The sequence below is a fragment of the Flavobacterium sp. FlaQc-30 genome (assembly GCF_044005885.1).
Classification (GTDB): Bacteria; Bacteroidota; Bacteroidia; order Flavobacteriales; family Flavobacteriaceae; genus Flavobacterium.
Genome location: NZ_JBIPCO010000001.1, coordinates 807,401 through 865,071, shown reverse-complemented (window position 1 = coordinate 865,071; position 57,671 = coordinate 807,401). Strand labels below are relative to the sequence as shown.

The 57,671-nt window shown below is 33.4% G+C and carries 59 protein-coding genes and 1 pseudogene (1 of these 60 cut by a window edge); 33 read left to right on the top strand and 27 right to left on the bottom strand.

Annotation, left to right across the window (positions count from 1 at the left end):
• Positions 1 to 1,860, top strand: partial view of a transglycosylase domain-containing protein gene (locus ACHRV0_RS03800; protein WP_395439954.1) — the 3' portion only. Its footprint begins 105 nt before the window's first position; the window shows 1,860 of its 1,965 coding nt (coding positions 106–1,965); its start codon lies off the left edge, out of view; the stop codon is at positions 1,858 to 1,860.
• Positions 1,861 to 1,862: 2 nt separating this feature from the next.
• Positions 1,863 to 2,276 (top strand): RDD family protein, encoded by a 414-nt coding sequence (locus ACHRV0_RS03795; protein ID WP_395439953.1) that lies wholly within the window; start codon positions 1,863 to 1,865, stop codon positions 2,274 to 2,276.
• Positions 2,277 to 2,369: 93 nt separating this feature from the next.
• Here ACHRV0_RS03795 and ACHRV0_RS03790 read toward each other — a convergent pair whose 3' ends face one another.
• The 3 genes from ACHRV0_RS03790 to ACHRV0_RS03780 all read right to left on the bottom strand — a co-directional run bounded on the left by ACHRV0_RS03790 (position 2,370) and on the right by ACHRV0_RS03780 (position 5,443).
• Entirely contained in the window at positions 2,370 to 3,407 is a 1,038-nt protein-coding gene (locus ACHRV0_RS03790; protein WP_395439952.1) for an aldo/keto reductase, read from the bottom strand.
• A gap of 170 nt (positions 3,408 to 3,577) precedes the next feature.
• Positions 3,578 to 4,522 carry an OmpA family protein gene (locus tag ACHRV0_RS03785; protein WP_089053376.1) on the bottom strand — a complete coding sequence of 315 codons (945 nt, stop codon included), beginning with the start codon at positions 4,520 to 4,522 and terminating at the stop codon, positions 3,578 to 3,580.
• 159 nt (positions 4,523 to 4,681) lie between these two features.
• Positions 4,682 to 5,443: an exodeoxyribonuclease III gene (locus ACHRV0_RS03780; protein WP_395410525.1), complete on the bottom strand. Its 762-nt coding sequence runs from the start codon at positions 5,441 to 5,443 to the stop codon at positions 4,682 to 4,684.
• Positions 5,444 to 5,563: 120 nt separating this feature from the next.
• Between ACHRV0_RS03780 and ACHRV0_RS03775 the strand changes: the two genes are divergently transcribed.
• On the top strand, positions 5,564 to 7,366 hold the full coding sequence (locus tag ACHRV0_RS03775) for a lysophospholipid acyltransferase family protein (protein WP_129023717.1): 1,803 nt from the start codon (positions 5,564 to 5,566) through the stop codon (positions 7,364 to 7,366).
• Between the two features lie 89 nt (positions 7,367 to 7,455).
• Here ACHRV0_RS03775 and ACHRV0_RS03770 read toward each other — a convergent pair whose 3' ends face one another.
• The 5 genes from ACHRV0_RS03770 to ACHRV0_RS03750 all read right to left on the bottom strand — a co-directional run bounded on the left by ACHRV0_RS03770 (position 7,456) and on the right by ACHRV0_RS03750 (position 10,214).
• A complete protein-coding gene (locus ACHRV0_RS03770; protein ID WP_129023718.1) occupies positions 7,456 to 7,821 on the bottom strand; it encodes a DUF805 domain-containing protein in 366 nt (121 codons plus the stop codon).
• A 200-nt stretch (positions 7,822 to 8,021) separates the two neighbouring features.
• Entirely contained in the window at positions 8,022 to 8,285 is a 264-nt protein-coding gene (locus ACHRV0_RS03765) for a TM2 domain-containing protein (RefSeq protein ID WP_129023719.1), read from the bottom strand.
• Between the two features lie 92 nt (positions 8,286 to 8,377).
• A complete protein-coding gene (locus ACHRV0_RS03760) occupies positions 8,378 to 8,653 on the bottom strand; it encodes a TM2 domain-containing protein (RefSeq protein WP_395439951.1) in 276 nt (91 codons plus the stop codon).
• Between the two features lie 25 nt (positions 8,654 to 8,678).
• Positions 8,679 to 9,086 carry a DUF805 domain-containing protein gene (locus ACHRV0_RS03755; protein ID WP_395439950.1) on the bottom strand — a complete coding sequence of 136 codons (408 nt, stop codon included), beginning with the start codon at positions 9,084 to 9,086 and terminating at the stop codon, positions 8,679 to 8,681.
• A gap of 180 nt (positions 9,087 to 9,266) precedes the next feature.
• The gene (locus ACHRV0_RS03750) at positions 9,267 to 10,214 is read right to left on the bottom strand and encodes a 2-hydroxyacid dehydrogenase (RefSeq protein ID WP_089053383.1); all 948 of its coding nucleotides are present in this window, start codon (positions 10,212 to 10,214) and stop codon (positions 9,267 to 9,269) included.
• A 368-nt stretch (positions 10,215 to 10,582) separates the two neighbouring features.
• Between ACHRV0_RS03750 and ACHRV0_RS03745 the strand changes: the two genes are divergently transcribed.
• Positions 10,583 to 11,167: an alpha/beta hydrolase gene (locus ACHRV0_RS03745; protein ID WP_395439949.1), complete on the top strand. Its 585-nt coding sequence runs from the start codon at positions 10,583 to 10,585 to the stop codon at positions 11,165 to 11,167.
• Between the two features lie 265 nt (positions 11,168 to 11,432).
• Positions 11,433 to 12,575 (top strand): Na+/H+ antiporter NhaA, encoded by a 1,143-nt coding sequence (gene nhaA, locus ACHRV0_RS03740; RefSeq protein WP_395439948.1) that lies wholly within the window; start codon positions 11,433 to 11,435, stop codon positions 12,573 to 12,575.
• Between the two features lie 72 nt (positions 12,576 to 12,647).
• Here the strand turns inward: nhaA and proC are convergent, their stop codons facing one another.
• From proC to ACHRV0_RS03675, 13 genes are all read right to left on the bottom strand, one after another.
• A complete protein-coding gene (gene proC / locus ACHRV0_RS03735) occupies positions 12,648 to 13,424 on the bottom strand; it encodes a pyrroline-5-carboxylate reductase (RefSeq protein ID WP_395439947.1) in 777 nt (258 codons plus the stop codon).
• A gap of 181 nt (positions 13,425 to 13,605) precedes the next feature.
• Complete coding sequence (mgtE, locus tag ACHRV0_RS03730; protein ID WP_129023725.1) at positions 13,606 to 15,012, bottom strand: magnesium transporter; 1,407 nt, start codon at positions 15,010 to 15,012, stop codon at positions 13,606 to 13,608.
• Positions 15,002 to 15,781 (bottom strand): 16S rRNA (adenine(1518)-N(6)/adenine(1519)-N(6))-dimethyltransferase RsmA, encoded by a 780-nt coding sequence (gene rsmA / locus ACHRV0_RS03725; protein ID WP_395439946.1) that lies wholly within the window; start codon positions 15,779 to 15,781, stop codon positions 15,002 to 15,004. Before rsmA ends, mgtE begins: the two co-directional genes overlap by 11 nt.
• A gap of 154 nt (positions 15,782 to 15,935) precedes the next feature.
• Complete coding sequence (locus ACHRV0_RS03720; protein ID WP_089053389.1) at positions 15,936 to 16,247, bottom strand: DUF4286 family protein; 312 nt, start codon at positions 16,245 to 16,247, stop codon at positions 15,936 to 15,938.
• A gap of 104 nt (positions 16,248 to 16,351) precedes the next feature.
• On the bottom strand, positions 16,352 to 18,133 hold the full coding sequence (locus tag ACHRV0_RS03715; RefSeq protein ID WP_395439945.1) for a tetratricopeptide repeat protein: 1,782 nt from the start codon (positions 18,131 to 18,133) through the stop codon (positions 16,352 to 16,354).
• Positions 18,134 to 18,193: 60 nt separating this feature from the next.
• Entirely contained in the window at positions 18,194 to 19,027 is an 834-nt protein-coding gene (gene lgt / locus ACHRV0_RS03710) for a prolipoprotein diacylglyceryl transferase (RefSeq protein ID WP_395439944.1), read from the bottom strand.
• Between the two features lie 94 nt (positions 19,028 to 19,121).
• Positions 19,122 to 20,393 (bottom strand): serine--tRNA ligase, encoded by a 1,272-nt coding sequence (serS, locus tag ACHRV0_RS03705; protein WP_395439943.1) that lies wholly within the window; start codon positions 20,391 to 20,393, stop codon positions 19,122 to 19,124.
• A 150-nt stretch (positions 20,394 to 20,543) separates the two neighbouring features.
• Complete coding sequence (locus tag ACHRV0_RS03700) at positions 20,544 to 21,953, bottom strand: tetratricopeptide repeat protein (RefSeq protein WP_395439942.1); 1,410 nt, start codon at positions 21,951 to 21,953, stop codon at positions 20,544 to 20,546.
• A gap of 29 nt (positions 21,954 to 21,982) precedes the next feature.
• Positions 21,983 to 22,879 (bottom strand): hypothetical protein, encoded by an 897-nt coding sequence (locus tag ACHRV0_RS03695; protein ID WP_395439941.1) that lies wholly within the window; start codon positions 22,877 to 22,879, stop codon positions 21,983 to 21,985.
• A 293-nt stretch (positions 22,880 to 23,172) separates the two neighbouring features.
• Positions 23,173 to 24,036 carry a hypothetical protein gene (locus ACHRV0_RS03690; RefSeq protein WP_395439940.1) on the bottom strand — a complete coding sequence of 288 codons (864 nt, stop codon included), beginning with the start codon at positions 24,034 to 24,036 and terminating at the stop codon, positions 23,173 to 23,175.
• Entirely contained in the window at positions 24,012 to 24,719 is a 708-nt protein-coding gene (locus ACHRV0_RS03685) for a hypothetical protein (RefSeq protein ID WP_395439939.1), read from the bottom strand. The genes ACHRV0_RS03690 and ACHRV0_RS03685 overlap by 25 nt, the downstream gene beginning before the upstream one ends.
• A gap of 218 nt (positions 24,720 to 24,937) precedes the next feature.
• Complete coding sequence (locus ACHRV0_RS03680) at positions 24,938 to 25,480, bottom strand: hypothetical protein (RefSeq protein ID WP_089053396.1); 543 nt, start codon at positions 25,478 to 25,480, stop codon at positions 24,938 to 24,940.
• 53 nt (positions 25,481 to 25,533) lie between these two features.
• Positions 25,534 to 25,704: a hypothetical protein gene (locus ACHRV0_RS03675; RefSeq protein WP_164975015.1), complete on the bottom strand. Its 171-nt coding sequence runs from the start codon at positions 25,702 to 25,704 to the stop codon at positions 25,534 to 25,536.
• A 194-nt stretch (positions 25,705 to 25,898) separates the two neighbouring features.
• Here ACHRV0_RS03675 and ACHRV0_RS03670 point away from each other — a divergent pair, with 194 nt between their 5' ends.
• The 4 genes from ACHRV0_RS03670 (at position 25,899) to ACHRV0_RS03655 (ending at position 28,273) form a co-directional block, all read left to right on the top strand.
• On the top strand, positions 25,899 to 26,177 hold the full coding sequence (locus tag ACHRV0_RS03670) for a hypothetical protein (RefSeq protein ID WP_395439938.1): 279 nt from the start codon (positions 25,899 to 25,901) through the stop codon (positions 26,175 to 26,177).
• Between the two features lie 11 nt (positions 26,178 to 26,188).
• The gene (locus ACHRV0_RS03665) at positions 26,189 to 26,734 is read left to right on the top strand and encodes a hypothetical protein (protein ID WP_395439937.1); all 546 of its coding nucleotides are present in this window, start codon (positions 26,189 to 26,191) and stop codon (positions 26,732 to 26,734) included.
• A 3-nt stretch (positions 26,735 to 26,737) separates the two neighbouring features.
• Positions 26,738 to 27,295 carry a YdeI family protein gene (locus ACHRV0_RS03660; protein WP_395439936.1) on the top strand — a complete coding sequence of 186 codons (558 nt, stop codon included), beginning with the start codon at positions 26,738 to 26,740 and terminating at the stop codon, positions 27,293 to 27,295.
• A gap of 75 nt (positions 27,296 to 27,370) precedes the next feature.
• Entirely contained in the window at positions 27,371 to 28,273 is a 903-nt protein-coding gene (locus ACHRV0_RS03655; RefSeq protein ID WP_395439935.1) for a PhzF family phenazine biosynthesis protein, read from the top strand.
• Positions 28,274 to 28,327: 54 nt separating this feature from the next.
• On the opposite strand, the gene ACHRV0_RS03650 is transcribed toward ACHRV0_RS03655, so the two are convergent.
• Positions 28,328 to 28,555, bottom strand: a complete 228-nt coding sequence (locus ACHRV0_RS03650; protein WP_089053402.1) for a CDGSH iron-sulfur domain-containing protein — start codon at positions 28,553 to 28,555, stop codon at positions 28,328 to 28,330.
• 336 nt (positions 28,556 to 28,891) lie between these two features.
• On the opposite strand from ACHRV0_RS03650, the gene metG reads away from it, so the two are divergent.
• From metG to ACHRV0_RS03600, 10 genes are all read left to right on the top strand, one after another.
• Positions 28,892 to 31,027, top strand: coding sequence for a methionine--tRNA ligase (gene metG / locus ACHRV0_RS03645; protein ID WP_395439934.1), 2,136 nt, complete (start codon positions 28,892 to 28,894; stop codon positions 31,025 to 31,027).
• Between the two features lie 365 nt (positions 31,028 to 31,392).
• The gene (locus tag ACHRV0_RS03640; RefSeq protein WP_395439933.1) at positions 31,393 to 31,668 is read left to right on the top strand and encodes a hypothetical protein; all 276 of its coding nucleotides are present in this window, start codon (positions 31,393 to 31,395) and stop codon (positions 31,666 to 31,668) included.
• A 104-nt stretch (positions 31,669 to 31,772) separates the two neighbouring features.
• Positions 31,773 to 32,657 carry a DMT family transporter gene (locus ACHRV0_RS03635; RefSeq protein WP_395439932.1) on the top strand — a complete coding sequence of 295 codons (885 nt, stop codon included), beginning with the start codon at positions 31,773 to 31,775 and terminating at the stop codon, positions 32,655 to 32,657.
• Positions 32,658 to 32,946: 289 nt separating this feature from the next.
• On the top strand, positions 32,947 to 33,654 hold the full coding sequence (locus ACHRV0_RS03630) for an HAD family hydrolase (RefSeq protein WP_129022645.1): 708 nt from the start codon (positions 32,947 to 32,949) through the stop codon (positions 33,652 to 33,654).
• Positions 33,654 to 34,286 carry a CatA-like O-acetyltransferase gene (locus tag ACHRV0_RS03625; protein ID WP_395439931.1) on the top strand — a complete coding sequence of 211 codons (633 nt, stop codon included), beginning with the start codon at positions 33,654 to 33,656 and terminating at the stop codon, positions 34,284 to 34,286. The genes ACHRV0_RS03630 and ACHRV0_RS03625 overlap by 1 nt, the downstream gene beginning before the upstream one ends.
• Before the next feature lie 109 nt (positions 34,287 to 34,395).
• Entirely contained in the window at positions 34,396 to 35,523 is a 1,128-nt protein-coding gene (locus ACHRV0_RS03620) for an OmpA family protein (RefSeq protein WP_129022647.1), read from the top strand.
• Positions 35,524 to 35,681: 158 nt separating this feature from the next.
• Complete coding sequence (locus tag ACHRV0_RS03615) at positions 35,682 to 37,154, top strand: hypothetical protein (protein WP_395439930.1); 1,473 nt, start codon at positions 35,682 to 35,684, stop codon at positions 37,152 to 37,154.
• A 94-nt stretch (positions 37,155 to 37,248) separates the two neighbouring features.
• Positions 37,249 to 37,767, top strand: coding sequence for a ferritin (locus ACHRV0_RS03610; RefSeq protein ID WP_089053408.1), 519 nt, complete (start codon positions 37,249 to 37,251; stop codon positions 37,765 to 37,767).
• An 82-nt stretch (positions 37,768 to 37,849) separates the two neighbouring features.
• Positions 37,850 to 38,035 carry a hypothetical protein gene (locus tag ACHRV0_RS03605; RefSeq protein ID WP_083692280.1) on the top strand — a complete coding sequence of 62 codons (186 nt, stop codon included), beginning with the start codon at positions 37,850 to 37,852 and terminating at the stop codon, positions 38,033 to 38,035.
• 93 nt (positions 38,036 to 38,128) lie between these two features.
• The gene (locus tag ACHRV0_RS03600) at positions 38,129 to 38,821 is read left to right on the top strand and encodes a DUF2461 domain-containing protein (RefSeq protein ID WP_395439929.1); all 693 of its coding nucleotides are present in this window, start codon (positions 38,129 to 38,131) and stop codon (positions 38,819 to 38,821) included.
• A gap of 67 nt (positions 38,822 to 38,888) precedes the next feature.
• On the opposite strand, the gene ACHRV0_RS03595 is transcribed toward ACHRV0_RS03600, so the two are convergent.
• Positions 38,889 to 39,221, bottom strand: a complete 333-nt coding sequence (locus ACHRV0_RS03595; RefSeq protein ID WP_395439928.1) for a single-stranded DNA-binding protein — start codon at positions 39,219 to 39,221, stop codon at positions 38,889 to 38,891.
• A gap of 174 nt (positions 39,222 to 39,395) precedes the next feature.
• Between ACHRV0_RS03595 and ACHRV0_RS03590 the strand changes: the two genes are divergently transcribed.
• The 12 genes from ACHRV0_RS03590 (at position 39,396) to ACHRV0_RS03535 (ending at position 52,612) form a co-directional block, all read left to right on the top strand.
• Positions 39,396 to 40,922, top strand: coding sequence for a bifunctional GNAT family N-acetyltransferase/carbon-nitrogen hydrolase family protein (locus tag ACHRV0_RS03590; protein ID WP_129022651.1), 1,527 nt, complete (start codon positions 39,396 to 39,398; stop codon positions 40,920 to 40,922).
• A complete protein-coding gene (locus ACHRV0_RS03585; protein WP_089058040.1) occupies positions 40,922 to 41,269 on the top strand; it encodes a hypothetical protein in 348 nt (115 codons plus the stop codon). The genes ACHRV0_RS03590 and ACHRV0_RS03585 overlap by 1 nt, the downstream gene beginning before the upstream one ends.
• Positions 41,270 to 41,282: 13 nt before the next feature.
• Positions 41,283 to 43,676, top strand: coding sequence for a M28 family peptidase (locus ACHRV0_RS03580; RefSeq protein WP_395439927.1), 2,394 nt, complete (start codon positions 41,283 to 41,285; stop codon positions 43,674 to 43,676).
• 4 nt (positions 43,677 to 43,680) lie between these two features.
• Positions 43,681 to 44,100: an SRPBCC family protein gene (locus tag ACHRV0_RS03575; RefSeq protein WP_395439926.1), complete on the top strand. Its 420-nt coding sequence runs from the start codon at positions 43,681 to 43,683 to the stop codon at positions 44,098 to 44,100.
• A 172-nt stretch (positions 44,101 to 44,272) separates the two neighbouring features.
• Complete coding sequence (locus ACHRV0_RS03570; RefSeq protein ID WP_395439925.1) at positions 44,273 to 45,088, top strand: NAD(P)H-binding protein; 816 nt, start codon at positions 44,273 to 44,275, stop codon at positions 45,086 to 45,088.
• A 202-nt stretch (positions 45,089 to 45,290) separates the two neighbouring features.
• Positions 45,291 to 45,767 carry a methylated-DNA--[protein]-cysteine S-methyltransferase gene (locus tag ACHRV0_RS03565; protein ID WP_395439924.1) on the top strand — a complete coding sequence of 159 codons (477 nt, stop codon included), beginning with the start codon at positions 45,291 to 45,293 and terminating at the stop codon, positions 45,765 to 45,767.
• A gap of 90 nt (positions 45,768 to 45,857) precedes the next feature.
• Positions 45,858 to 46,571, top strand: coding sequence for a 3'-5' exonuclease (locus ACHRV0_RS03560; protein ID WP_129053391.1), 714 nt, complete (start codon positions 45,858 to 45,860; stop codon positions 46,569 to 46,571).
• A gap of 60 nt (positions 46,572 to 46,631) precedes the next feature.
• Positions 46,632 to 47,705: a winged helix DNA-binding domain-containing protein gene (locus tag ACHRV0_RS03555; RefSeq protein ID WP_395439923.1), complete on the top strand. Its 1,074-nt coding sequence runs from the start codon at positions 46,632 to 46,634 to the stop codon at positions 47,703 to 47,705.
• Positions 47,706 to 47,817: 112 nt separating this feature from the next.
• A complete protein-coding gene (locus tag ACHRV0_RS03550; protein ID WP_395439922.1) occupies positions 47,818 to 49,257 on the top strand; it encodes a nucleoside recognition domain-containing protein in 1,440 nt (479 codons plus the stop codon).
• Positions 49,258 to 49,619: 362 nt separating this feature from the next.
• A complete protein-coding gene (gene tnpA / locus ACHRV0_RS03545) occupies positions 49,620 to 50,081 on the top strand; it encodes an IS200/IS605 family transposase (RefSeq protein ID WP_395439921.1) in 462 nt (153 codons plus the stop codon).
• Positions 50,082 to 50,207: 126 nt separating this feature from the next.
• Positions 50,208 to 50,936, top strand: a complete 729-nt coding sequence (locus ACHRV0_RS03540; protein ID WP_395439920.1) for a hypothetical protein — start codon at positions 50,208 to 50,210, stop codon at positions 50,934 to 50,936.
• Between the two features lie 71 nt (positions 50,937 to 51,007).
• Complete coding sequence (locus ACHRV0_RS03535; RefSeq protein WP_395439919.1) at positions 51,008 to 52,612, top strand: fumarate hydratase; 1,605 nt, start codon at positions 51,008 to 51,010, stop codon at positions 52,610 to 52,612.
• Positions 52,613 to 52,775: 163 nt separating this feature from the next.
• Here the strand turns inward: ACHRV0_RS03535 and ACHRV0_RS03530 are convergent, their stop codons facing one another.
• The gene (locus tag ACHRV0_RS03530; protein ID WP_395439918.1) at positions 52,776 to 53,276 is read right to left on the bottom strand and encodes a PAS domain-containing protein; all 501 of its coding nucleotides are present in this window, start codon (positions 53,274 to 53,276) and stop codon (positions 52,776 to 52,778) included.
• A 101-nt stretch (positions 53,277 to 53,377) separates the two neighbouring features.
• The gene (gene dinB, locus ACHRV0_RS03525; RefSeq protein ID WP_129022661.1) at positions 53,378 to 54,460 is read right to left on the bottom strand and encodes a DNA polymerase IV; all 1,083 of its coding nucleotides are present in this window, start codon (positions 54,458 to 54,460) and stop codon (positions 53,378 to 53,380) included.
• A gap of 140 nt (positions 54,461 to 54,600) precedes the next feature.
• Between dinB and ACHRV0_RS03520 the strand changes: the two genes are divergently transcribed.
• Both ACHRV0_RS03520 and ACHRV0_RS03515 read left to right on the top strand, forming a co-directional pair.
• Positions 54,601 to 55,335 (top strand): metallophosphoesterase family protein, encoded by a 735-nt coding sequence (locus ACHRV0_RS03520; protein WP_129022662.1) that lies wholly within the window; start codon positions 54,601 to 54,603, stop codon positions 55,333 to 55,335.
• A gap of 46 nt (positions 55,336 to 55,381) precedes the next feature.
• Positions 55,382 to 55,913: pseudogene (locus ACHRV0_RS03515) on the top strand (DUF6646 family protein).
• Between the two features lie 157 nt (positions 55,914 to 56,070).
• Here the strand turns inward: ACHRV0_RS03515 and ACHRV0_RS03510 are convergent.
• On the bottom strand, positions 56,071 to 56,724 hold the full coding sequence (locus ACHRV0_RS03510) for a CoA transferase subunit B (RefSeq protein WP_078006684.1): 654 nt from the start codon (positions 56,722 to 56,724) through the stop codon (positions 56,071 to 56,073).
• An 80-nt stretch (positions 56,725 to 56,804) separates the two neighbouring features.
• The gene (locus ACHRV0_RS03505; RefSeq protein ID WP_129022664.1) at positions 56,805 to 57,506 is read right to left on the bottom strand and encodes a CoA transferase subunit A; all 702 of its coding nucleotides are present in this window, start codon (positions 57,504 to 57,506) and stop codon (positions 56,805 to 56,807) included.
• Positions 57,507 to 57,671 lie beyond the last annotated feature (165 nt).

Genomic DNA, 57,671 nt, shown 5'->3' with positions numbered 1-57,671 from the left:
CAAGCTGTCGCAAAAGTCACTCACAAAATGGCTGTTGATTACAACAGTGATTTTTCTATAAAAGAAGCTTCTTTCAGCGGATTGTCCAGCATAAAACTTACAGATGTTGTTTTGGTTCCAAAAAATGCTGACACACTTTTAAAAATCAAAAACATTGAAACCAGTGTCAGCTTAAGCAACTTATTAATCGGCGATGTTCAAGTTGGTACTTTAAAGGTTAATAATGGCTACATTCAATTAGTTAAAAAAGGAAAAATTCGAAATTTTGATGCTTTCCTAAAAAGAAACCGTGATGATTCTGAGAAAAACGAAAAACGTAAATATGGCGCTTTTGCTTATCGCATTATTTCAAAGCTATTAAATCTGGTTCCGACGGATATGAATTTGGAAAACTTCCAATTCAAAATCGATGACAATGGCAAAAAAACAGCCGTTGCAATCAACAAACTGGTTTTAAACAACAAACAACTTGAAACCAATATTCATGTTCAAAGCAAAGATTTTGATCAGCGCTGGAACTTAAAAGGATTTGCTGACCCAAGAAATCAAAAAGCTGATATTCGATTTTTTAATTTAGATACTGGAGCCATTCGCGTTCCTTATCTTGATGAGCGCTACAATTTAAAAGCAAGCTTTGATTCTATTCGTCTGAATGTTCAAAACATTGATAAAAGCGGAAGCGAATTGCATATTGACGGCTTCACCTCGATTGTTAATCTGAAAATTAATCATCCAAAAATTGCCAGTAAAGATGTTGTCATAAAAAATGCTCGTTTTGATTACCGATTTTTACTAGGCGATGATTTTATATCAATTGACAGTACTTCAACAATGCAGCTGAATAAGATTAAGGTAAAACCATACGTCTCTTACAGCACAGAAAAAGATACTGTTTATACTTTGAAGGTGAATATTCCAAAAATGAAAGCGCAAGATTTTATTGTATCTCTTCCTGATGGTTTATTCACACATTTTCAAGGTATGCAGGCAACGGGAAATTTTGATTATAAACTCGATTTCAAATTCAATAAAAACAAACCGAATACACTTGTTTTTGACAGTAAACTAAACAAAGAAGATTTACATATTACTAAGTATGGTGAAGCCGATTTGAATAAACTAAACGGTGAATTTGTGTATCGTGCCATTATTCAAAATGTACTGCAGCGTCCCGTTTTAGTTGGAAATGCAAATCCAAATTATACGCCATTAGATCAAATTTCGCCATATTTACGAAAATGTGTTTTAACAACTGAAGATCCTTCTTTCTTCTCGCATCGCGGTTTTATAAATGAAGCTTTCAAACAGTCTATTCTTAAAAACATTAGAACTAAGAAATTCTCACGCGGCGCGAGCACGATAAGCATGCAGCTGATTAAAAATGTATTCTTAACGAGAGAAAAAACGCTTTCGCGAAAGCTTGAAGAAATCCTTTTGGTTTATATTTTAGAAAATAACCGAATTGTAAGTAAGGAAAGAATGCTGGAGGTTTATTTCAATATTATTGAATGGGGGCCAAATGTATACGGAATTGGCGAAGCAAGTCATTTTTATTTCCAAAAAAGCCCTTCAGCGTTAAGCGTAGACGAATGTTTATATTTAGCAACGATTATTCCGAAACCAAGAAAATTCATGTATCAATTTAATGATGAAGGTAATTTGAAAGATTTCGCCATTAAAAACCAGAAATTTTTAAAGAATTTAATGTTTCGCCGAGGTTTATTGATTCCAGAAGATACAATTGGACAATTACCCGTTTACATTTCTGGAAATGCTCGCTCATTAATACGAATCAAAGCTCCAGATTCTACTGCAGTTCCTGCGGACTCTTTATCTATCAGCGACGAATTTGATTTGTAATTATGAAACCCACTTATTTATTTAAAAGAGTTTTCGCCTTTGGAATTGACTTTATCATTTTAGCTCTTACAGTTAAAATACTATTTCCATATATCTCCTATAAAAATAGCAGTGGTGAGAGCTTCATTAAAACGGAAATTGGTCTTTTAATTTATTATCTCTTTTTTATTCTGCAGGATGTTTTTATGAATAAAACTATTGGAAAGCACATCTTCAAGCTGCAAATGACATTTGATCATCCTATGAAAATAAAAGGATACAAAAAATATTTTAGAATAATTATTAGACGAATTTTTGATCTGCTTGAATTAGTTTGTCCTTTCCTTTATTTAATTACAATTGCTTTGACAAAGAAGAATCAAAAATTGGGTGATTTAATCGCAAAAATAGTGGTAATACAAAAACCGAATAATTAAGACAGCTGCTTTTGACAGCACAAAAAAAGCCACAAATTATCACGGATTAGTCTGTGTTACTTTGCGGCTTTTGTGTTTATTACAAAATTGAAATTAAGGCGCTGGATCAGGAATTATGGCCTGAACTTGATTAATTTCGGCAATAATTTCTTTTGAAAGCACGACATCAATTGTGGCAATATTTTCTTTTAATTGTTCTAAAGTTGTTGCACCAATAATTGCACTTGTTAAAAACGGCTGCTGCAATACAAATCCCATTGCCAATTCTGTCAAAGTTAAACCATGTTTTTCAGCAATTTCTAAATACAACTTTGTTGCTTTTGTGCATTGTTCACTATTGTAACGCGTGTATTGAGGAAAAAGTTTTATTCTTGAATTGGGATGTGCTTCTCCTGTCAAAAATTTACCCGTTAAAACTCCAAATGCTAAAGGCGAATAAGCCAGCAACCCAACATTTTCATGCATTGAAACTTCGGCTGAATTCACTTCAAAAAGACGGTTTAATAATGAATACGGATTTTGAACGGTTTTAATTCTTGGCAGATTATGATATTTACTTTCTTCTAAAAGACGCATCATTCCCCAAGAATTCTCATTTGAAACACCAATATGTTTAATTTTTCCTTCTTTAATTAATCCGTCAAACGTTTCTAAAATTTCTCTAAAGTTGTCTTCCCATGCATCTTCAAAACCTGTAAATGCGCGGTGCCCAAAATTATTAGTTTTTCTTTCCGGCCAATGCATTTGATACAAATCAATATAATCTGTCTGCAAACGCTTTAAACTGTTTTCTAAAGCATATTTAATACTTGCAGGCGAAAAATCTAATTTCTCACGCATATAACCAAAATTCGGATTTGGCCCTGCTATTTTAGAAGCTAAAACGACTTTATCACGATTTCCTGATTTTTTAAACCAAGTTCCAATAATTTTTTCAGTACTTCCGTAAGTTGCTTCACTTGCCGGCACCGAATACATCTCTGCAGTATCAAAAAAGTTCACGCCTTGTTCCAGTGCATAATCCATTTGAGCATGACCCTCTGCCTCTGTATTCTGTTGACCAAAAGTCATGGTTCCAAGATTGATTTTACTAACTTTTATATCGGTATTGGGTAATGTAGTGTATTTCATTTTTTTCTTTTTAAGATTCAAAGTTGCAGAGGTTCAAAGGTACAAAGGGATTTTTCAAATCGAAATTTGTCAAAGGTTAAAAAAAATACAAGATTTTTAAAACTTTGAAAGAACAAAAAAAAGGCTCAAAGTAAAAACTCTGAGCCTCTGTAACTTTGTTCCTTTGAACCTTAATTAATACTATTAAGCATCTCCGCAATCTCGTCTAATCTTGGAGTTAAAATAATTTCGATTCTGCGGTTTTTAGCTTTTCCTTCTGGAGTCGCATTACTTGCTAAAGGAGAGAATTCACTTCTTCCAGCCGCAGTTAATTTTTGTTTGTTGATTTTAGCATTTTCACTTAAAATAGCCACAATTGCAGTCGCTCTTTTAGTAGATAAATCCCAGTTGTTTGCAATTGGCCCAGAACCAGCATATGGATCATCATCTGTGTGTCCTTCAATAAGAACCGAAAGATCAGGATTGTCGCCTAGAACTTTTCCTAATTCTACAACAGCCTTTCTTCCCTCTGTTCCAACAGCCCAGCTTCCAGAATTGAAAAGCAGTTTATTTTCCATAGAAACATACACTTTTCCGTTCTTTTGTTCCACCGTCAAACCTTTACCTTCAAAACCATTTAAAGCTTTCGATAAAGTTTCTTTCAGCTTGCGCATTGATTCCTCTTTTGCAGCAATCATATCTTCAAGCTCTTTTAATCGACTTGCCGTTTTATCAAGACTTGCTTGTTCTTCAGCCAATTTCTTTGATTTTGCTTCCAACTGCGCTAACAATTCGCGGTTTTTATTCATGTTTTTCTCCAATGCGTCATTGCTGTTTTTTTCAAGAGCATTGTACGAATCTTGTAAAACCTTATATTTATTTTGCGCAGCGGCTAAATCAGCTTTTTGTTTCGCCAATTCATCTTTCGTGCTATTTAAATCTTTGGTTAAATTATCGCGTTCTAATTCCAGCTGATTCTTTGATTTTTGCAAATCGGCATTTTGATCCGCAATAGAACGATTTTCTTTTTTAAGATCTGAATACTTTGTTTCCAAATCATTATAAATCTTTTTAGACACACAAGAAGTCATAGACAAAGCCAAAACCACTAATCCTATCGAAGCTTTTTTAATCATTTTATTTTCTGTTTTTTTTATTTGAAACGTATTATTAATTCCTGATTTAAACGATAATTCGAATAAAATCTAAATGAACATTTTCTTTAAAATCAAAGTAAAATTCAATTTATCAGAATTTCCGAATCCCATTTCTCTCAACAAGAACAATACCAAATTTTACTCAATCTCAACTAAAACCGGACAATGATCTGAATGCATCGCATCCGGAAGAATCACAGCACGTTTTAAACGATGTTCCATTGGAGCGCTTACTAAATTATAGTCGATACGCCAGCCTTTGTTATTTCCTCTCGCTCCTGCACGATAGCTCCACCACGAATAATGATGCGGATCTTTATTAAAATGACGGAAACTGTCAATAAAACCAGACTTCATAAAAGCATCAAGCCACGCACGTTCAGCAGGTAAAAATCCTGAAACTGTTTTATTACGCACTGGATCATGAATATCTATTGCTTCATGGCAAATATTATAATCACCGCAAATAATTAGATTGGGAATAGCTAACTTCAATTCATTAATATACGTTTGAAAATCATCCATAAACATAAATTTATGATCTAATCTTTCAATATTAGTTCCAGACGGAAGGTATAAACTCATTACCGAAACATCATCAAAATCAGCGCGAAGATTACGTCCTTCAAAATCCATATGATGAATTCCTGTACCGTAAACCACATTATTGGGTTTTGTTTTGGATAAAATTGCAACACCGCTGTAACCTTTTTTTGTTGCTGGATAATAATATTGATAAGGATAGCCCGCGGCCGTAATATCGTCAACCGGAATTTGATCCTGCGTAGCTTTGATTTCCTGAAGGCAGATTACATCAGGATTTGCCTGTTGCAGCCATTCGATAAAACCTTTGTTAATTGCAGCACGAATTCCGTTTACATTATAAGAAATAATTTTCATCAGATTGTATTTTTAAGGATTCCAAATGTAATAAAAAAGTGGAAAGTTTGCGTTTGAATAAACGAAAAGTAGAGTTTTTTGTTATCTTTGTTGGCTGCTCTAATAATTTAAAAATAGTACATGGGTTTAGTTACCGCGAAAGAAGTTGCAAAAGCAATAAATGTTGATAAGTACGGAGTGTTTGGTACTTTTTCAGGCTGGATTCTTATGAAGGTCCTTAAGATCTCTACCCTAAATAAAATTTACGATCACAATAAACACTTAGAGGATGTTGCGTTTTTAAACGGGATTTTGGATGAAATGGAAATCAAATTTGAAATTCCTGAAGAAGATCTAAAACGTTTACCTAAAGATGGCGCTTATATTACCATTTCAAATCATCCGCTTGGAGGAATTGATGGTATTTTGCTTTTGAAATTAATGCTCGAAAGAGAACCAAATTTCAAGATTATCGCTAATTTTTTATTGCACCGAATTGTTCCTCTTAAAAAATACATCATGCCCGTAAATCCTTTTGAAAATCATAAGGATGTTAAATCGAGCGTGGTCGGAATTAAAGAAACTTTGCGCCATTTAAGTGACGGAAAACCTTTAGGGATATTTCCTGCAGGTGAAGTTTCAACTTATAAAGATGGCAAATTAGTCGTTGACAAACCTTGGGAAGAAGGCGCTTTAAAATTAATTAGAAAAGCCAAAGTTCCAGTTGTACCCATTTATTTTCATGCTAAAAACAGTAAATTATTCTACTGGCTTTCTAAAATTGACGATACTTTGCGTACTGCAAAATTACCTTCGGAATTACTGACACAGAAAGATCGCGTAATTAAAGTTCGTATTGGAAAACCAATTTCTGTAAACGAGCAAAACGAAATCGAATCGTTTGAAGAATATTCTGAGTTCTTGAGAAAGAAAACTTATATGTTGGCTAATCCGTTTGAAAAAGACACCAAATTGATTGACACTGCTAGTTTAAAAATAGCAAAAGCACCTAAAAAAATTGTTACGCCGGCGAACGAATCAAAAATGATTGACGAGGTTAATGCGTTAAGAAACAGTGATTGCCGCTTGCTGCAAAGCAAAAATTACGAAGTGTTTTTTGCACGTGCAAAATCGATTCCTAATATTCTGCATGAAATAGGTCGTCTGCGTGAAATCACCTTTAGAGAAGTAGGTGAAGGAACCAACGAATCTATTGACTTAGACGAATACGATAAATATTATCACCATATGTTTTTATGGGATGATGAAACCAAAAAAATAGCAGGTGCTTACCGCATGGGATTAGGTTCTGAGATTTATCCAAAATATGGTATCGAAGGCTTCTATTTGACAGATCTTTTTAGATTTGAACCAGAACTTCACGATATGATGCACAAATCTATTGAAATGGGACGTGCTTTTATCATTCGTGAATATCAGCAAAAACCAATGCCTTTGTTCTTGTTATGGAAAGGAATTATACACACTACCCTTCGCCATCCTGAACACAAATATTTATTAGGCGGCGTAAGTATCAGTAATCAATTTTCTGATTTCTCTAAATCGTTGATGATCGAGTTCATGAAATCAAATTATTACGATCCTTATATTGCGCAATACATTCATCCGAAGAAAGCTTATAAAGTAAAATTAAAAGATGCTGATAAAGACTTTATCTTCGACGAAGCGGAATCTGATTTAAATAAATTTGACAAAATCATTGATGAATTAGAACCAGGAAATTTACGTTTACCTGTTTTAATTAAAAAGTACATCAAGCAAAATGCGCGTGTTGTTGCTTTCAACGTAGATCCTTTGTTTAATAACGCTGTTGACGGCTTAATGTACATTAGAATCGCTGATATTCCAGAAAGCACTATGAAGCCCGTTATTGAAGAATTTCAAATAGAATTAGAGCGTAAATTATCTGAAAAAGAAGATTAACTGTAATCTCTCAAAATAAAAAAAATCCCATTTGGTAATTACAAATGGGATTTTTTAGTTTCAACGCTTATTTAAAAACAAATTAGACTTTATTCTTTTCCAATTTCATCTAATTCTTCTAATCCATTTTTAGGATCTGCCCCATATTGATTTGGTCCTTTTTCACCTTCAGTCGCAAGTAATACGATATTATAAAGTGGAATAAGAATATACCATCCACTTTTACCGATATCGTGCATTCTTCTAATTGCGACAGCGATTCCAGGAATTAAGACCGCTAAACTATAAATAGTGCTTACGATTGTTAATTTAGGAGAAATAAAGCCTAAACCAAACAACAAACCATAACCTATAATAACATTCAACAAAGTGAACAACCAATATTCTCTTCTTCTAGCTCTTCCGTTAAAGTTTGCGTAGTTTTCCAAAACTACTTTTTTGTACATTTCTAACATAATAAAATCTTTAAAATTGCCCTACTCTTTATGGATTTTCAGTTACTCCATTACTTTTTAACAAAGTTCAAGATTACTTACTTTTACAATTATTTAAAGAAACTAACCGACATTATAGTATCAAAAAAAGACATTTTTTTAAGAACGAACTGCTTACAAACAAAAATCCCATTCATTACTGAATGGGATTTTTTTTATTTTTAGAACCAAGTTTTCTGACCAACCTGATAAGTCTGATAAAACTCTTCATCGCTCTTCGTCAAATAAATAATGCCTTCTATAAGACCAATTATGGCACCTATACCGCATAATAATCCTAAAATAAGCTGAATAATACCCTCTTTAGTATAACCTAAATAAAACTTATGCACTCCTAATCCTCCAAGCAAAATCGCAAAAATTCCTGCTACAACTTTTTTATTCTCTGGTTTAGCATTTCCAAACTCCGATTGTGTGTTTTCCATAATTTATATTTTTAAGTTCAATAGTTAATTAAATAATATGGGGTAATCAAAAAAAAATCCCATTTGCTAATTGCAAATGGGAATACATATTTTTAGAACCAGCCTTTTTTTCCAACTTGATACGTTTGATAAAAGTCTTCTTCACTTTTAGTAAGGTAAATTATTCCTTCTATAAGACCTATTAAACTACCTAGTCCACATAAAAGATTAAGAAGTATTTGAATGATTCCTTCTTTTGTGTAACCTAAATAGAATTTATGAATTCCTAAAGCTCCAACTAAGATTCCTAAAATTCCGGCAGCAACTTTTTTATTTTCTTGTCTTGGAGCTGACGGAGTATTCCAAGCTTCTGGTTTTGTATTTTCCATTTTTTATTATTGTATTTTAGATTATTTATATTTCAGCACTTCCTATTTCGTTTATTTCTTCAAAATCGTCCTTAGGATCTGGTCCGTAAGCATTTGTACCTCTATCCCCTTCTGTGCATAACACAATAAGCAGCCAAATAACACCTGCTATTGGAAGCAACACGATCAGAAAAAACCAACCGCTTTTACCCACGTCGTGTAAACGTCTTACCATTACTCCTAAACCAGGTAAAAAAACCAATAAGCTATAAATCGACGATAATATTCCTGAATCTGCAAGACCAAAAGTCAAACCAGCAATATTATCCAAAGTTGAAAGTATTATAGAAACAATTATAGAAGCTAGTGTATAATACCAATACTCACTTCTTCTTGCACGACCTGAAAAATTCGCATAGTTCTCAAAAACTACTTTCTTGTACCACTCAATCATAAATAATAAATTAGTTTGTTAATATTTATCGCATTTGAAGACTTTGATTATTTCTTCCTTTAATTTTTGTTAAAATCGCAACAATATTATCAAAAATTAATTTTATAAACTAATTATGACGTGAGTTTTTTCACAAGAAAAAACTCGTTATAAAATGTTAACTATTACAGTTGTCTTTGTTTACTTTTTATAAATGGCTTTTATCTTATCTACAATAACCTGCGCAAGGCGCTCATGGCTTTCAAAAGTCCATCCGGCAATATGCGGTGTTAAGATTACTTTTCTTCCATCTAAAAGATATTGGAAGGCTTCTGGTGTATTTTTGTCTTGAAAAAGCGTTTCAAAAGACAGTTTTTCATACTCTAAAACATCCAAACCTGCACCCAATACTTTTCCTAACTTCATTGTTGCGACCAAATCTGCCGTTACAATATTTTTACCTCGTGAAGTATTAATGATCCATATTGGCTTTTTAAACTCATTAATAAATGCCGCATCAACCATTTTATCCGTTTCAGGAGTCCACGGAATATGCAAACTCAATACATCGGTTTTTTCATGAAGTTCTTTTAACGATACTTGTCTGGCATTTTCATCACCTACATTATCTTGAATGTCATAGCATAAAACTTCAACATCAAATCCTCTCAGTTTTTTGGCGAAAGCTTTACCCATATTTCCATATCCAATAATCCCAACGGTTTTACCATCAAGTTCATGACCACGATTACTTTCTCTATTCCATTGACCTGAACGAATTTCATAATCAGCAATATTCAATTTATTAAAAAGAGAAAGAATCATTCCTAAAGTATGTTCTGCCACGGCATTGCAATTTCCTTCAGGAGCAGCAATTAATTCAATATCTTTATCCAAGGCGTAATCACAATCAATACTTTCTAAACCTGCGCCAACTCTTGCGATAAACTGCAAATTGACCGCTTTATCCAGAAACGTTTTGTCGATTTTGAATCGGCTGCGAATTACGATTCCATTATAATCTTGAATTTTCGCCTCAATTTCTTCTTTAGAAGAAGTAAAATCGGCATAATTTTCAAAACCAGCCTCTTCCAACTGTTTCCATAAAATTGGATGGTTACTGTCGATATGTAGAATTTTTACACTCATTTTTATTTAATTTATTAAAACAAAAATACGGTTAATTCTCTTAGTTTTTTATTGATTTATTAATCTCATAAACACTGCCCGTTTTCACTAAACCTGCACATCCTATTCAATAATTTAAAGAAATACCTTTCAAGCCAACTAACGGCTTCCGCATTCCTTAACTTTAACATCACAAAAATTAAATCACTAATAAGAGTTAATCAATTAATTTTCATAATTTTATAGATACCTGTTACTTTAAAAACAAATCATAAACCTGCCTCATTTTTTCTTAACCTAAAAAAATAATTGACCAATCGTTTAAACAAACTGATATTAAATTCTAATTAAGCAATTTACATTTTAACCACTTAAACAATAAAACAATTATGGCAACACAAGATTTAACCATTATTTTGGTTCACGGAGCATGGGGAGATGGATCACATTGGCAATATGTAATTCCTGAACTGGCAAAAAAAGGATACAAAGTGCGCAGTGTTCAAAATCCTTTAACTTCTTTACAAGACGATATAAATAAAACAAAAGATTTAATTGATGCTCAAGAAGGCAAAGTACTTCTGGTTGGTCATTCATACGGGGGAGCTGTAATTTCTGGAGCGGGAAACCACGACAAAGTTGCGGGTTTAGTTTATATTGCTGCATTTGCACCAGATGCAGGAGACAGTTTAGGAGCGCTTTTAGGACGCAGAGCCGGCTCAGGAGGCGCCAGTATCTATCCTGATCCTAAAGGATTTTTGTGGATCAAGTATGATGAATTTCACAAATCGTTTGGACAGGATTTAGACGAAGAAAGAGCTTTAGTTATGGCACTCGCTCAAAAACCAATACATGGTCAATGTTTTGGAGATCAAGCAGGCGAACCTGCTTGGAAAACGAAACCTAGCTGGTATCAAATTTCTAATCACGATAATATGATTCCGCCAGAAACTCAAAAAGAAATGGCAGAATAATTAAATCCTAAAAAAATTATTCATTTAGACGCTGGTCACGCATCTCTGGCATCAAAACCTAAAGAGGTAAGTGCTTTAATTCTAGAAGCCGCAGCAGCTCTCTAAAAAAACTTAAAACCGCCAATTTAGGCGGTTTTTTTTATGGCTTTGGAAAAGAAATACCTCATTACAAAACATCAGAATTTTTTATTGGTTATATTTTTTTTAACTTTGAAAAACAAGAGTTAAAGAAAATTCTTTCTTTCTAAATTATTATACCTTTCAAATGAAACTAACCAAAACTTTTAAAGCCTTTTTTGAAAACGAAAAATCAGGCGGGCTGCTTCTATTATTTGTTACGATTGTTTCGTTGTATCTTGCCAATTCTTCTTATGCCGCTGAATATATATCGTTTTGGGAAAAAGATTTCAATGGTCATTCTATCACGCATTGGATTAATGACGGTTTGATGACTATTTTCTTTCTATTAATTGGTTTAGAATTAGAAAGAGAAATTTATCATGGTGAATTGTCCAGCATAAAAAATGCTTCACTCCCTATAATGGCCGCTTTTGGAGGAATGCTGGTTCCTGCCGCTATATTTCTAGCGTTAAACTTTGGAACAGCGACTCAAAACGGTGCAGGAATTCCAATGGCAACAGATATTGCTTTTGCGATTGGTATTCTTTCGCTTTTAGGAAGTAAAGTTCCGTCGTCGTTAAAAGTTTTTTTAACAGCTCTTGCTGTTATTGATGACTTGGGCGCTATAATTGTAATTGCAGTATTTTACACCACTTCGATTGCTTTTGTAAATCTTGCTATTGCTTTAGGAATATGGGTTTTCTTGTTTGTTTTGAATCGAATGAAAATTCACAATCTAATTCCATATCTAATTGGCGGAGTTGTTATGTGGTATTTCATGCTTAATTCAGGTGTTCATGCTACTATTACAGGTGTTATTCTCGCTTTTGTAATTCCGTTTGGCAATGGAGATGAGCAATCTTCTTCTTATAAGCTGCAGCATTTTTTACATAAACCTGTTGCCTTTGTAATTTTACCTCTTTTTGCTGTTGCAAACACTTGTATCGCGATTGAATCTGACTGGCATGAAGGATTAAATCACCCAAATACTTTTGGAATTATTCTCGGATTGGTCGTTGGAAAACCTTTAGGAATCTTACTATTTTCGTCAATTGGTGTCAGTGCCGGATTATGCGCTTTACCTAAAAACTTAAAATGGGCGCATATTTTAGGAGCAGGAATGCTTGGAGGTATTGGTTTTACAATGTCTATTTTTATCACAATTCTTGCTTTTACAGATCCTGAAACTATTGTATTTTCTAAAATAGCGATTTTAATTGCTTCTGTTCTATCTGGTCTATTTGGTTTTGTTTACCTCAAATATGTTTTAGGAAAGAAAAAAGTCTAAAAAATAAAAAATCCTAATTCCCCACTTATCAAGTTTGGAATTAGGATTTTTAAATATTGATTTTATTTATTCTCAGCCCTTAATTTGTTTCAAAGAGGTCTTAATTCCTTTTATCAATGATGAACTGAAACCATTGTGTTCCATTTCATTTAAACCAACAATTGTACAGCCTTGAGGCGTTGTTACACGGTCGATCAATTGCTCTGGATGTACTTTTTCTTCTAATAACATTTTTGCTGCTCCTTTTACGGTTTGTGCCGCAATTGCTAAAGCTGTGTTTGAATCGAATCCAATCTCAATTCCTGCCTGCATAGAGGCACGAATGTAACGCAAAGCATACGCAGTACCACACGCACCTAAAACAGTCGCTGCATCCATTAATTTTTCATCAATTACCGGAGCTGTTCCTAAATCTTGAAATAGATCAACAATTGGCAGCGCTTTTTCGCGGTCTTTTTCTGGAAAAGAAATACAAGTTGCCGATTCTCCAAACTGCGCCGCAATATTTGGCATAATGCGCACAACTGGATATTCGTTATTTGTTTTTGATTGAAGAATATCCAAAGACAATCCGCTTACTGCCGAAGCAATTGTTTTATTTTGAATAACTGGAAGAATTTCACCTAAAACAGTATCAACTTGATACGGTTTTATCGTTAAAATCACTACATCAGCTTCGTGAATCTTATGTTTATTGTTATTAGAAACTGTAATTCCATATTCAGATAAATATTGAATACTTGCAGTGTTTCTTCTCGTTACGGTAACTTGATTGTTTTTTGAAAATTTTGCAATTCCTAAGGCAATAGAAACGCCTAGGTTTCCTCCCCCTATAATGTGTACTTTCATCCTGCTTGGTTTTAATTTATTGTTGGCTGATTAACAGCCTGTTTTTCGGCATGTAAATTACGTAGATTTTACCCATTTTAAATCACTGTAACGTATCAATTTGTGGCAAAAATCTAAAGTCGAGAATCCTTTAGCGGCTGTAAAAACCCTAATTCAATGCAGTAAACAAACTTATTTTATTTTATAACAACTTCCCTTTTAAGAGTAAGGACGCAATTGTAAAGTAAATCACTAATCCGGTTACATCAACCAAAGTAGCTACAAAAGGTGCTGATGAAGTTGCGGGATCCAGTTTAAGTTTTTTCAATAAAAAGGGTATCATTGATCCTGAAAGTGTTCCCCACAAAACAATAAATACTAATGAAAGTGAAACTGTCATTCCTATCGCCAACCAATGCTCGCCATATTCATACAATCCGCTTTGCTGCCAAACTAAAATTCTAATAAAACCAACAATACCTAAAATCGCACCAAGCAAAAATCCAGATGCAATTTCTTTTTTCATTACATACCACCAGTCTTTTAAAGTAAGTTCTTTTAAGGCCATGGCACGAATAATCAATGTTGCAGCTTGCGAACCAGAATTTCCTCCACTCGAAATAATAAGCGGTACAAATAAGGCTAGAACAACGGCTTTTTCGATTTCTCCTTCAAAAAATCCCATTGCCGAAGCGGTAAACATTTCACCAATAAACAAAACAACTAACCAAGTTGCTCTCTTTTTTACCATTTCACCAAGTCTGGTTTGAACGTAAGGAAGTTCTAACGCTTCAAGACCTCCAAACTTTTGAATATCTTCGGTATCTCTTTTTTCGATTTCATCTTTGATTACGTCGATAATATCATCAATTGTAATGCGACCTACTAAACGTCCTAATTCATCTACAACAGGAATTGCTTCGAGATCGTATTTATCCATCATACGAGCAACCTCAACATCTGGTGTTTCAACATTTACATAGTATAATTTTCTAATGTATATGTCTGAAATTTGTGTTTTTGTAGAAGTCGTCAGCAAATCTTTAAGTGATAATCTGCCTTTAAGACGATTTTCATCATCGACTACATAAATAGAATGTACTCTTGAAACATTTTCGGCTTGAATACGCATTTCTTTCACGCAAGTAAGAACGTTCCAGTTTTCATTTACTTTCACTAACTCTTTATGCATGATACCTCCGGCAGTATCTTCATCGTAACGAAGTAAATCTACAATGCTTTTTGCGTGCTCAACATCCTGAAGTTCCGAGATTACTTCAGCTTTTCTGTCTTTCGAAAGTTCACCAATAATATCTGCCGCATCATTTGTTTCAAGCTCATCAAGCTCTTCTGCAATTTCTTTTGGCGAAAGTCTGTTTAAGATTTTCTCACGTAAATCATCCTCTAATTCTAAAAGAATTTCGGCTGTTTTTTCACTGTCTAAAACCTTAAAAATATAAGTAGCATCTGCAATGTCAATTTCGTCAAGTATTTCGGCGAAATCAGCATGGTGCATGTCATTCAATAAAATTTCTAGCTCTTTATTGTTCTTAGCTTGAATAAGCTGTGCTATTTCCTTAATGAGCTCTTTACTGATTTTAAACTCCATCGGCTTCTATTTTTTGAGTCAAAACAATAAATTCCTCGACACTAAGCTGTTCGGGACGTTTATCAAAGATAGTGTCTTCTCGCAGATTATCAGATAAATTTAATGTTTTCAAACTGTTACGTAATGTTTTTCGTCTTTGCTGAAAAGCCGTTTTTACTACTGTAAAAAATAACTTTTCACCACAAGGAAGGCTATAATCTTCCTTTCGGGTCATTTTCATCACACCCGACTTGACCTTGGGCGGAGGAATAAAAACATTTTCATCTACCGTAAACAGATACTCAGTATCATAGAAAGCCTGTGCTAAAACAGATAAGATTCCATAGGCTTTGGAGCCTTTTTTCTCGCAGATTCGTTCTGCAACTTCTTTTTGAAACATTCCTGAAAACTCAGGAATCTGGTCTCTAAACTCTAATGTTCTAAAAACAATTTGAGTAGAGATATTATAGGGGAAATTTCCAATTATTGCAAATTGTTTATCTCCGTATACTTCATGTATATTGTATTTCAGAAAATCTTTAGAGATAATCTGATCTTTTAGTTTTGGATAGTTCTCGCCTAAATACGCCACAGATTCGGTATCAATTTCGATCACGTGAGTATTAATTGGTTTCTCGAGCAAATACTTAGTAAGCACACCCATCCCAGGTCCTATTTCTAAAACCTCATCATATCCTTTTAAGCTCAAAGTATCGGCAATTGCTTTTGCGATGCTTTCGTCTTTAAGGAAATGCTGTCCTAAGTGTTTTTTGGCTTTTACTTTTTCCATTTTCTATCTTGTTTTGCCGCGAGGGCGCAAAAGTATTCTTTTTGCTGCAAAGGCTCAAACTTTTTTACTACTAAGACTCAAAGACACAAAGTTTTATTTAGTTTTTGTCTCAATTCTCTAACTAAAAATGCAAAACCGAGGTTAAAACTCAAACTTAGTGCTCTGAAATAAGCTCCAATTCTGTTCTAAAAGAGAGCATTTTATCAGCAAATAACTCTAATGCTTCTTGTCGTAATTTAGGCGCATCTTCAAGATAATACTTTTCTAAAGTAGCCTTGCTGTCTGTTATATATTGAACGGAATATGTGATACCTCCCATTTCTTCTTCAACTAAAACTCTCACAATTCTTGCCGATGAGAATTTTTGAGTTGCCAAAACTTCTGGTATGTGTTTTTCCTGCATCCATTTTAACCATTGGTCGTGAACGCTTTCGTGTATATTGGTTGTAACGTTGTAAATAATCATTTTTTCTAAAGATTCTGAGATTCTAAGGTATCAAGTTTCTTTTTAGGCACTTAATCACTTATTGAATCATCGTATTATTAATTCTTTTCTTTGAAATTTGGAATTTATAAATTCTTATCCCCTCTTAACTCTCGGTATTTTTTTCTAGCATCAACAAAGTAAATACTATCCTGATGATTAAAAATTATCTTTTCATATAAAGGCTTTGCCTTTTCTGTATCATGCAATTCATCGTTGTAAATTTCTGCCGAAAAAAACAGCGCTTCATCAACATAAATTCCGTCACTGTGGTGATCGATAATTTGCTGGTATTGGCTTAAAGCCGAATTGTAATCCTTCAAACTTTCGTAAATCTTACCTAAACGCAACATTGTAACAGCTTCAATTTCCTGTCCTTTATAAGCCTTTAATATGCTTTGAAACTGCGCTATTGCTTCTGGTTTTTTATTTTGATAAATTAAAAAATCCCCTTTTGCAAACTGTTTCAAAGCCGTTTGTGTCGAATCTGCAGCTTTATTATCGTTTATTAACAAAAAATACTCTAGAGCATCATTGGCAATCAATTGTGTGTTTGCCGATTTTAATGCTTTAAACTGCGTCAAAGCCCACTCAAAATCAGTTTTAAAATAACTTGTTTTAGCGGCTTTTAAACTTGCCTCATACACCATAACATCATTCTTTAGATCTAATTGAATCTGCGAATAATAAATTAATGCCTGATTAAACTTTTCTTCTAATAACAAAATATCTGCAAGTTCCATTTTAGCGTCTGCCTGCTGATACGCGTTCAAATTTAATTCCAGCGCTTTTTTCACAATTGCCTTAGCTTCTTCTGTCTTTTTTAGATTAAAAGCTAAAAAATGCGCTTGAATTAATTGCAAAGATAAGGTAAAAGGAGTTATTTCGTAAGTTGTGAGCAATTGCTGTAACTCATTTGTAATTGCAGGATAATCTTTTTCCTGCGCTTTATCGATTTTAATCTGCATTAAACGGGCATTGCTTTCTACCAATAAATCTAAATCTTTGGTGTTTAAAAGAATGAAATTCAATATTTCTTCTGCCGTGTCAGTATCATCTTCGTTTATAGCAAACTGGCTCAGATTTACAATGCTTATTAATGATTCTGGTTCGCGTTTGTAAATTGCTTTCTCTTGAATAAATGCTTTTCCAAATTCTTTTTGCTGTACATAAAACCAGCTTAGATAATGATTCCAAAAAATATCTTGATCTTTTTGTGTTTTTAAAATCAAGGCTTTTCGCATAGCATCTTTAAATGCAGTATTATCTGTTTCCCCATTCATAAAACGGGAAAGTTGTGTTTGTATCAAATTGGCGTTTTGCGGATTCTGATACGATTCTGTCAGCAGCATATCGATCATTAGATCTGTTTTCCCAAGCTGACCGTATAACATCCCGATTTGGAAGTTAAAATTATAATTGGGCTGCACCTGCATTCCCGTTTGATATGCTTTCACCGCATATTCAAGCAAAACTTTTTTCTCAAAAGAATTACCAATTCCATAAACATCATTAGGACTTGTTTTGATTTTATCGATTGCCTGCTCGTAATACGATTTAGCCTTAGAATCATTTTTTTGCAACTGAAAATTATATCCTAATTCAACTAAAAAAATACCTTGCTTGTATTTATTATAGCGATCTTGAATCGTTTTTTCGGCAACATCATACATTTGCAGCTGCTGATAACAGTCTACCGTTCTTAAAAAATACTGTGTATTAGAGGGAGAACCTTTTAAAAGCTCTTCATAAATCAGTTTAGCTTTCTCAAAATCGCCTTTCTCGTAGTAATTATTTGCCAGTTGCTCGTTTTGCGCGAATACAAAACCAGACCACAACAAAACGATATAGATAAAGATGTTTTTCATATTCAGCTTATTAAGTTGCCGCTTTTTGTTGCCTATTGTAGAATCTGAACACAGCAATTATCAAACTCCTGCGTAATCATTTTTTTGTCTTGATTTTAAAACAATCAAAACTATGCCAATAATTATAAAAGGAATACTCAATAATTGTCCCATATTAAAAAGCATATTATTCTCGAAACTTTCTTGATTTTCCTTAAAGAATTCAATTATAAATCTAGCTAGAAACAATAGTGTCAAAAAGGTTCCAAAAATTAATCCGTTGGCATTTCTAATTCTTTCTGATTTATACATTTTAAACAAAATACCAAAAATCACTAAATAAGCAAATGCTTCATACAATTGCGTTGGATGTCTTGGAATCATATCGTCTCTTTGAAAAACAACGCCCCAATTTCCGTTAGTAGCTTTTCCGTAGATTTCTGAATTCATAAAATTCCCAAACCTGATAAATGCCCCTGTTACCGGAACTCCAACTGCCATTTTATCTAAAAGCCACAAAAACTTTACATGATATTTTCGACAATATAAAACCAATGCGATAAGAACTCCTATTGATCCGCCATGACTAGCTAAACCTTGATATCCAACAAATTTATAAACTCCTGCTGTTTCTTTTATCGGTAAAAGAATTTCTATCGGATGCTGCATAAAATATTCAGGCTCATAGAAAAAAACATGCCCTAATCTTGCACCCAAAATTGTTCCAACAATTACATAAACCAGCAGACTGTCAAGATTCTCGACAGAAAGATTTTCCTTTTTGTAAATATTCCTTACGATATAATATCCTAATAAAAGTCCGCAAGCAAAAAGCGCTCCGTAATATTTTAAAGGAAAACTATCTGTTATCCAATAAATAACAGGGTCTACATTCCAATTTAACACTCCATTCATCCTCTTCAATTTTAATTATGCTGACCGTTACAATTAAGAAAACCTAACAAGTTTAAAAAAACCTGTTAGGTTTAACCCTAAATGTACGAAATTTTTATTTTATGATGTCAAAACCGCAGTAAGGGCGTAAAACTTCTGGAATTACGATTCCTTCTGGTGTTTGATAATTTTCTATAATTCCTGCCAAAACTCTAGGCAAAGCCAATGAACTTCCGTTTAATGTGTGTGCCAATTGGTTTTTACCATCTTTGTCTTTAAAACGCAGTTTTAAGCGGTTTGCTTGAAAAGTTTCGAAGTTAGAAACTGAACTAATTTCTAACCAACGATCCTGCGCTGTAGAAAACACTTCAAAATCATAGGTTAAAGCTGATGTGAAACCCATATCACCTCCGCAAAGACGTAAAATTCTGTATGGCAATTTCAGTTCCTGCAAAATATTCTTTACATGCTCAACCATTCCGTCAAGCGCTTGGTATGAATTATCTGGGTGTTCAACACGAACAATTTCAACTTTATCAAATTGGTGCAAACGGTTTAATCCGCGTACGTGCGCTCCATATGAACCTGCTTCACGACGGAAACATGGTGTATAAGCAGTGTGTAAAATAGGCAATTCGCTTTCGTTTAAAATAACGTCGCGGAATAAATTGGTAACTGGCACCTCAGCTGTTGGAATCAAATATAAATCATCAACTCCAGCGTGATACATTTGCCCTTCTTTATCTGGCAATTGCCCAGTTCCATATCCTGAAGCTTCATTTACCAAATGCGGCACTTGAACTTCGTTATATCCTGCAGCTGTATTTTTATCTAAAAAGTAATTGATTAAAGCACGTTGTAAACGAGCTCCTTTTCCTTTGTAAACAGGAAAACCAGCTCCTGTAATTTTTACACCCAATTCAAAATCGATGATGTCGTATTTTTTAACCAATTCCCAATGCGGTTGTGCACCTTCGTGCAAAACTGGAATATCACCTTCTTGAAAAACATTCAAATTATCATCTGGAGTTTTTCCTTCTGGAACGATATCAGCGGGAAGATTGGGTAGTGTGTATAATTTATTAGTCAGCTCAACAGCCAAAGCTTCTGCTTTTTCGCCAAGTTCTTTGCTTTTTTCTTTTAATGAAACGGTTTTTTCTTTTAAAATTGCGGCTTTAGATTTCTCTCCCGCTTTCATTAATTCGCCTATGTCTTTGGACAATTTATTAGATTCAGATAAAATATTGTCTAGCTCAACTTGCGCAGCACGACGGTTTTCATCTAATTTCACCACCTCTTCAACAACGCTTTTAGCATCGATATTTCGTTTTGCTAAAGCCTTGATTACTTTCTCTTGATTTTCTCTAATAAATGCGATTTGTAACATAGCTTGTTTTTTATAACTATTGTATATTTTTTATAACGGAAGCAAATTTAAGCAAATGTTTCCTAAGATTATGACAAAGTTTTTGAGGAAAGAAATATTTCGCACATCTACATGCAGTTTCTTTAAAGGTTTGCAAAGCGTTTTTAAAGTTTACTCTTTTATCATTTTAAAAGTTTGTACTGAAGTGCCAACTGTAACTTTTAAAATGTAAAATCCAGAAAGCAGTCCAGAAACATTTATCGTTCCGTCGCTTGTTTTTCCTTTTAAAACCGACACGGACTCAAAGTTAAAAAACTCAAAATCAAAGTTTTTAGAATTCAAATTCTCAATTGTAATGGTTGTTACGGCAGGATTTGGAAAAACAAAGGGTTTGCTTTTTGCATTTTCTTTTGGCGGCATATTATTACAGGCACTTTCTAAAAGCATCTCCAGATCAAATTCATCATACGTCAAAGTATAATTTAGTTCTTTTGCTTTTGTAAATAAGCCACAGGCATCTTCGTACTTTTTTTGATCCAGATAAATGATTCCGAGGTTTTTCATAGCATACGAATTGTTTTTATCCATCTCCAAAGCGATTTTCAAATCGGCAATTCCTTTGTCCGATTCTCCAAGTTTATGATAGATTAAACCTCTAGTCGTTCTTAAATCACGTCCGCCATATCCTGTTGTTCTTTCGATAATGGCTTTTTCAGATACAAAAGCAAACATGATATTATCCATTGCTTTTTCATACTCGCCCATATCACTGTACAATCTGGCAAGTCCCCATCTCGCGTGGGCATGATCTGGTTTTGCAGCTATAATTTTCTCTAAATAATAACGTGCCAAATCATACGATTTTCGCTGCTGCAACAATGTTGCAAAATTATATAGAATGCGATAATCATTGGGCGCATTCTGGATTGCTTTAAAATAATAGTGAAACGCGAAACTTTCCATTTCAAGTGATCCATATATACTTGCAATACGATCATAAAGTTTACTTCGAAAGGAAGCCGCTTTCTTTTGCGCTGAGTCTGATAAAACTAAATTCTTGTTTTTTGGATCTTTGTCAATCGCATATTCAACCCTTTTTAAATCCTCAATTGCCAATGTTGCATTACCAAGACTGATTCTTAAAACCCCGCGATTGTAGAGATCATTAATTTTTGTTGGATTAAAATTAGTCTTTGCATTAATTTCAGTCAGCATTTTTAGTGCTTTCTTGGTAGTTTCTTCTCGATCTTTATTAAAAGGCAGTTTATGATCTACTCGACTCGTTAATTTTCCGTGCACAAAATTCCACGTTACGAGTTTTTCACCTTGTTTGTTGAGTTGATAGCAATCTCCATCTTTTTTACCTTCGTTATCAAAATAAAAAACTTCATTTAGTTTTCCACTCGAATAATAGGTTTTAGAACTGTCCGGTTTTTTATCAGCACCATACCAAATCTCGATCGAAACTACTTTATCGTCATAAAAATAACGCGTCACATTATCCGACATTTCTTTTTGCTTTTCTTGCGCCAACAAGAAAACAGGCAAAATCAATAAAACAAAAAGTAATTTTTTTAGCATTTTTTTTTCGTTTCTATAAAGACATAAAATTATAAAAATCGGTTTTGATCGTCTTTTTTAAACGAGTACATTTTACCATTAAATCGCAGCCTTTGAAATTCTTTTTTAACTTTTAGATCATTCATTTTCTGAATATCATTTTCTAAATCTTCTTCGGCAGCGGCCTCGTATGAAAATATTTTTGAAACCAATAAATCATAAAACCCATTTGACTGAGCATCAGAAATGCTAATACCGGTTTCGAGCGTTTCGATTTGATAAGTACCGCTTCCGTCTGAATCTCCATTTACTGACCGAATTGGATATTCGTACAACAATTTCTTCATTTTACTTCCGTCGAATGTCATAATCGTTAGCTTTTCCTCAGAATACACTACAACTCTGCTGTTTGAATATACTGCTGTAGTAAAAGCAATTGCTTGATTTTTTTCATCCAGTTTCAATAGATTTTTCAAAATATACGTTTTGCCGACTCTTAAACCTTCATTTTCATAATAACCAAGACCAGCATCAGATTCTTCTGCCAGAATTTTCCCGTCGCTGTTGTTTACGAAAACATATTTTCTTTCGTAAAAATTACCTCGATTTTCATCTTTTGATTTTGATTTGTTCTCTTTTCTAATAATACAAATCGCGAAAAAAGTTATTTCATCACTGTATTTAATCGAGCTGACATCTTCAATTTTAACAGCTTTGTATTCGATTTTCAAATTTTCGGATGCTTTTTTGAGCAGACTTAAATCTAATTCGTCAGAAGAAATTATGTATTCGCTATTCTTGAAAATAAGTTTTTCAACTGGTTTAGGTGTCTCTGTTTTTAGAGCCAGCGATGAAGCATTTTCCTCAATGATTTCTTTCTCTTTTTTTCCGCAAGAGGATAAAAATAGAAAAATGCCACTGAGAATTAAGTAGGTTTTAATTCTCATTGTTCTTGATTTTAATAATTAGGGGCTTCCAAATATAAAATAATCTGCTTACCCTTTTTAATTAAAATCACTTTTTTAAGAGAGCTCTTAATTTAACCCACCGGCTGTAATTATTTTCAACACATAGAAACATAGCTTTTGCAGTCTAAATTAGGCGCTTCACTTTTTTTAAATACTCATAGTCGCGCTATACGAAAGAAACGCGTTTCTTTTTGTCTTCTTTTTTACATACAAAATCTATGTTTCTATGTGTTTAATTATTGTTGTTTTGCAGTTACAATCAATGAGTTAATTTACTTATATTCTACAAGCAATTCTCTTAATTCATTCGTTTTCAAAAATACCGCAAAGCGTCCAGATAAAAGTAAAACATCTCTTTCCTGAGCGGTAATTCGCAATTTTGTTTCAACGTGAGAAGCGTATTCATACAACAGTAAAACTTCGCTTGCAGTCAATTCTGGAAATTTATCTTTATCAAGTGTTGCTACTATTATTTCGCCAACTTTATCTTTTTTAAACGCACTTTCGCCAAATTTGGTTACTAAATCTTCTTTAAAGTTCGCAAACAGCTTAATCCAACTGCTGGAATCGTCGTTTGTTGCTTTCAATTCTACAACTAAATCATTGTAATCTTGATCTTTCTCCATTTTCAGCAAATGATCTCGAATCGTAGTAAAACCAATTATCTGATAATTCTTAACAGGAATCTTATATCTTTCAAAAGTACTTTCTACATCTTTATCAAAAGTCATATATCGGGTTTGAACGGTATAAAGCGAAGCCGTTTCAAACAATGAAAGAAGACCAATTTTTGTATCGTTTATATAAGGTTCCTTTTTTCCTTGACCAAGACAGTCAATAAAAACGGCTTTTTTATTCTTATCATTTACTTTAGTATCACTATGAAGTACTTCGGCCAATGTTTTGTATCCCATATTATCCGAAGCACCGCCGTCTATAATACACAATATTTTACTTTGATCTTTGACACCAAATTTAACCTTTGGCAAAACACCCGGAAAGGCAGAACTTGCCGTAATGCCATACGTTACAGGGAAATTATATCCGTCATTAATTTCACTTTCGTTTAATGGCAAAGCAGCTCTATTTGGCGCAAGCGATGCATTAAGTTTTAATCCTTTAATAATATGCGGCATAAACGGAATTCGTTCTCCATTATTAAAAGAGCAGTTCCGTTTGCAATAAACATTGGCATCAAAGGCACAACAGTACTCTCTTTTGGAATAAAAAAATCAGACAGCAGCATTTGTTTTCCAAATTTATCTTTGTTGTCAGGATTTATAGCATCGTATTGCAAAATATCAGCATCTATACGCTGTGTCATTGATACGCGATCTCCTTTTTCGTTACGGCTGTTGTTTAAAAGCGACAATATATTGGCCGATTTATCGACATAGTCTTTGTAAGCATCTGCTTTTGAAAAATAAAACTCGTTGAAAGAACAGTTGTCTTGAAATAATTTATTCTTGAGAATGGTTAAATAATATCCTGCCGAAAAACAGCCGCCCGAAACTGTTGAATAATAGTCTATTTCGTTCAAAAAATTGCGCTGCAGATTGTTCTCGCTAATTTCTTCAAGTCCGAGAAGAACGCCCATACTAAAAAACTGCGCTCTTGAACCGCCGCCAGAAATACTTATTCCGAGTGCAATATTAGGATTCTGAAAACTGGGATCTCTTTCCTGAACCGATTTATAATCATTTAAAGAAACTGCAGGAATAGAGCTGTAATTGATTTCAGAAAAAAGATTGATTTTATTTTGAGAAATTGCTGCTTGAACAAAAAGAATCAGCAAAATTTGGCAGTATTTATTTCTCATTTTGGGCCTTTTTAAAATCTGTAAAACACTCAAAGCGAAATTAATAAAGTTATTTCACAAAATAATAGCAGGACTGCGTAAAGATTTGTTAAGTTTTACTCTTAATGAGATTCGACTATTTTAAAAGGCTTGTTTTAAAATAGTCGAATCTCATCAAAATCATTAAAACTTTTATTCTTTGAACCTTTGCTGCTCTGAACCTTTGAACCTTAAAAAGACTAAGCTCTTTTTATTTCGTGCCCAACAAACTCTTCCAAAACTGCAAATATTTCATCTACAGGAAGCACTTCAAAATCAGGATGATTTTTTAGGAAATTGGCATTTAGTTCGACCAAATTTTCGTCTAATTCAAAATAAGTGTTATTGTTCAGCAAGTCTCTTGTTGGGTTTACACCTTCGAACTTTCCTTTAAGAAATTTAGCAATTTTTACGCTGCTCAATAATTTGACTCTTTTAGCTTGTGCCTGAAATAACTCCAAATGTTTTTCGGCACCAATCAAAGTCAAACCTTCTTCAATCAATTCGTTTAATTCTTTGTTCCAACCAGAATTATAGACAAACTGCGAAAAATTACCAGCTGCATATTGCGACGCATAATAATCTAAATAATAACTCAACAAAGCATCTTCATGAATCAGATCGTCATCTACTTTTTCTTCACGCATTAGGTTGATTACCGAAATATTAGAGTTGATAATATCCTGCGGATTTTCACTTTCCATTGCTGTTTCAGAAACTATAATTCTACCGAATTCCTCCATTTTGTTTTGTTTTGAGATTATTTTAAAATTAAAGACTTAAGAAATCTACTAAGCTAAACAGCGTCAGATTCGTCGTTCTTCTTCATTTCGTTCATTTTCGCAACTAAAGCTTTCAATCGTAAAGCACGTTCTCTCTTTTCTTCTTGAAGTTTAGCTTTTTTACGATTTAGTAATTTGGTATGTAAAGCCTTGTTTTTAGTATTCTTTTCGGGTCCTTTTGCCATGATTCACATCCTAACTGTTTTGCTTTGCAAATTTCGTCGAAATAATGATATAATCAGCAATAATTTTTTGGGAGTTTTCTGTAGACTATTTATTAGTATCTCTAATAAAAACAGCATTTATTTGAACCATTTTTTTTGTAAGTTTATTACGAAATTAAAATATTTTCTATCTAAATCTTAAAACTGCCAATTCTATGAGTTTACCAAAAAATCTAACCTTATTCTATGTCGCAGGAATTCTCTCTATTATTATTGGAATAGTTTACGCTGTAATGCTGATAAACGGAAATTCTGCACCAGATGGATTAATGGGAATCTATATTTTGTTTTGGTTAATTCCTATTTTTGCGGCTGTACTAATAGATCGTTTTTTAGTCAAGAAATTTGGAAACCAAAAAGTAAATAAAGTTCAATTCTCTTTTTTGTTATTCATTGTACTTTTATGGATTATTAGAGCTATTGCTAATTTGTAATTTTAGTAATTATGAAGAAAACATCTTTACTGGTCATAATCTTATTTATTTTCTTTGGATGCAAAAAAGAAGACGATAATACACAATTTAAATATTTTGATTTTTCCTTTAATAATACTTTTGGAACATGTTTTTCAATCAAGTTTACTCCAAACGATAGTATTTATCTAAGAGAACATTGGAATAGCAATACTGCTTTTGACAGTATTAAAAGCCCAAAAAGCAAAACAAATTATATAGCATACTTAAGTAAAAAAGACAGAAGAGAACTGTCTGATTTAATATCTAAAACACAGCTAAAAAATTACAATTCCATGTACAATGAAGATTATACTGATGGAAGATTTTACATAATGTATATAGATAAAGATTCAATCAAAAAATCCATAGCGGTACATAGTCGAAAAAAAGACGTTCCAAAAGAATTAGATTCTTTAGCAATATGGATTTACAATTGGAAGAAAACCGCAAAATTAATTGAAACAAAGAAAAAATTATTCTTTTTCAGCTCCAAGTATATTCTTCCACCACCACCTCCTCCATTAAAAAGCAACTAAATCATGACACCAATCTTCTTTGCAACTCCAGAAAAATTTAGAGCATGGTTAGAAAAAAATCATGATAAAGAAACCGAACTTATAGTAGGTTTCTATAAAATGAGCACCAAAAAACCATCAATGACATGGTCTGAATCTGTAGATCAAGCGCTTTGTTTTGGCTGGATTGACAGTGTTCGAAAATCAATTGATGAAGAAAGTTATTCGAACAGATTTACACCCAGAAAAAAAACAAGCAATTGGAGCGCCATCAACATCAAAAAAGTCGAAGAACTTACAAAGGCAGGACTTATGAGAGAAGCCGGATTAAAAGCTTTTGAACTAAGATCTGACGCAAAATCTGGAATTTATTCTTATGAAAAAGAACCAGAAGTTCTAGATCCAGAATTTGAAAAACATTTTAAAGTCAATAAACCCGCTTGGGACTTTTTCGAAAATCAAGCGCCATCATACAAAAAAGTTATGATTCACTGGATTATGAGCGCCAAACAAGAAAAAACCAGACTTTCGAGACTAGAAAAAGCAATAGCAATAAGTGCTGAACAAAAACGAATGTTGTAAAAGCTGTTGTTTTCATATTTTTTAAGCATTAACTTTATTCCGTCTAAAAAGTTTAAGCTAAAAAAGAATTAAGGAATGGAAGGAAGAAAAGCATTAGAATATTATGTTTTAGATGTATTCTCAAATGAAAGTTATAGAGGAAACCCGCTTTCGGTGGTTTTTACAAACGGTAATTTAGAATTAGAAACGTATCAAAACATCTCCAAAGAATTTGGCTATTCCGAAACTTCATTTGTTTATTATTCCCCAGCACAAAAAGCATTAAACGTACGCTCGTTTACTCCAACCGGAATCGAAATTGACGGCGCAGGACACAATTTATTAGGAGCGGTTTGCGGAGCTTTATTAAAAGGAATCCCCATATTTAAAGACCAAGAAGAAAACGCTCGTTTCGTAATCATGAAACACGCTGCAATTCCGTTGACTGTAAGTTTTGATCCCGTAAGCTTTTATCCTGTTGTGCAAATGCATCAAAAGTCGGCAGTTTTAAGACAGGAAATTCCAACATACAAATTAGCGGTTGCACTTGGTTTAAAAATCGAAGATTTAGACAGCAACGACTTTGTTCCCACAATCGTTAAAACCGAAGTTTCGCATACTATGGTTCCCATTAAAAACAGTCAAATCCTGAACGATTGTATTCCAGATCCAAAACTGTTAATCGAAATTTCGAAAGAATATCAATCTGAAGGTTTTTATTGCTTTACCATAAAAGGTCAAAATGAAGAACATATTGCCGAGACCCGATTTTTTAATCCAATAATCGGAATTTATGAAGATCCCGCAACAGGAACTGCCGCAGGTCCATTAATTGGATTTTTAACTCAAAAAAAACAAGCAAAACTCAATCAAGAATATAAAATCCTGCAAGGTATAAAATTAAATCAGCCTTCAATTATTGAAGTTATGAATCGCGAAAATGATATTTTGGTTGGCGGTTCTTCGATAATTACGATGAAAGGCGAACTTTATCTATAAAAAAAGCTGCATCAATAAAATGCAGCTTTTTTTATATTCAAATTAGAAAAAATCTTAATTCGTTTTCATTGGCGGTAAATCGAATGCAACAGATTCGTGTTCGAAATTATTTCTGTGTCCGCCATCGCAAAATGGTTTGTTTGCAGATAATCCACAACGGCAAAGACCAAGTGCAGATCTTCCTTGTAATCCGTATACAGCTCCTTCTGAATCCATGATTTCAAAATCACCTTCGATTTTGATTGATCCATTTTTATTGATGATTAATTTTGTCTTGCTCATAAACTTGTTTTTTAGTTTTTTTTCGGAAGGCAAAGATTGCGAAATAAATCTTGAAGATTTTAGCGGCAATGCTAGTTTAAACTGGTTCTATTTTACACCCAATACATCCAATATTGTCATTTCGACGAAGGAGAAATCTTCGCGAGAAGCTCCATTCCTAAAGTCGCCAATCTTTGTCGAGCTACTTGCTAAGATTTCTCCTTCGTCGAAATGACATAAAATGAGAAAAAACTTTGCGCCTCTGCGACTTTGCGAGATTAAAAAACTCAGCGAATGGCTGCGTAATAACAAAATCTCAATTCTATTGCTTATTTTTGCACTCAATAAAATTGAGTTATGATACAAAATCCAAAGAGATATACTATTACAGCAGCATTACCTTATACTAATGGACCAATCCATATTGGGCATTTGGCGGGGGTTTACGTGCCTGCAGATATATATTCTAGATACTTGCGTTTGCAAAATAAAGATGTTGCGTTTATTTGCGGAAGCGATGAACACGGTGTTGCAATTTCGATGAAAGCAAAAAAAGAAGGAGTTACACCACAAGAAGTTATTGATAAATACGACGGAATCATCCGTAAATCGTTTGCAGATTTCGGAATTTCATTTGATAATTATTCTAGAACTTCTGCAAAAGTGCATCACGATACGGCTTCAGAATTCTTTAGAACGCTGTATGATAAAGGCGATTTTATTGAAGAAGTTACAGAGCAATTGTACGATGCAAAAGCAAATCAGTTTTTAGCAGACCGTTTTGTGGTTGGAACTTGTCCTAAATGCGACAATCCAGAAGCTTACGGCGATCAATGCGAAAAATGCGGATCGACTTTGAACGCTACTGATTTAATCAATCCAAAATCGACAATTACTGGTGAAACTCCAATTTTAAAAGAAACAAAACACTGGTTTTTACCTTTAGACAGATATTCTGATTTCTTAACAAAATGGATTTTAGAAGGTCATAAAAACGACTGGAAACCTAACGTTTACGGTCAAGTAAAATCTTGGATCGACGGCGGACTTGAACCTCGTGCGGTAACGCGTGACCTTGATTGGGGAATTGATGTTCCTGTTGAAGGTGCCGAAGGAAAAAAATTATACGTTTGGTTTGATGCGCCAATTGGTTACATTTCTTCTACAAAAGAATGGGCTGCCCGCGAAGGAAAAGATTGGGAACCATATTGGAAAGATGAAGAAACGAAATTGGTTCACTTTATCGGGAAAGACAATATCGTTTTCCACTGTATCATTTTCCCTGCGATGTTAAAAGCTGAAGGAAGTTATATTTTACCAGACAATGTTCCTGCAAATGAGTTTTTGAACCTAGAAGGAAACAAACTTTCGACTTCTAAAAACTGGGCAGTTTGGCTACACGAATATTTAGAAGAATTTCCAGACAAACAGGATGTTTTGCGTTATGCCTTAACCTCAAATGCACCGGAAACAAAAGATAATGATTTTACTTGGAAAGACTTTCAAGCAAGAAATAACAACGAATTAGTTGCTATTTTCGGAAACTTCATTAATCGTGTGGTGGTTTTAACCAACAAATATTATGAAGGTGTTATTCCAACGCCAAATGAATTTAGTGAAGTTGACGAAGCTGTTTTAGCAGAATTAAAAGCGTATCCAGCTGTAATTTCAAGTTCTGTTGAGCGTTACAGATTCCGTGAAGCTTTAGGCGAATTAATGAATGTTGCTCGTTTAGGAAACAAATATCTTGCTGACGAAGAGCCTTGGAAGGTAATGAAAGACAATCCAGAGCGTGTAAAAACGCAAATGTATGTAGCACTTCAAATTGCTGCGGCATTGAGCGTTTTGGCTGAACCATTTTTACCTTTTACAGCGGCTAAACTTTCTAAAATCTTGAATTTAGGTGATCTTAAAGAACATTTTGAAGGATTCAGCAAATTCTTGAAAGAGAAAAATCGTGATGCAAAAGACATCATTTTGGATAAAACATTGGGTTGGAATGATATTACTGAAAATTCAGATTTAATTCCGGCTGGACATAAAATTGGCGAAGCTGAATTGCTTTTTGCTAAAATTGAAGACGAAGAAATACAAAAACAAATAGATAAATTGGAAGCAACAAAAACGGCTAATCTTGCTGAAAGCAAACAACCTGAACCACAAAAAGATTTAATTCAGTTTGAGGATTTTGCAAAAATGGATATCCGTATAGGAACTATTCTAGAAGCGGAAAAGATGCCAAAAGCAAACAAACTTTTAGTTCTTAAAGTGGATACTGGAATTGATGTTCGTACAATTGTTTCAGGAATTGCCGAGAGTTTTTCTCCAGAAGAAATCGTTGGAAAACGTGTTTCTGTTTTAGCTAATTTAGCACCAAGAGCTTTACGCGGAGTTGAAAGCCAGGGAATGATCTTGATGACAACAAATGCCGAAGGAAAATTGGTATTTGTAAACCCAGATGCTGAAGCACCAAATGGGGCTACGGTAAATTAAACTGATTTTACACATCTAGTATATCGTTTGTCATTTCGAGGAACGAGAAATCTTCGCAAGTAACTCCGCAATGAGAATCCAATCTTTGTCGAGCTTCTCGCGAAGATTTCTCGTTCCTCGAAATGACAAAATTGGCAAAATTAAAAAGAAAACAAAATTCTTACATTTTTCCGTTTCTTTCAAATTTATATTTGTACGTTTGTACTGACAAAATATTTGAGAGACTTTCGATAATAAACTTATTTAAAGTAACAATAAGCGAAACCCTCGTCATGGTGCTGGAGCAGGAAACTGCCCTTGATCTATTCTTTTGAATATTTTGTCACACCTAAAATGAGGGTTTCGTGCGTTTAAAATTTTCGATCATGACAGAAGAAAATGAAAAAACAACAGAAGCAGCTGTAATGACAGCAATGGCAAAATTTCTCTCAGACCTTTGGTTTGTAGATGATTTTAGAGATCAACCCGAATATTTGTCTGAAATATTCGAGACTATTCTTTTAACTGAAATGGGCGACGATCAAGATCTGAGAGTCAGAATGATCAACTCTATTAGAACCAGTAAAATGCTGGCGGAAACACTCGGATCTTTTTCTGACGGAGAAATTAACAAAGCCTGCGAGAAAATGATTAAAGCATAAAAACACAAAAAGCGTAAACTCTAAACTGATTTTACGCTTTTTAGTTTCAAAAGTATTTGCTTGTAAACTATCTTTGAAAAATAATACACGATTAAAATCACAAAATGAAACTCACCAAACCAAGATTAGCTCTAATCTGCGGTATACTCTGCATCTCGATTTTCCCGATATTGGTTAAATTACGTTTAACATCAGGATTGATTTCGGCTTTTTACCGAATGTTTTTTGCAGTTATTCTCCTTTTGCCTTACGTGCTTTTAAGCAAAAACTTTAAACTTCCGAGTTTAAAACTTACGCTTTTGGCAATGCTTTGCGGAATTTTATTTTCATCAGATGTTGCCGTTTGGAATATCGCTATTCAGGATTCGAGTGCGACGCAGGCTTCATTGCTTACAAACTTATCGCCAGTTTGGGTAGGAATTGGTTCCTTTTTATTTCTAAAATCAAAACCTGCGACAAATTTCTGGATTGGAACAATTGTTTCTTTATTCGGAATGGTAACTTTGGTTGGTTTTGAGTTTTTTATTGATCTTAATTTCAATCAAGCCTTTCTGTTTGCCGTTTTATCAGGAATTTTATATTCGATTTATCTTTTGGTGAGCAAAAATGTATTGTCAGAAGTTGATGTACTTTCCTTTATGACAATCAGTTTATTTACATCAAGTATTTATTTAGGAATTCTATGTTATTCATTAAACGAACCTTTTACAGGGTTTACAAATACAGGTTGGTTTGTATTAGTACTTCAAGCGGTAATTTGTCAATTGTGTGCGTGGCTTTCGATTAGTTATGCCACACAACATATGCGCGCAACAAGAGTATCGCTGAGTTTATTAAGTCAGGCTGTAATAACATCAATTTTAGCTTGGTTGTTTTTAGAAGAAAAAATAACTTTACAAATGGTTTTTGGCGGTATTATTTTACTTTTCGGAATCCGAATTACGTTTTACGATAAAACGATTTCTTTGAAAAAGCTTTTTTCTAAGTAAAGAACAGCTCATAGATTTCTACAGATTTAAAGAATTAACACAGATTAATTAATTTTAAAAAAAGTTCTCACGCAGATTTGGCAGATTAAGCAAATAAAAATCCTTTTAATCTTAATAATCTTTGGCAAAAAATTAGTGCAATTCGTGTAATTTGTGGCTAAATATTTTCACGCAGATTCAGCAGATTTAAGCAGATTTTAAAAAACACTTTAATCTCAATATCACGATAGCTATCGGGAGTGGCAAAAAACCTGAAACCTGAAACAAAAAACTTGAAACAAAAAACATTATGTTACATAAAACTAAAATACCTAACCTAAAAGTAATCGCATTTGATGCCGATGATACTTTATTTGTAAACGAACCTTATTTTCAAGAAACGGAACATAAATTTTGTGCTTTGATGGAAGATTATCTTTCACATCAAGGTATTTCGCAGGAGTTATTTAAAATTGAAATAGAGAATCTGCCGTTGTACGGATACGGAATCAAAGGTTACATTCTTTCGATGATTGAAGCTGCGATGAACATTTCAAACAACACAATTCCAATTGAAGTTATTGAAAAGATCATTCAATACGGAAAAGAATTACTTGAAAAGCCTATCGAACTTTTAGACGGAGTTGAAGAAACTTTGCAGGCACTGCACGGAAAATATAAACTAGTTGTTGCTACAAAAGGCGATCTTAAAGATCAGCACAGCAAATTGCATCGTTCTGGTTTGGGTCATTATTTTCACCATATCGAAGTAATGTCAGACAAGCAAAATATTGATTATCAAAAACTGCTTGGCCGTTTAGACATTAAATCTCATGAGTTTCTAATGATAGGAAACTCATTAAAATCAGATGTTCTGCCTGTTTTAGAAATTGGAGGATATGCCGTTCATATACCATTTCATACTACTTGGGAACACGAAAAAATTAATCATAAAATAGAACACGAACATTTTAGTTCATTTGAAAATATAACTGAAGTCCTTCAGAACTTACTATAATGAAAACACTTTTAGATCTAGAAAACTGGAACAGAAAAGAGCATTTTGCACACTTTAAACAAATGGAAGAACCGTTTTTTGGCGTAACCGTAGAAATTGATTGTACAAAAGCGTATCAAACGGCAAAAGAATTAAATGTTTCTTTTTTTATCTACTACTTACACAAAACATTAGTTGCTGTAAATTCAGTAGAAAATTTTAAATACAGAATTGCCGATGATAAAATTTACATCAACGATCATATTGATGCATCGGCAACAATTGGAAGAGAAGACGGTACTTTCGGATTTTCATTAATTGAATACCATCCAGATTTTAATTTGTTCAAACAAAATGCTTTAGCCGAAATTGAACGTATTCAAAACACAACCGGTCTTTTTACAAGATCATTTGATGATGATAATTTGATTCATTTCTCGGCTATTCCGTGGATAAATTTTACTTCGATTTCTCACGCCAGAAGTTACACGTTTCCAGACAGCTGCCCTAAAATTTCTTTTGGAAAAATGACAACTTCCGAAACTGGAAAACGAACAATTTCAATGTCAGTACATGTACATCATGCTTTAATGGATGGTTTACATGTAGGACAATTTATAGATCGCTTTGAAGAGGAAATGAATCAAAAATAGTTTTTATCTTATATTTTTTACCTTATTCTGCTATTATAATAACTTTTAATGGACAGCATAAACGCTGATAAATTTGTTGGTTTGAGGAAAATTTAAAACTCAAATTACAATGAAAAAAATTGTTATTACTCTAGCATTTGCACTAGGGTTAATTCATGTAAATGCACAAACAGAACATACTGCAAACAACTACAATAAGTGGTCTGTAGAATTGGCAGGAGGACTAACTAAACCTCAACGACCATTCTCTTCTGGTTATTCAACAGACACTCCAAGTCCATGGGTTGGAGATTTAGGAGTTCGCTATATGTTTAACAACAAATTTGGTTTGAAAGCTGATTTTGGTTACAACAGTTTTACTTCAAAAAGTAATTCTATCGATTTTGATTCAAAATACTACAGAGTAGATTTACAGGCGGTTGCTAACTTAGGCCGCATCATGAACTTTGAAACTTGGACAAATACTTTTGGTTTATTAGGACATGCTGGTTTTGGTTATGCTCAATTAAGAAGCGATAGTTTTAGAGGTGCTGATGAAATGGGTAATTTTATTGCGGGTGTAACTGGGCAAATTAGATTATCTAACAGAGTTGCTTTAACTGGAGATTTCTCTACTATTTTAAACGCATCACAAGATCGTGCTTTTGACGGTGCATATCTTGAAGGTAACAGAGGTTTTTCTGGATTACTTTTCAATGGTACTGTTGGTTTAAATATTTACTTAGGTAAAAACACTAAACATGCAGACTGGACGGTAATTTCTGAAAATGTAGATCTTAGAGCTTACGATGAGAAAATCGCTAATCTTGAAAATCAAATCAAGAACATGCCTTCTAAACAAGTTATCGTAGAAAAACCAGTTACAACAACTGTTGTAAACGATAAAGACGTTGTAAAAGAAATGATAAACGATAAATACTATAGTGTATATTTCGATTTCAACAAATCAACTCCAATCGAAAATTCAACGGCTGCAATTGATGTTGTTTTATCTTATTTAAGAAAAAATCCATCAGCTTCACTTGACATTTTAGGATATGCTGATCAGGTTGGAAAATCTGAATACAACGAAAAACTATCAAACACAAGAGCTACAAATGTTAAAACTATTCTTGAAAAAGCAGGTATTGCATCTTCAAGATTAAATGTAGTTGCTCAAGGTGCCGATACTTCAATTCAAAAAGACTCTGAAGAAGCTAGAAGATTAGCAAGAAGAGTTACTTTTAGAGTAAAATAACCGTTCTTAACTAAACTTAAAAAGTCCTAAGGAAATTTCTTTAGGGCTTTTTTTTTATCTCCCTCAAAAGAAAAAGTATAAGTATTAAAGATCATTTTGGTTTCGGAACAGAAAATTTATTTCACTAAATTTGGAATGATTTTTGTCGCAAAATACTCATGAAAAAAATACTACTTTTCCTTGTTTTACTCCATAATTCAATACTGCTAAGTCAAACAGTATTAAATAGTTTTCCGTTAAATTTAAATAATCCGCTAGAAAATGGTCAGAGCTTAAATATAGAGGATGTAAAAACTAATGAAATATATGTATTTGCCACAGACAATAACAATGTCAATATTTTAAAATACAATAAATCCCTATTTCTAAGAGGTCAGTTTACTGATTCTATAAAAAGTGCCAAAAATGGAATTTTGCTGGGCAGCAGCTTAAGCGAAGACGGAAATCCATCGCTGTATTGGAGCTCTCCTGACTATAAAAACTTAAGAATTATTAAGTATTACTTTGATACAAAAGCTTCCAAAACTTTAAGTTTTGATTTTGGTTCTTACAATTCTTATGTTATAAGCCATTTTCAAAAAGACAACTCGTTTTATGTTTTAGCAAAGGAAATAAAAGAGCCACATTTACTTCTTTTTATATTTAATAACGGAAAATGCGAAATAAAAATGTTTGATTTTTCAGGAATTTTATTTCAAAATAAAAATGACCAGCGCTTTTCTTTCAGCACAATTCTCCAGTATTTTCCCATAGAAAAAATAGAATATAACAACTTTAATCCGCTGGACAAAAGCGTAAGCAAAAACAAAATGTATGTTTTAGACAATCACATTCTTTTAACTTTAGATTACAATACAAAAAAAACACAGGTTTTAGATCTTAATTTGGAAACTCAGGAAGTAACAGAGAAAAACTACGATCAGCCTGTATCTAAAAAGCCTTCTAAAACTTCAAATTCTTTTTATAACGACAACAAACTATTTCAAATCAGCACCAATAACGACGAGTTTTTATTTGATGTAAAGGACTTGTCTACCGGCAAATCTGTTAAAACAGTTTCTATTTCAAAAAAGGATACCATACGTTTTAAGAACTCTCCTCTGTTTATTCAAAATAACGGATACAAACCGCAGGAAATTACTACTACAGCTAAATTTCTAAAGCAATTATCTGCTTTAAATTCTGGAGTTACTGTTTTTAAAAACAAAGAAAATAGTTTTATCACCTTTGGCGGATTTCTGGAATATCAAATCTCACGAGCACCAAGTTTTAATTACAATCAAAACGATGCTTTCTTTGGATTTGAAGACTACAATACTTATCCTGCTTACACACAAAGCCGAATGGTTTACTTTGATTCGATGCTGAATCCTGATTATGAGTTTGTAAACAACCAACAAACTGAACCTTTGGCTGTTGACAATATATTTTATTTTTTAGGAAAAAGTAAAAACATTATCCTGGAAAACATCATAAAACTAAAAGACTATTCGCTTTTAGGTTATTATGATCTGGGAACAAAACAATATGTAATTCGTAAATTTACTGATGGCTTTATGCGTGAAGATGCAGGAAATCCTATTAGCAATAAAGCTGTTTTTTCGAAAAATTTCCCTGTAAATAAGCCTTAATTTTATTGTGAATTAATTCAAATGTGCCATGTTTTCTTGGTTTCGAAAAAATGGAATGAATTATTTTTTCTAACTTTACAAAAAAGACATCATTATGCTATCAAAAAATATTGAAACGGCTTTAAACAAGCAAATTCGCATAGAAGCAGAATCTTCGCAAACTTATCTTTCTATGGCTTGTTGGGCTGAAGTACACGGATTAGAGGGAATCGCTCAATTTATGTACACACAATCAGATGAAGAGCGTGCACATATGCTAAAATTAGTAAAATATGTAAACGAACGCGGAGGACACGCTCATATAACAGATCTAAAAGCGCCAAAAACAAGCTATTCTACTTTTAAAGAAATGTTTGAGGAGCTTTATAATCATGAACTTTTTGTTTCAAAATCGATCAACGAATTAGTGCACATAACTTTTGAAGAAAAAGATTATGCAACACATAATTTCTTACAATGGTATGTTTCTGAACAAATCGAGGAAGAAGCAACTGCTAAATCAATTTTAGATAAAATAAACTTAATTGGAGATGATAAAGGCGGACTTTACTTGTTTGATCGTGATATTCAGCAATTAACAGTTACGAGCTCAATTGCAATCAATCCAAAATAAAAAAAGTTAAAGTTTATTTAGAATACTTAAAAATAACTTTTTTGATTTATATTTGCTACTGTTTTTATAATACAGAGGAAAATTGGGCAAGAAAGAAAAAGACAAGGACAAGAAAAAGGATAAAAAGAAAAAAAAGAATAAAGCTATCCTTGAAAACATTAAGAAGTTAGAAAACTGTAAATCTTCTTGTTGTGAGAAATACAAAAAAAGTGAAAAGAAACGTTGTTCACGTTGTCCTATGTTTGATTTATTCAAAAAAACAGCTTAACGATATATAGAAAACCCACCAATAGATTTGGTGGGTTTTTAATTTTAAAGTAAATTCAGCATCTGATTTTAAAAAACACTTTCATAACTAAATATGGAAAATCACATAACTATACCAAAATCCAGCCTTGATTTTTTGTCTCAACTTAAAGAAAACAATAACAAACCTTGGTTTGATGCACATAAACCGGAATACTTAAAAGAATTAAATCATATTGAAACTTTTGCAGGCACGTTATTACAAGAGCTTTCTAAAACTGATCTTATAGAAACAGCTTCCGGCAAAAAAAGTGTGTACCGAATTTATCGAGATATTCGTTTTTCTAAAGACAAAACTCCTTTTAAAACCTTTTGGGGCGGCAGTTTTACGCGAGCAACAAGTGAAAGAAGAGGCGGTTATTATTTTCATATAGAAAAAGGAAATACTTTTGTTGGCGGGGGATTTTGGGGACCGAATGCAGCAGATTTAAAACGCATAAGAAGCGAATTTGGACATGATTCAGAATCGTTTAGAACAATCTTAAACTCAAAATCTTTTGTTTCTACCTTTGGAACTTTACAAGGTGAACAACTTAAAACAGCACCAAAAGGTTTTGACACAACTCAAGAAGCAATTGACTTACTACGTTACAAACAGTTTTTAGTACTTAAGCGCTTTACAGATGATGAAGTTTTGAGCCCTCAGTTTTTAGAACAAGCTTTAGAAACTTTCAAGAACATGCGGCCTTTTTTAGATTATATGAGCGAAGTCTTAACAACGGATACAAATGGCGCTTCGATTCTATAATTTCATAAAAAAACCTAACACGTTTTAAAAACATGTTAGGTTTAGTTTTATTCTTTTGATTAGAAGATTATTTACTAAGCAGCAAAATTTCATTTACAACAACTTCAGTAATAAATCTTTTCTCTCCATTTTTATCATCATAACTTCTGTGCGTTAATTTGCCATCTATAGCAACCTCTTTTCCTTTTACAACAAACTTTTCAATGATTTCAGCCGTTTTTCCCCACGCTGTTACTCGATGCCATTCTGTTTTTTCTACTTTATCGCCTTTCTCATTTTTATAAATCTCATTTGTAGCGATAGTTAAATGGGCTATTTTTTTACCTGTTTCTAACGTTTTAATTTCTGGATCACTTCCTACGTTACCAATTAATTGTACTCTGTTTTTCATTGCATTCATGGCTTTTACTTTTTTAAATGTTCATATAAAGAATTCGTTGATCAAATTCAACAAGGCAAAGATGCGATCGACCGCAAAAAATATTCGGTTGTAAACTAATTACTTTCGGTTGTAAATACTTGTAAGCGTTTGTAAATGGAAATCTTTTTGTATATTTGAGATAAATCCTACGATATGCAAGCAGAAATCAAAAAAGTAGAACTACGAAATTTAGCTCTTGAAGATTACAAACAATTGAAAAACTCAATGGTTGAAGCGTATCCTGAAATGGCCAATTCGTATTGGAGATCTAGTGACATCAAAAAATTACTTTCGATATTTCCCGAAGGGCAATTAGTTATTCTTGTTGATGGTGTAGTTGTTGGATCGGCATTATCGCTTATTGTTGATGAAAAACTCGTTGATAAAAGACACAACTACAAACAAATTATTGGCGATTATACGTTTTCAACTCACAATCCTAATGGAGAAATTTTGTACGGAATTGATGTTTTTATTCATCCCAACTATCGAGGTCTTCGTTTAGGCCGACGTCTTTACGATGCGCGTAAGGAACTTTGCGAACAACTTAATCTAAAAGCCATTGTTTTTGCCGGAAGAATTCCAAATTACAATCAATACGCTAAAAAATTATCTCCAAAAAACTATATCGAAAAAGTTAAAGATAAGGAACTGCACGATCCTGTACTTTCTTTTCAGCTCAGCAATGATTTTCATGTATTGAGAATCATCAAAAACTATTTAGAAGGCGACGAGGAATCAAAAGAATTTGCGGTTCTATTAGAATGGAATAATGTTTACTATGACGAAAGTCCGAAACTTATAAATCTTGAAAAAAGCGTTATCAGGCTGGGATTAATACAATGGCAGATGCGCCAGTTAAACAATGTCGAAGCTCTTTTTGAACAGGCCGAATTTTTTATAGATGTTGTTTCTGGTTATGGAAGTGATTTTGCATTATTTCCAGAGCTTTTTATCGCTCCTTTAATGGCCGATTTCAATCATTTATCCGAAGCCGAAGCAATTAGAGAACTAGCGCGTCATTCAGATCCAATTCGAAAGCGTTTTCAGGAATTTGCCATTTCATATAATATCAATATTATAACTGGAAGTATGCCGCATTTGGAAAATGGTAATTTATACAATGTTGGTTTTTTATGCAAAAGAGACGGTACTTCTGAGATGTATTCAAAAATTCATATCACACCAAATGAAGTACAGCATTGGGGAATGAAAGGCGGTTCTGAATTTAAAACCTACGATACGGATTGTGGTAAAATTGGTATTTTGATTTGCTATGATGTCGAATTCCCAGAACTTTCAAGATTATTGGCAGATGAAGGAATGAATATTTTATTTGTTCCGTTTTTAACCGATACTCAAAATGCGTACACTCGTGTAAAACACTGTTCGCAGGCACGTGCTATCGAAAATGAATGTTATGTTGCGATTGCAGGCTGTGTTGGCAATCTTCCGAAGGTAAATAATATGGACATTCAATATGCGCAGGCTTCTGTATTTACGCCTTCAGATTTTGCTTTTCCTAGTAATGGAATTAAAGCGGAAGCAACACCAAATACCGAAATGACATTGATTGTAGATGTTGATCTAAATCTGCTTAAAGAGCTTCATGAACACGGGAGCGTTCGAATTCTAAAAGACAGAAGAACAGATTTGTACGAAACTAAAAAAATAAATTAATGAAAACGTGCCTCGAATGTTCGGAAAAACTTTTTGGCAGAGAAGACAAAAAATTCTGCTCAGACAGCTGCCGAAATGCCTACAACAATAAAATAAATAAAGACAGCAACAATTATATGCGTAATGTAAACAATAAATTACGAAAAAATTACCGTATTTTGTCTGAGTTAAATACTGATGGGAAATCAAAAGCAACAAAAGATAAAATGATTAATAAAGGCTTTGATTTTGATTTCTTTACCAATATCTTGCTGACCAAAACAGGAAATACCTACTATTTCCTATACGACCAAGGATATCGCTCTTTGGACAATGATTATTATATGCTTGTTAAAAAAGAAATTTAGTTTAATACTCATCATGAAAAAAAACCCAGCCTCAATTCTGGCAGTAGTCTGCATTTTAACCTTATTAGGCATTATTTATGCCGCAATGATGCCGCAATGGCTGTCAAAAAATGATGAAGCACTTGCTGATTTTTCGACTGAAAGAGCTTTCAATCAAGTGCAGATTATCGCTCAGAAACCACATTATGTTGGGTCAACAAATCATGAATTAGTAGCAAACTATCTTAAGCTTGAACTTAATCGCATTGGTTTAGAAACTAGTGTTCAAGAGGGTTTTACACTAAACGACAAAGGTCTTTTAGTAAAATCAAAAAACATTCTAGCCCGTATTAAGGGTACTAATAATACTAAAGCGCTTTTACTTTTATCGCATTACGACAGTGCTCCGCACTCTTTTTCAAAAGGCGCAAGTGATGATGCATCGGGTGTAGCCACAATTCTAGAAGGAATTCGTGCTTTTTTATACGCTAAACAGCCACAAAAAAATGATATTATTATTCTTTTTTCAGATGCTGAAGAATTAGGCTTAAATGGCGCTGCACTTTTTGTAAACAAACATCCTTGGGCAAAAGATGTTGGTCTAGTTTTAAACTTTGAAGCCAGAGGAACTTCGGGACCAAGTTATATGTTAATGGAAACGAACAAAGGCAATCAAACCCTTGTTGAAGAATTTTCGAAGGCAAAAACAGCTTATCCCGTTTCTAACTCGTTAATGTACAGCATTTATAAAATGCTTCCAAACGATACTGATTTAACTGTTTTTAGAGAACAGGGAAATATTCAAGGATTCAACTTTGCTTTTATCGACGGACATTACAATTATCATACACAGCAAGACGATATTCATCATTTAAGCAAAACTACTCTGGCACATCAAGGATCTTATTTAATGCCTTTGCTGAAATATTTTGCCAATACAGACTTAAACAAAACTTCATCAACAGAAGATAATGTATATTTTAACATTCCATTTTCATTTATAAGCTATCCGTTTTCATGGGTTGCGCCAATGACTCTGATTGCTTTTGGTTTATTGATTATTCTTATTTTCATTGGAAAAGCGAAACGTATTATTACTTTCAGAGAAATATTTAAAGGTTTTGTTCCGCTTTTAGGATCTATAATTACGGCTGGATTAGTTACTTTTTTAGGTTGGAAAATTATCTTAGAAATCTATCCGCAATATTCTGATTTACTAAACGGATTTACCTATAATGGTCACGCTTATATTGGAGCATTTGTAACGCTGAGTATTGCCATTTGTTTTGCCTTTTATCATCATTTTTCAGATGCAAAGGCTACTATGAATCATTTTGCAGCTCCTTTATTACTTTGGATTATTATAAATGCCTTTTTAGCAAACAGTTTAACTGGCGCAGGATTTTTAATTATTCCTGTTTATTTTGGAATAGTATTATTCGCAATCTACGTTTTTACTCAATATTCCGGCTTGGGTTTAAACTTGATTTTCAGTATTCCTGCATTGGCAATTGTAGCTCCGTTTATCGTAATGTTCCCAATTGGTTTGGGCTTAAAAATACTTTTTGGAAGCGCAGTTCTAACGGTTCTTCTTTTCGGGTTACTGCTTCCGGTTTTTAACTCTTTTATAAAAAAAGGCGTTTGGCTTATCGTTTTCTTTGCCTGCTCAATAGGTTTTTTCGTTTACGCGGGTTATCATTCAGGATATGAACCAGGAAAGGCAAAATCAAATAGTTTATTATACATCTACAATGCAAATTCAAACTCAGCAATTTGGGCTACTTACGATACAAATCTAGATGATTGGACAAAAGCTTATTTGGGAGAAAAAAACCAGAAAGCTCCGGGATTAAATAATCTGCCATTAAGCAGTAAATACAGCTCAGGTTTTACATACAGTGCAATCGCTCCAGTTATCGATGTACCAAAACCAACTATCTCTTTTATAAAAGACAGTGTTGTGGGCAATAATCGCTATTTAAAAATTAAAATTACTCCTAATCGAAAAGTAAATCGATACGATATTTATGCTAACCCCAAAATGACATTTTACAACTTTAAGGCAAATGGAGTTTCGACTTCAGACGAAAAAGGAAATCGTTTAGAGCGAGAAGGAATGCGTCTTTTATGTTACTATGTTGTAGGCAATGAACCTCTTGTTTTGGATTTCTATATTAATAAATCGTCTATTTTTGATATGGATTTAATAGAGAGTTCTTTTGATTTGTTATCCAATCCGTTGCTTAAAATCAAACCTAGAAGTGACTGGATGATGCCTACTCCTTTTGTTTTAAATGATGCGGTTTTAATACAACAAAAAATAAAACGATATACACCGCCGGCACCTGTTTTACCGCCTGCTGCAACTGTAAAAGATTCTACCATTATTACAAAAGACAGTTTAAAACCGGTTATTAAACAACAATAGTTTTATGGCAACAAACATTTCAACTACAATCTTAAATGCATCTATTGAAAAAGTTTGGAATGCATTGACAAAACCAGAGTTAGTAAAACAGTGGCAATATGGCAGCGAACTTATTACAGACTGGAAAACAGGTAATGAAATACGTTTTAGAAATGAATGGCAAGGTCAAGTCTTTGAGCAATGGGGCAGTATTTTAGAAATTGTTCCAAATCAGAAAATAAAATACTCTTTGTTTTTTCCACGTCCAGAATTAGAGGACAAACCAGAAAATTATTTCATAATGAGTTATATTTTATCTGAAGAAAACAACAAAGTAAAACTACAAATAATTCAAGAAGACAATCGTCCTGGAGCCATTCAGGAAGAACCTCAAGATGATGAAAATCCTATACTTCAAAGTTTAAAAACTTTGGTCGAAAATTAAATCTCAGGGCAGACTTTTAAATTAAGTACTGCCCTTCCTTTTTTTCAGAAATCTTCTTTACTCAATCTTTTGTTGTTCTTGCAAACATTCTGAAACAATCGCAAGACAAGCATAAAAAGTCTTTTATAAGTTTTAACTTTGAGCCTTTTCAACTTTGAATCTTTACACGAAAATGGCAAAAATAAGCATAATGGGCTGCGGATGGCTGGGTTTACCTCTGGCTAAAAAACTAATTAAAACAGGAAATTCGGTAAAAGGATCAACAACTTCTGAACATAAACTTTCCATTTTAGAAAATGCAGGCATAAATCCTTTTTTAGTTTCGGTTGAGAGCGACAGAATTTCAGAAAGTATAGACGCTTTTTTAGACGGAAACGAAATTTTAATTATTGATATTCCGCCCAAATTAAGAGAAAACAACTCTGATTCTTCCGATAAAATTTTTGTCAAAAAAATTGAAAATTTAATTCCCTTTATAGAAAATGCAGCAATCAAAAAAGTCCTTTTTGTAAGTTCAACTTCTGTATATGGTGATGAAAACAGTTTAATTACAGAAGAAACAAACCCAAATCCAGAAACCGAAAGCGGTCGGCAATTGCTTTTGGCAGAGCAGATTCTTCAAAAAAATCAAAATTTCGAAACCACAATACTTCGTTTCGGCGGATTAATTGGGGCAGACAGACAACCTGTAAAGTTCTTAGCCGGAAAAGAAAATCTTAAGAACCCAGATGCTCCCGTAAATCTTATTCATCAAAATGACTGCATTGGCATAATTGAAGCCATCATCATACAATCAAAATGGAATGAAGTTTTTAATGCTGCTGCACCTTTTCATCCTTCGCGAAAAGAATATTACACTCAAAAAGCAAAAGAATTGAATTTAGTTTTGCCAATATTCAGTTCTGAAAAATCAGACATAAAAAAGACTATTTCAAGCGAAAAAATTCAAAACGAATTAAACTATCATTTTAAACTGGAGAATTATTAAAGACGACGAATGTCAGGCTGAGCGAAGTCGAAGTCCTTTTGTTTTCATAAGCCTTCGACTTCGCTCAGGGTGACAATAGTGTAAACTTTACGAACTTTAGTAAAACGAACAAAAACTTAAATTACTAACATAGAATCTTATTTGGTTTAAAAAACTTTGCGAACTTTGCGATATACCTTTGCTCCTTTGCGGTAAAAAAAATATGGAAACAGTTTACATCAATTCACCATTAGGAATCACCAAAATTATTGGAGATGAAAATGGTATTTCAGTAATTTCAGTTTCAGATATTGGCAGCAATGAGATTTCTAAAACAATTCCTGACGTTTTGAAAGAAGCTGTTTTGCAGCTCCAAGAATATTTTGAAGGGAAAAGAACCGATTTTGATCTAAAACTAAACCCAAAAGGCACCGAGTTCCAACAAAAAGTATGGAAATCGTTACTTGAAATTCCGTATGGAAAAACGGTGAGTTATATGGATCAAACCAAAAAATTGGGCGATGTAAAAGCGATTCGCGCAGTGGCTTCGGCAAATGGAAAAAACCCGCTTTGGATTGTAGTTCCTTGTCACCGTGTTATTGGTACAAATGGTTCTTTAACCGGTTACGCAGGCGGATTATCTCGTAAAAAATGGCTTTTGGAACACGAAAACCCAAGTACACAACAAAGCTTATTTTAAAAAAATAGGTTAATTCTTATATAACCATTAGTTTTTGTACTTTTATAAATCTAAGAAGTCTAAAAATCTAACATCTAAGATGTCTAAATAATGATTGAAAAAATAAACCTCAATAACATTCTCTTTCTCGATATAGAAACCGTTCCAGAAGAAGAAAATTTCAATTCGCTTGATGCAGAAATGCAGCTGCTTTGGGATCATAAAACACAATATCAGCGAAAAGACGATTTTACTGCAGAAGAATTTTACGATCGTGCTGGAATTTGGGCCGAGTTTGGAAAAATCGTCTGTATATCTGTCGGTTATTTTACCATTAAAGGAGACATTCGTAATTTTAGAGTGACTTCTTTTTTTGGAGAAGAAAAAAAGATCTTGAAAGACTTTAATAACTTATTAAACAATCATTTCAATCAGCCACAACATCTTTTGTGCGGACACAATGCAAAAGAATTTGATATTCCGTTTCTAGCCCGCCGAATGATTATCAATCAAATTGCAATTCCAGATAAACTAAATTTATTTGGTAAAAAACCTTGGGAAATTGCACATTTGGATACTTTAGAATTATGGAAGTTTGGCGATTATAAACATTTTACATCCTTAAAATTACTAACTAAAATTCTAGGTGTTCCATCGCCAAAAGGAGATATTGACGGCAGTCAAGTTGCCCACGTGTTTTATGTAGAAAAAGATATCGATCGAATTGTGACGTATTGCGAAAAAGATACTATTGCCGTTGCACAGATTTTTCTCCGTCTGCGTCGCGAAGATTTATTGATTGACGATGAAATTATTCACGTTTAATTTTTAAGGTACAGAGGCACAAAGGTGCAGAGATGCAAAGTTTATTTTGATATTTAAAAAATGACACATTCGGAAATTTCACATCATCGTCTTGTTTCTCAAAAACTTTACAAAACAACTAAATGTTCTCCACAAGAAGTTGTACACTATTTAGGTGCAATGCAAGCGCAAGATTATGCCATGGCAAAATGGGCTGTGGGATCTCGGTGTGATACATCTGAAAAGGAAATTGAAGAAGCTGTAGATTCTGGTAAGATTATCAGAACCCATATTTTAAGACCGACTTGGCATTTTGTTTCGGCAGATGATATTTATTGGATGCTTGATCTTTCAGCACCGCAAGTAAAAAGATTCACTACTTCAGCGGCAAAAAAATATGGTTTTGATTCCAAAAAACTAGATCAAATTAATATTTCGATTGAAAAATTATTGGCGAGAAACAATCATTTGACACGAGATGAAATAATGCAGGAACTAGGCATTAAAAAAACTTCGAAAGAAGATTTTCTAAGTGCCGCAATTATGATGAATGCAGAACTCGATGGTTTGGTTTGTAACGGTAAAATGAATGGCAAACAAATTACATATGCACTTCTTGAAGAACGTGTTGAACGGCCAAATACTAAACTGACAAAAGAAGAGGGACTGGCAAAATTAGCAAAACGTTATTTCGAAAGTCATGGCCCGGCAACTTTACTTGATTTTTCGTGGTGGTCTGGTTTTTCGCCTACAGTCTGTAAACTGGCGATTCATTCAATCGAATCAGAATTGAATTCGGTCGAAATTGAAAATCAAACTTATTGGTTTGGTTCTGATACTTCTAATGAGAATATCTTCCGCGAAAGCGTACATTTTCTCCCTGCTTTTGATGAAATTCTCATATCATATAAAACGCGTGAAGCATCAATTTTATTAGAACATCAAGCTAAAGCCTTTACCAACAACGGTATTTTTAAACCCATAATTATGGAAAACGGAAAGGTTATTGGAACATGGAAAAGAACGATCAAAAAAGATCACGCAAAAATTGAAACACAGTTTTTTAGTGAAATCAAAAGCGCCAAAAAAGAACTGCTCTTTAAAGAAATTAAAACTTTTGAAAATTATCTCGAGACCAAAATTGTCATTGAATAAATCAAAATTTCACTAAATGATTATTACTTGTGAGAGATACTTCTCGTTTCGATTATAAAATCTTTGTGCATATTATCCCTAAATAATTACATTTACAAAAAAAATTAGCATTATGGTATTAAGCAGATTCTGGTTAGTGATTTTTATTTCTTCGATTGTCTTTATTGTAGTCAGTTTATTTACTGCCAATACTTATACTATTGATTCTGTCTTGAATGGAAAAAAAGATGATCCGATTTTAGTTTCAGAAAAATACATTGAGCAACTTCCTGCTTTTATCAAGGACAGTATTAAAAAAGCGCCAGATCAAACGATGATTATCAATCGTGATACGCTTAATGCTGACACAACTTATGTTTATAAAAACAAAACAGTAAAAATTTTCAGCGGTCTTCAAAAATCGGATGGTTTACTTCCAACTTGTAAAACTACTTTACTTGACTTAATTCTGCCTCTTATGGCATATCTGGCCTTTTTCTGCGGATTAATGGAGCTTTTAATTATTTCCGGAGCATCTGGAAGACTGGCTAAAGTATTAAGTCCTGTGTTTGTAAAGGTATTTCCAAGTATTCCTAAAAATCATCCCTCAATATCTTATATGACTTTAAACTTTGCTGCTAATTTCTTAGGATTAGATTCAGCTGCAACTCCGTTTGGACTTAAGGCTATGGAAAGTTTACAGGAAATAAACCCCGACAAAGACAGGGCGAGCGATGCTCAAATTATGTTTATGTGTCTTCACGCTTCTGGATTAACATTAATTGCGACTTCAATTATTGGATATCGTGCGGCAGCTAATGCAACTAATCCAGCTGATGTTATGCTGCCTTGTATCATTACATCTTTTATTGGCACAATTGCGGCCTTTTTAATTGTTGGAATTAAACAAAAAATCAATTTTAAAAGCGCTTCACTTCTAATTGTTTTAATGGGATTAATTGCTGCTATTGTTGGCTTGCTGATGTATGTAAATCATTTAGATTTAATTGGAAAAAACTACTTTACTTCTAACCTTTCTGGTTTGATATTAATTGCAATTATCGCTTTTACTTTGATTTTTTCATTCATTCACGAGAAAAAATTTACTGATGCCAATACAACCGTTTTTGAGACATTTGTAGTTGGCGCAAACAATGGTGTAAAAACCGGCGTTACTATTTTTCCTTATGTATTGGGTATGTTAGTCGCTATTTCTTTGTTCAGAAACAGTGGTTTATTTGAAATTATAAGTGATGGAATTGCTTTTGTATTTTCGAATATGGGTGTGAGTAAAGAAATCACAAATGCTTTGCCTGTAGCTATGCTTCGTCCATTTAGTTCAGCAGGATCTCGCGGATTTTTGATTGATTCGATGAATACTTTTGGAGCAGATTCATTGACGGCTAGATTAAGCAGTATTTTTCAATGCAGCGCCGAAAGTACTTTTTACGTAATTGCCGTTTACTTTGGATCTGTAAATATCAAAAACACACGCTACGCTTTGGGAACAATGCTTTTGGTTGATTTAATTTGTGTGATTACGGCGATTTTTGTGGCTACATGGTTTTTTTAACTAATTGATCCTACATCTTGTATAAACTGGACTGAAGTCCAGCCCTACAATATTGTTTGTGCTCATGCACTTTTCGCGGTTTTGAAAAACCAATTTATTCTGTATAAAACAGACTGAAGTCCAGCCCTACAATATTGTTCGTGCTTATGCACTTTTCTTGATTTTGAAGAACCAATTTATTCTGTATAAACTGGACTGAAGTCCCGCCCTACAATATTATTTTTTAAATTCCGAAGGAATGATTTATTTTGTAGAGCTGGACTTCAGTCCAGTTTAAAATAAATTTGAGATTGAATCAATAAATTTGTAAGGTATTTTGTATTATTGTGATGATAAAAATCATTACAAATTAATACAGAAATATGTCAAATACCTTTCATCAAGTTTATATTCAGGCAGTTTTTGCAGTTAAATATAGAGAAGCGCTTATTACCGTTGAATGTAAATCAAAAATATTAGGTGTTATTGGTAATCTAATTAATGAAACTGGATGTAAAACAATAATTGTAAATGGAACAGAAGATCATGTTCATTGTTTCTTCGGCTTAAAACCAACAGTTTCTATCTCTGAATTAATGAGAATTGTAAAAGGAAAATCTTCAAAATATATTAATGATAATCAATTAACAACTTCTAGATTTGAATGGCAGGAAGGCTACGGCGCTTTTTCCTATAGTCAGTCTCATATTGATGCTGTTTATAAATACATTAAAAATCAAGAAGAACATCATAAAAAACAAAATTTTAAAGATGAATACTTTTCTTTCTTAGAAAAATTCAACGTCAAATTTGAACAAAAACATGTTTTCCAAAACTTAATATAATTTGATTTTAAAATCGTTGTAAACTGGACTGAAGTCCAGCTCTATGAATATGAATAGAATGGGTTTAATATGTTGAAACTATAACTTTACTGAAAAGGAACATTGATAATAATAATTAAAAAAATAATGAAACCACAAGCTCTTTTATTTTTATTGCTTTTAATAAGCTGCCAAAAACCAAAACCTGAAACGCAACTTACAAGTACAACTGCAGAATCTAAAACAGAAACAACTGTCGTAAAAGAACATTTTTTAAAAACAGATACAATTTCAATTGCTGAAGGAGAAGAAACCTCAAAAACCAATTTTATTTTAGCTCATCTATTAAATCAAACAGCAGATAAAGACAGCATTGTAACTGCAAAATATCGTCTTGATTTCTATGTAAATAAAACTAAAGTTACCGATTCACAAATTTCAATTAAAGGCGTTGATAAAGGATCTGAATGGGGAGCAACATATGGATTAAATTCGACGGCTTCCAAAAATTCTCCTTTTGTTCAAATTACTTTTGGATATCCTGCCTGCGGTTATAGCCAAAATAATTATTTGTTTTATTTAAAAAACAGTGACTTACAACTGGTTCATGAATGGGATTCTATGCTCGATGGAGGTTGGGGAAGCTGGGTTGAGTTTGACAATCCTAATGCAAAATCTAATCCTGAATCTTTTTATTGTAAAACCGTGACCTATTTCCCCGAAGATGATAATGAAGATATGGGAACTGTTTCACATTCTGACTCTATTGCTTTTCGCTTAAACGGCAATCATTGGAAAAAGCAGTTAGTTTCTGCCAAAGACAAGGTTTATTTCGAGAAAAAAGTATCGTTTGACGAATTTCACAAACGAGAATAAACACTCAAAAACAAGTCTTATTCAAATTCTTTCTTAGGTAAATAATTTCTAACTTTGTAAAAAACAAAGCAATGATTGATTTTATATACCAAGATCCTTATCCTATTTTAAAGGATGATACGCAATACCGCAAAATCACTTCTGATTTTGTAAAAGTGGAACAATTTGGTGAACGCGAAGTTCTTACCGTTGACCCAAAAGGTTTAGAGTTATTGGCTGAAGAAGCTTTAACAGATGTTTCGTTTATGCTTAGAACGACGCATTTACAGAAATTAAGAAAAATTCTTGACGATCCTGAAGCTACAGATAATGATCGTTTTGTGGCTTACAATTTGCTTCAAAATGCTTCTGTTGCTGCCGAAGGACAATTACCAAGCTGCCAAGATACCGGAACTGCAATTGTAATGGCAAAAAAAGGTGAAAGCATTTTTACTGGTGTTGATGATGCAGAATGGTTAAGCAAAGGAATTTTTAATACCTATCAAAAACGTAACTTACGTTATTCGCAGATCGTTCCAATTTCGATGTTTGAAGAAAAGAATTCAGGTTCAAATCTTCCAGCTCAAATTGATATTTATGCTAAAAAAGGAGCTTCTTATGAATTCTTATTTATGGCAAAAGGAGGTGGTTCTGCAAATAAAACATATTTATACCAACAAACTAAGTCTTTATTAAACGATAAATCTTTAGATGCTTTTATCCGTACTAAGATTAAAGATTTAGGAACTTCAGCATGTCCGCCATACCATTTAGCTTTGGTTATTGGAGGAACTTCTGCTGAAGCGAATTTAAGTGCTGTAAAAAAAGCTTCAGCAGGCTATTATGACCATTTACCAACTTCAGGAAACATGGCTGGTCAGGCATTTCGTGATCATGAATGGGAAGAACGTGTACAGCAAATTTGCCAGGAAAGTGCAATTGGCGCCCAGTTTGGAGGAAAATATTTTACACATGATGTTCGTGTAATTCGTTTACCTCGTCACGCTGCTTCTTGCCCAGTTGGATTAGGAGTTTCTTGTTCTGCAGATAGAAATATCAAAGGAAAAATTACGAAAGACGGAATTTTTGTTGAGCAATTAGAAGTGAACCCAAAACAATTTTTACCAGAAACAGCTCCGCATTTAGAAGCTCCGGTTGAAATTGACTTAAATCAGCCAATGGCAGATATGCTGGCAAAACTATCTCAATATCCTATCAAAACGCGTTTAAAGTTAAACGGAACTGTAATTGTAGCACGTGATATTGCACATGCTAAAATTAAAGAGATGCTTGAAGAAGGAAAACCAATGCCGGACTATTTTAAAAACCACCCTGTTTACTATGCTGGACCAGCAAAAACGCCAGAAGGAATGCCTTCAGGAAGTTTTGGTCCAACTACGGCTGGTCGAATGGATGTTTATGTTGATGAATTTCAAAAACATGGCGGAAGTATGATTATGCTTGCAAAAGGAAACCGAACTAAACAGGTTACTGATGCTTGTCATAAATACGGCGGATTCTATTTAGGTTCTATTGGCGGGCCCGCAGCAATTTTGGCTCAAGATAATATTCTAAAAGTTGAAGTTGTTGATTTTGAAGAATTAGGAATGGAAGCGGTTAGAAAAATCACCGTTAAAGATTTCCCAGCTTTTATTATCACTGACGATAAAGGAAATGACTTCTTTGAAAATTTATAGTTTTTTCTAGATGCTGAGGAACTAAGGTTCTGAGGTACTTAGATTTTAAAAAAAGAAACCGCCAAATGGCGGTTTCTTTTTTACTATAACTTAAAGGTCTACCCTTTTATGATTTTCTTTAGTGACTCTGAGCCTTTGTCACTTTGAGCCTTTGAACCTAAAACTAAGCACTTTTATCTTCTTTTTCGAAAGCTATAAAATGAGAAACTTTACCTTTTAAATTATAAACAGGTATTGCATCAATGTTGCATTTGTAAACTTTTCCGTCTTTTTTATAGTTTTTAAGGGTTTTATTGAATGGAACTTGCTGTTGTATCGCTTGTCTTATTTCATTTAAAACCACTTTTGATGTGGCAGGCCCTTGAAACATTTTTGGTGTTTTTCCTAAAACTTCATCTTCTGTATAACCAGTCATTTTTTTAATTCCATTTGAAGCGAAAATGATTTTCAAATTCAAATCAGTAACCAAAACAACTTCCTTTGTAATACGCTCTTCGATATCAAAGTTTTCCTGATTCCAAACGAACTGATTGGAGATTTTATTCATTCTTTTTAAGTCTGCAAGAAATGCTTTGAGCTCTCTAAAATACTCACAATGAAAATCCCACGCCAAAATAGGAACTGAATTACGATCCGAAGTCTCCTCAGATAAGTTTGTTTTCATGCTCAGATATTTGATTTTATCTAAATTTTCAACTCAAATATAAGAAGAAAATTCATCACAAAAACAAAAATATTCATAAGTTTAATTATTTAATAATACACTTAAAATGAAAACTTTAGCTGCACAACAACAGCTTTTTTCTCTTCGGTATTTAGATTACTTAAAGAAATTCCCAACAATCGAACTGAATCTTTCATTTTCTCCTGATATAGTAATTCTTCAACAATTTCGATAATTAAACTTTTATCCGAAATAAAATAAGGCAGTGTTTTACTTCTAGTTTGCTGTGTAAAATCGCTGTATTTTATTTTAAGTGTAACTGTTTTTCCTGAAATAGTATGCTTTTTCAACCGCCTTTCTAGTGAAGCGGCAATTTTTTCAAGCTGCTCCAGCATAAAAATTTCAGAAGACAAGTTAACATCAAAAGTATGTTCGGCTGCGACGGACTTAGTTGTACGAGATGCTTTTACCTCGCTGTTATGAACGCCTCGAACAACATGGTAGTAAAAAGTTCCTGACTTGCCAAAATGTTTTTCAAGGAACTCCAGCGATTTGTTTTTTAAATCTAATCCTGTAAAAATGCCCAATTGATACATTTTTTCTGTTGTGACTTTTCCAACACCATAAAACTTTCGAATAGGCAGTTCTTCCAAAAAACTTAAAATTTCATCTGGATTTACCGTTTTTTGTCCGTTTGGTTTGTTGACATCACTGGCAATTTTAGCCACAAACTTATTAACTGAAATTCCAGCCGAAGCGGTTAGACCAACTTCATTTAAAATCCTAAGTCTAATTTCTTGCGCCAATAAACTTGCACTGGGATTTCCTTTTTTATTTTGAGTAACGTCGAGATAAGCCTCATCCAGCGAAAGCGGTTCAACTAAATCTGTATAGTCATGAAAGATCTTATGAATTTTACTAGAGATTTCTCTATATCGATCAAATCTCAGAGGAACAAAAATAATATCTGGACAGTATTTTTTGGCCAAAACTCCGCTTATAGCACTTCTAACTCCAAACTTTCGAGCTTCGTAACTTGCTGCAGAAACGACTCCTCTATTCTCTGAGCCTCCAACTGCCACAGGTTTTCCTCTCAGCATCGGATTGTCCATCTGCTCAACAGAAGCATAAAAAGCATCCATATCAATATGAATAATTTTTCGATATGTTGGCAAGTCTGACATAATGCAAATTTAAACAGGAAACCTATAACTAGAGAGCTTCTGCTGTTATAAATAGTATCAATTTTTAAAGATTAACAACTAAATGATTCCAAACAAATCATTTTAATTATTTTTGTAGTTAATACCCGAAATTTTTTAAAATGCGAACATTTGTTATAGGCGACATACACGGAGGATTACTCGCACTTGAGCAAGTGATGAAAAAAGCTCAAGTTACTACAAAAGATACTCTTATATTTTTAGGTGATTATGTTGACGGCTGGAGTCAGTCAGCAGAAGTAATTGATTATTTGATTGATCTAAAAAGTAAGCAAAACTGCATCTGCATTAGAGGAAATCACGATCAATTGGCTTTAGAATGGCTTGAAAACAGACATGATGACCTTGATGAAGAAATGTGGTATAAACATGGCGGAAGAGCAACTGTTGAAGGCTATGCTAAAGTATCTGAAGAAAAAAAGAAAACACATATTACTTTTTTAGAAGCACTTAAGGATTATTATTTAGATGATCAAAATCGTCTATTTGTACATGCTGGTTTTACTAATTTAAATGGTGTTGTTTGGGAATACTTTCCAAAACTATTTTATTGGGATAGAACACTATGGGAAACTGCACTTTCATTAGATCCAAACTTAAAACCAGATGATTTGTACTATCCGAAGCGTTTTACAGTTTATAAAGAAATCTATATTGGGCATACGCCTGTTACCAGAATTGGACAGACTATACCTGTACAAAAGGCTTGTGTATGGAATGTTGACACTGGTGCCGCTTTTAAAGGTCCGTTGACAATTATGGATATTGATACTAAAGAATTCTGGCAGAGTGATCCGCTGAACGAATTATATTCCGATGAAAAAGGTAGGAATTAGCACCTAAAAAACTAAATTTGCACTCAATAATTAATATTTAAGTTTTATGAAAAAGGTTATTACATTTTTGTTTTTAGTAACATTTGGGTTTACTCAGGCGCAGCAGGCTTTTAAAGGAAAAGGAGATATAAAAGTAAACGTTGGTGCTAATATACAAGATGGAGGTTCTGGAATTCAAGGGTCTGTAGATTTTGGTTTAGGAGAAAATTTCTCTTTTGGTTTTGTTGCTAATTATTTACTTGGTGTAGATAATTTTACTGGTTTCTATCATAACAATCCAACTCCTTACAACGATTACAAACCAGATTTTCAAGATCGTTTTGACGCTAAAGCAAGAATTAATGCTAATTTAAGCAGTGTTATTGGTGTAGAACAATTAGATATTTACCCAGGTTTAAGTTTAGGATTACATAATTTTGGAGGTCACATTGGCGGACGTTATTTCTTTACAGATGGTTTTGGAGTTTTTACTGAAATTGGATTTCCAATTGCAAAAATACGGAAGTAATGATGGTGTTTTTGATCACTTAAATAATCAAACGACTTTTAGTTTAGGAGCTTCTTTCAATTTAGATTAAGTTCCAAAGGCTCAAAGTGGCAAAGGGACAAAGTTTTTAAAAATAAAAAAACCGCTCATTTTGAGCGGTTTTTTTATTTTTAAAAACTTTGAGCTTCTGTGTCTTTGCGAAACTAAAACATTTCATATACTTTCTTTGTGTACATTGCGGTTAAAATCTAAATTGCCATTTCTGGAATTTCTCCCTCAATAATCAAATCGGCTTCAGTTGAAGCAATGATATGCTCAACAGAAACACCTGGCGCTCGTTCTAAGAGCTTAAAACCTTTTTCTGTTACTTCGAGAACCGCAAGCTCAGTTACAACCTTTTTAACGCATCCTACACCTGTTAATGGCAAAGTACATTTTTTTAAGATTTTAGATTCGCCTGCTTTATTCACATGCATCATAGCAACGATGATGTTTTCGGCGGAAGCCACTAAATCCATCGCACCTCCCATTCCTTTTACCATTTTACCCGGAATTTTCCAGTTTGCGATATCTCCGTTTTCAGAAACTTCCATTGCTCCTAGAATGGTTAAATCTACTTTTTGACTGCGAATCATTCCGAAACTAAACGCCGAGTCGAAAAAACTTGCACCCGGAAGTGTGGTTATGGTTTGTTTTCCTGCATTGATAATATCTGCATCTTCTTCACCAGCGAAAGGAAAAGGTCCCATACCAAGAACTCCGTTTTCGCTTTGAAATTCAACTGCAATATCTTCTCTGACATAATTTGCAACCAAAGTCGGGATCCCGATTCCAAGGTTTACAAAATATCTGTCTTTTACTTCTTTTGCAATTCGTTTTGCTATATCTTCTTTTGTTAACATGTCTTGAATGTGTTAATTAGAAAATTTGATAATTAGAAAATTTTTACGCAATCTGCTTAATTATCAAATTTTCTCATTATCTAATTTTTAGTTCTCACTGTTCGTTGCTCGATTCTTTTTTCAAATTTTTCTCCTTGAAAGATACGCTGTACCATAATTCCGGGAATATGAATTTGATTTGGATCTAAAGTCCCAACTGGAACCAATTCTTCAACCTCTGCAATTGTAATTTTCCCTGCACCGGCCATACAAGCATTGAAGTTTCTGGCAGTTCCTTTAAAAATCAAATTTCCAGCTTCGTCACCTTTCCATGCTTTTACAATAGCAAAATCGGCTTTAAAAGCTTGTTCCATAATGTGCATTTTACCGTTGAATTCGCGAACTTCTTTTCCTTCGGCAACTTCAGTTCCGTAACCAGCAGGTGTAAAGAAAGCTGGAATTCCGGCTTGTGCTGCACGACAGCGTTCTGCCAAAGTTCCTTGCGGCGTTAACTCTACTTCCAATTCCCCTGAAAGCATCTGACGCTCGAACTCGGCATTTTCTCCCACATAAGAGGAGATCATTTTTTTGATTTGTTTTTTCTGCAAAAGCAATCCTAAACCAAAATCATCGACTCCGGCATTGTTCGAAATACAAGTTAAATCTGAAATTGTAGTTTCTACTAAAGCCGCAATAGTATTTTCAGGAATACCGCACAGACCAAAACCGCCAAACATAATTGTCATTCCCGTTTTTATTCCATCAATTGCTTCCTGAACATTATTTACTTTTTTTGTTATCATAACAAAGGGTCTTTATTATCGTATATTTTTGATAAAAATAAGATTTTTAGATTAATTTATATCGATTTCGTAAAAAAATAAAATCAACCAATCCAAAAAAAATATCCTTTTGCGTTTTTCAAATCTGAAAGCCGCAAAAGGATATTTTATATTTAAAAAAGAGAC

Bases quoted from the DNA above. Each gene is read 5' to 3' on its own strand.
- ACHRV0_RS03795 (WP_395439953.1), top strand. From the start codon at position 1,863: ATGAAACCCACTTATTTATTTAAAAGAGTTTTCGCCTTTGGAATTGAC.
- ACHRV0_RS03790 (WP_395439952.1), bottom strand. From the start codon at position 3,407: ATGAAATACACTACATTACCCAATACCGATATAAAAGTTAGTAAAATC.
- ACHRV0_RS03785 (WP_089053376.1), bottom strand. From the start codon at position 4,522: ATGATTAAAAAAGCTTCGATAGGATTAGTGGTTTTGGCTTTGTCTATG.
- ACHRV0_RS03780 (WP_395410525.1), bottom strand. From the start codon at position 5,443: ATGAAAATTATTTCTTATAATGTAAACGGAATTCGTGCTGCAATTAAC.
- ACHRV0_RS03775 (WP_129023717.1), top strand. From the start codon at position 5,564: ATGGGTTTAGTTACCGCGAAAGAAGTTGCAAAAGCAATAAATGTTGAT.
- ACHRV0_RS03770 (WP_129023718.1), bottom strand. From the start codon at position 7,821: ATGTTAGAAATGTACAAAAAAGTAGTTTTGGAAAACTACGCAAACTTT.
- ACHRV0_RS03765 (WP_129023719.1), bottom strand. From the start codon at position 8,285: ATGGAAAACACACAATCGGAGTTTGGAAATGCTAAACCAGAGAATAAA.
- ACHRV0_RS03760 (WP_395439951.1), bottom strand. From the start codon at position 8,653: ATGGAAAATACAAAACCAGAAGCTTGGAATACTCCGTCAGCTCCAAGA.
- ACHRV0_RS03755 (WP_395439950.1), bottom strand. From the start codon at position 9,086: ATGATTGAGTGGTACAAGAAAGTAGTTTTTGAGAACTATGCGAATTTT.
- ACHRV0_RS03750 (WP_089053383.1), bottom strand. From the start codon at position 10,214: ATGAGTGTAAAAATTCTACATATCGACAGTAACCATCCAATTTTATGG.
- ACHRV0_RS03745 (WP_395439949.1), top strand. From the start codon at position 10,583: ATGGCAACACAAGATTTAACCATTATTTTGGTTCACGGAGCATGGGGA.
- nhaA (WP_395439948.1), top strand. From the start codon at position 11,433: ATGAAACTAACCAAAACTTTTAAAGCCTTTTTTGAAAACGAAAAATCA.
- proC (WP_395439947.1), bottom strand. From the start codon at position 13,424: ATGAAAGTACACATTATAGGGGGAGGAAACCTAGGCGTTTCTATTGCC.
- mgtE (WP_129023725.1), bottom strand. From the start codon at position 15,012: ATGGAGTTTAAAATCAGTAAAGAGCTCATTAAGGAAATAGCACAGCTT.
- rsmA (WP_395439946.1), bottom strand. From the start codon at position 15,781: ATGGAAAAAGTAAAAGCCAAAAAACACTTAGGACAGCATTTCCTTAAA.
- ACHRV0_RS03720 (WP_089053389.1), bottom strand. From the start codon at position 16,247: ATGATTATTTACAACGTTACAACCAATATACACGAAAGCGTTCACGAC.
- ACHRV0_RS03715 (WP_395439945.1), bottom strand. From the start codon at position 18,133: ATGAAAAACATCTTTATCTATATCGTTTTGTTGTGGTCTGGTTTTGTA.
- lgt (WP_395439944.1), bottom strand. From the start codon at position 19,027: ATGAATGGAGTGTTAAATTGGAATGTAGACCCTGTTATTTATTGGATA.
- serS (WP_395439943.1), bottom strand. From the start codon at position 20,393: ATGTTACAAATCGCATTTATTAGAGAAAATCAAGAGAAAGTAATCAAG.
- ACHRV0_RS03700 (WP_395439942.1), bottom strand. From the start codon at position 21,953: ATGCTAAAAAAATTACTTTTTGTTTTATTGATTTTGCCTGTTTTCTTG.
- ACHRV0_RS03695 (WP_395439941.1), bottom strand. From the start codon at position 22,879: ATGAGAATTAAAACCTACTTAATTCTCAGTGGCATTTTTCTATTTTTA.
- ACHRV0_RS03690 (WP_395439940.1), bottom strand. From the start codon at position 24,036: ATGCCGCATATTATTAAAGGATTAAAACTTAATGCATCGCTTGCGCCA.
- ACHRV0_RS03685 (WP_395439939.1), bottom strand. From the start codon at position 24,719: ATGAGAAATAAATACTGCCAAATTTTGCTGATTCTTTTTGTTCAAGCA.
- ACHRV0_RS03680 (WP_089053396.1), bottom strand. From the start codon at position 25,480: ATGGAGGAATTCGGTAGAATTATAGTTTCTGAAACAGCAATGGAAAGT.
- ACHRV0_RS03675 (WP_164975015.1), bottom strand. From the start codon at position 25,704: ATGGCAAAAGGACCCGAAAAGAATACTAAAAACAAGGCTTTACATACC.
- ACHRV0_RS03670 (WP_395439938.1), top strand. From the start codon at position 25,899: ATGAGTTTACCAAAAAATCTAACCTTATTCTATGTCGCAGGAATTCTC.
- ACHRV0_RS03665 (WP_395439937.1), top strand. From the start codon at position 26,189: ATGAAGAAAACATCTTTACTGGTCATAATCTTATTTATTTTCTTTGGA.
- ACHRV0_RS03660 (WP_395439936.1), top strand. From the start codon at position 26,738: ATGACACCAATCTTCTTTGCAACTCCAGAAAAATTTAGAGCATGGTTA.
- ACHRV0_RS03655 (WP_395439935.1), top strand. From the start codon at position 27,371: ATGGAAGGAAGAAAAGCATTAGAATATTATGTTTTAGATGTATTCTCA.
- ACHRV0_RS03650 (WP_089053402.1), bottom strand. From the start codon at position 28,555: ATGAGCAAGACAAAATTAATCATCAATAAAAATGGATCAATCAAAATC.
- metG (WP_395439934.1), top strand. From the start codon at position 28,892: ATGATACAAAATCCAAAGAGATATACTATTACAGCAGCATTACCTTAT.
- ACHRV0_RS03640 (WP_395439933.1), top strand. From the start codon at position 31,393: ATGACAGAAGAAAATGAAAAAACAACAGAAGCAGCTGTAATGACAGCA.
- ACHRV0_RS03635 (WP_395439932.1), top strand. From the start codon at position 31,773: ATGAAACTCACCAAACCAAGATTAGCTCTAATCTGCGGTATACTCTGC.
- ACHRV0_RS03630 (WP_129022645.1), top strand. From the start codon at position 32,947: ATGTTACATAAAACTAAAATACCTAACCTAAAAGTAATCGCATTTGAT.
- ACHRV0_RS03625 (WP_395439931.1), top strand. From the start codon at position 33,654: ATGAAAACACTTTTAGATCTAGAAAACTGGAACAGAAAAGAGCATTTT.
- ACHRV0_RS03620 (WP_129022647.1), top strand. From the start codon at position 34,396: ATGAAAAAAATTGTTATTACTCTAGCATTTGCACTAGGGTTAATTCAT.
- ACHRV0_RS03615 (WP_395439930.1), top strand. From the start codon at position 35,682: ATGAAAAAAATACTACTTTTCCTTGTTTTACTCCATAATTCAATACTG.
- ACHRV0_RS03610 (WP_089053408.1), top strand. From the start codon at position 37,249: ATGCTATCAAAAAATATTGAAACGGCTTTAAACAAGCAAATTCGCATA.
- ACHRV0_RS03600 (WP_395439929.1), top strand. From the start codon at position 38,129: ATGGAAAATCACATAACTATACCAAAATCCAGCCTTGATTTTTTGTCT.
- ACHRV0_RS03595 (WP_395439928.1), bottom strand. From the start codon at position 39,221: ATGAATGCAATGAAAAACAGAGTACAATTAATTGGTAACGTAGGAAGT.
- ACHRV0_RS03590 (WP_129022651.1), top strand. From the start codon at position 39,396: ATGCAAGCAGAAATCAAAAAAGTAGAACTACGAAATTTAGCTCTTGAA.
- ACHRV0_RS03585 (WP_089058040.1), top strand. From the start codon at position 40,922: ATGAAAACGTGCCTCGAATGTTCGGAAAAACTTTTTGGCAGAGAAGAC.
- ACHRV0_RS03580 (WP_395439927.1), top strand. From the start codon at position 41,283: ATGAAAAAAAACCCAGCCTCAATTCTGGCAGTAGTCTGCATTTTAACC.
- ACHRV0_RS03575 (WP_395439926.1), top strand. From the start codon at position 43,681: ATGGCAACAAACATTTCAACTACAATCTTAAATGCATCTATTGAAAAA.
- ACHRV0_RS03570 (WP_395439925.1), top strand. From the start codon at position 44,273: ATGGCAAAAATAAGCATAATGGGCTGCGGATGGCTGGGTTTACCTCTG.
- ACHRV0_RS03565 (WP_395439924.1), top strand. From the start codon at position 45,291: ATGGAAACAGTTTACATCAATTCACCATTAGGAATCACCAAAATTATT.
- ACHRV0_RS03560 (WP_129053391.1), top strand. From the start codon at position 45,858: ATGATTGAAAAAATAAACCTCAATAACATTCTCTTTCTCGATATAGAA.
- ACHRV0_RS03555 (WP_395439923.1), top strand. From the start codon at position 46,632: ATGACACATTCGGAAATTTCACATCATCGTCTTGTTTCTCAAAAACTT.
- ACHRV0_RS03550 (WP_395439922.1), top strand. From the start codon at position 47,818: ATGGTATTAAGCAGATTCTGGTTAGTGATTTTTATTTCTTCGATTGTC.
- tnpA (WP_395439921.1), top strand. From the start codon at position 49,620: ATGTCAAATACCTTTCATCAAGTTTATATTCAGGCAGTTTTTGCAGTT.
- ACHRV0_RS03540 (WP_395439920.1), top strand. From the start codon at position 50,208: ATGAAACCACAAGCTCTTTTATTTTTATTGCTTTTAATAAGCTGCCAA.
- ACHRV0_RS03535 (WP_395439919.1), top strand. From the start codon at position 51,008: ATGATTGATTTTATATACCAAGATCCTTATCCTATTTTAAAGGATGAT.
- ACHRV0_RS03530 (WP_395439918.1), bottom strand. From the start codon at position 53,276: ATGAAAACAAACTTATCTGAGGAGACTTCGGATCGTAATTCAGTTCCT.
- dinB (WP_129022661.1), bottom strand. From the start codon at position 54,460: ATGTCAGACTTGCCAACATATCGAAAAATTATTCATATTGATATGGAT.
- ACHRV0_RS03520 (WP_129022662.1), top strand. From the start codon at position 54,601: ATGCGAACATTTGTTATAGGCGACATACACGGAGGATTACTCGCACTT.
- ACHRV0_RS03510 (WP_078006684.1), bottom strand. From the start codon at position 56,724: ATGTTAACAAAAGAAGATATAGCAAAACGAATTGCAAAAGAAGTAAAA.
- ACHRV0_RS03505 (WP_129022664.1), bottom strand. From the start codon at position 57,506: ATGATAACAAAAAAAGTAAATAATGTTCAGGAAGCAATTGATGGAATA.